General features: G+C 71.8%; 51 protein-coding genes and 2 pseudogenes (2 of these 53 only partly in view). 20 read left to right on the top strand and 33 right to left on the bottom strand.

Going from position 1 to position 55,844, the window contains the following annotated elements; all coding sequences use genetic code 11:
• From ACFYR0_RS12145 to ACFYR0_RS12135, 3 genes are all read left to right on the top strand, one after another.
• On the top strand, positions 1-65 hold the final stretch of the coding sequence (locus ACFYR0_RS12145; protein WP_389325481.1) for a sigma-70 family RNA polymerase sigma factor. It extends 532 nt beyond the left edge of the window; 65 of the gene's 597 nt are visible here — the last part of the coding sequence; its start codon lies beyond the left edge, outside the window; the stop codon is at positions 63-65.
• Positions 52-828: an anti-sigma factor gene (locus ACFYR0_RS12140; RefSeq protein WP_389325289.1), complete on the top strand. Its 777-nt coding sequence runs from the start codon at positions 52-54 to the stop codon at positions 826-828. Before ACFYR0_RS12145 ends, ACFYR0_RS12140 begins: the two co-directional genes overlap by 14 nt.
• A gap of 239 nt (positions 829-1,067) precedes the next feature.
• Complete coding sequence (locus ACFYR0_RS12135; protein WP_389325286.1) at positions 1,068-3,143, top strand: MMPL family transporter; 2,076 nt, start codon at positions 1,068-1,070, stop codon at positions 3,141-3,143.
• Between the two features lie 112 nt (positions 3,144-3,255).
• Here ACFYR0_RS12135 and ACFYR0_RS12130 read toward each other — a convergent pair whose 3' ends face one another.
• Genes ACFYR0_RS12130 through ACFYR0_RS12115 form a run of 4 tightly spaced genes read right to left on the bottom strand, consistent with a single transcriptional unit; the run spans position 3,256 to position 8,099 of the window.
• Positions 3,256-4,254, bottom strand: coding sequence for a DUF5914 domain-containing protein (locus ACFYR0_RS12130; RefSeq protein WP_389325283.1), 999 nt, complete (start codon positions 4,252-4,254; stop codon positions 3,256-3,258).
• Positions 4,251-5,255, bottom strand: coding sequence for a phytoene/squalene synthase family protein (locus ACFYR0_RS12125; protein ID WP_389325281.1), 1,005 nt, complete (start codon positions 5,253-5,255; stop codon positions 4,251-4,253). The genes ACFYR0_RS12130 and ACFYR0_RS12125 overlap by 4 nt, the downstream gene beginning before the upstream one ends.
• Positions 5,242-6,801 carry a phytoene desaturase gene (locus ACFYR0_RS12120; protein ID WP_389325278.1) on the bottom strand — a complete coding sequence of 520 codons (1,560 nt, stop codon included), beginning with the start codon at positions 6,799-6,801 and terminating at the stop codon, positions 5,242-5,244. Before ACFYR0_RS12120 ends, ACFYR0_RS12125 begins: the two co-directional genes overlap by 14 nt.
• Positions 6,798-8,099 (bottom strand): polyprenyl synthetase family protein, encoded by a 1,302-nt coding sequence (locus tag ACFYR0_RS12115; RefSeq protein ID WP_389325275.1) that lies wholly within the window; start codon positions 8,097-8,099, stop codon positions 6,798-6,800. The genes ACFYR0_RS12120 and ACFYR0_RS12115 overlap by 4 nt, the downstream gene beginning before the upstream one ends.
• Positions 8,100-8,357: 258 nt before the next feature.
• Here ACFYR0_RS12115 and ACFYR0_RS12110 point away from each other — a divergent pair, with 258 nt between their 5' ends.
• The 4 genes from ACFYR0_RS12110 (at position 8,358) to ACFYR0_RS12095 (ending at position 12,579) form a co-directional block, all read left to right on the top strand.
• Positions 8,358-9,545 carry a lycopene cyclase family protein gene (locus ACFYR0_RS12110; RefSeq protein ID WP_389325272.1) on the top strand — a complete coding sequence of 396 codons (1,188 nt, stop codon included), beginning with the start codon at positions 8,358-8,360 and terminating at the stop codon, positions 9,543-9,545.
• Positions 9,546-9,579: 34 nt separating this feature from the next.
• The gene (locus ACFYR0_RS12105; RefSeq protein ID WP_389325266.1) at positions 9,580-10,299 is read left to right on the top strand and encodes a class I SAM-dependent methyltransferase; all 720 of its coding nucleotides are present in this window, start codon (positions 9,580-9,582) and stop codon (positions 10,297-10,299) included.
• Between the two features lie 63 nt (positions 10,300-10,362).
• Positions 10,363-11,901 carry an FAD-dependent oxidoreductase gene (locus ACFYR0_RS12100; RefSeq protein WP_389325263.1) on the top strand — a complete coding sequence of 513 codons (1,539 nt, stop codon included), beginning with the start codon at positions 10,363-10,365 and terminating at the stop codon, positions 11,899-11,901.
• Positions 11,902-12,021: 120 nt separating this feature from the next.
• Entirely contained in the window at positions 12,022-12,579 is a 558-nt protein-coding gene (locus ACFYR0_RS12095) for a DUF4383 domain-containing protein (RefSeq protein ID WP_389325260.1), read from the top strand.
• Between the two features lie 55 nt (positions 12,580-12,634).
• Here ACFYR0_RS12095 and ACFYR0_RS12090 read toward each other — a convergent pair whose 3' ends face one another.
• A complete protein-coding gene (locus ACFYR0_RS12090; RefSeq protein WP_389325257.1) occupies positions 12,635-13,972 on the bottom strand; it encodes a glycosyltransferase in 1,338 nt (445 codons plus the stop codon).
• A 194-nt stretch (positions 13,973-14,166) separates the two neighbouring features.
• Between ACFYR0_RS12090 and ACFYR0_RS12085 the strand changes: the two genes are divergently transcribed.
• The gene (locus tag ACFYR0_RS12085) at positions 14,167-16,224 is read left to right on the top strand and encodes a glycosyltransferase family 4 protein (protein ID WP_389325254.1); all 2,058 of its coding nucleotides are present in this window, start codon (positions 14,167-14,169) and stop codon (positions 16,222-16,224) included.
• 17 nt (positions 16,225-16,241) lie between these two features.
• Here the strand turns inward: ACFYR0_RS12085 and ACFYR0_RS12080 are convergent, their stop codons facing one another.
• The 5 genes from ACFYR0_RS12080 to ACFYR0_RS12060 all read right to left on the bottom strand — a co-directional run bounded on the left by ACFYR0_RS12080 (position 16,242) and on the right by ACFYR0_RS12060 (position 19,764).
• Entirely contained in the window at positions 16,242-17,300 is a 1,059-nt protein-coding gene (locus tag ACFYR0_RS12080) for a MerR family transcriptional regulator (protein WP_389325251.1), read from the bottom strand.
• Positions 17,301-17,528: 228 nt separating this feature from the next.
• The gene (locus tag ACFYR0_RS12075; protein WP_389325248.1) at positions 17,529-18,071 is read right to left on the bottom strand and encodes a hypothetical protein; all 543 of its coding nucleotides are present in this window, start codon (positions 18,069-18,071) and stop codon (positions 17,529-17,531) included.
• Positions 18,072-18,100: 29 nt separating this feature from the next.
• Positions 18,101-18,505, bottom strand: a complete 405-nt coding sequence (locus ACFYR0_RS12070; RefSeq protein WP_389325245.1) for a VOC family protein — start codon at positions 18,503-18,505, stop codon at positions 18,101-18,103.
• A gap of 24 nt (positions 18,506-18,529) precedes the next feature.
• A complete protein-coding gene (locus tag ACFYR0_RS12065; protein ID WP_389325242.1) occupies positions 18,530-19,156 on the bottom strand; it encodes an RNA polymerase sigma factor in 627 nt (208 codons plus the stop codon).
• Between the two features lie 200 nt (positions 19,157-19,356).
• Entirely contained in the window at positions 19,357-19,764 is a 408-nt protein-coding gene (locus ACFYR0_RS12060) for a hypothetical protein (RefSeq protein ID WP_389325239.1), read from the bottom strand.
• Positions 19,765-19,938: 174 nt separating this feature from the next.
• On the opposite strand from ACFYR0_RS12060, the gene ACFYR0_RS12055 reads away from it, so the two are divergent.
• Positions 19,939-20,799: a hypothetical protein gene (locus ACFYR0_RS12055; RefSeq protein WP_389325236.1), complete on the top strand. Its 861-nt coding sequence runs from the start codon at positions 19,939-19,941 to the stop codon at positions 20,797-20,799.
• Positions 20,800-20,883: 84 nt separating this feature from the next.
• On the opposite strand, the gene ACFYR0_RS12050 is transcribed toward ACFYR0_RS12055, so the two are convergent.
• The 7 genes from ACFYR0_RS12050 to ACFYR0_RS12020 form a co-directional block, all read right to left on the bottom strand.
• On the bottom strand, positions 20,884-21,876 hold the full coding sequence (locus tag ACFYR0_RS12050; RefSeq protein WP_389325233.1) for a LacI family DNA-binding transcriptional regulator: 993 nt from the start codon (positions 21,874-21,876) through the stop codon (positions 20,884-20,886).
• Between the two features lie 106 nt (positions 21,877-21,982).
• Positions 21,983-24,154, bottom strand: a complete 2,172-nt coding sequence (locus ACFYR0_RS12045; protein ID WP_389325478.1) for an alpha-galactosidase — start codon at positions 24,152-24,154, stop codon at positions 21,983-21,985.
• A 56-nt stretch (positions 24,155-24,210) separates the two neighbouring features.
• On the bottom strand, positions 24,211-26,292 hold the full coding sequence (locus tag ACFYR0_RS12040) for a beta-galactosidase (RefSeq protein WP_389325475.1): 2,082 nt from the start codon (positions 26,290-26,292) through the stop codon (positions 24,211-24,213).
• On the bottom strand, positions 26,286-27,185 hold the full coding sequence (locus ACFYR0_RS12035; RefSeq protein ID WP_389325230.1) for a carbohydrate ABC transporter permease: 900 nt from the start codon (positions 27,183-27,185) through the stop codon (positions 26,286-26,288). The genes ACFYR0_RS12040 and ACFYR0_RS12035 overlap by 7 nt, the downstream gene beginning before the upstream one ends.
• The gene (locus tag ACFYR0_RS12030) at positions 27,182-28,093 is read right to left on the bottom strand and encodes a carbohydrate ABC transporter permease (RefSeq protein WP_389325227.1); all 912 of its coding nucleotides are present in this window, start codon (positions 28,091-28,093) and stop codon (positions 27,182-27,184) included. Before ACFYR0_RS12030 ends, ACFYR0_RS12035 begins: the two co-directional genes overlap by 4 nt.
• 62 nt (positions 28,094-28,155) lie before the next feature.
• Complete coding sequence (locus tag ACFYR0_RS12025; RefSeq protein WP_389325224.1) at positions 28,156-29,520, bottom strand: ABC transporter substrate-binding protein; 1,365 nt, start codon at positions 29,518-29,520, stop codon at positions 28,156-28,158.
• A 417-nt stretch (positions 29,521-29,937) separates the two neighbouring features.
• A complete protein-coding gene (locus ACFYR0_RS12020; protein ID WP_389325221.1) occupies positions 29,938-30,858 on the bottom strand; it encodes a hypothetical protein in 921 nt (306 codons plus the stop codon).
• Between the two features lie 728 nt (positions 30,859-31,586).
• Between ACFYR0_RS12020 and ACFYR0_RS12015 the strand changes: the two genes are divergently transcribed.
• Positions 31,587-32,099 carry a winged helix-turn-helix transcriptional regulator gene (locus ACFYR0_RS12015; protein WP_389325218.1) on the top strand — a complete coding sequence of 171 codons (513 nt, stop codon included), beginning with the start codon at positions 31,587-31,589 and terminating at the stop codon, positions 32,097-32,099.
• A 212-nt stretch (positions 32,100-32,311) separates the two neighbouring features.
• Here ACFYR0_RS12015 and ACFYR0_RS12010 read toward each other — a convergent pair whose 3' ends face one another.
• A complete protein-coding gene (locus ACFYR0_RS12010) occupies positions 32,312-32,992 on the bottom strand; it encodes a hypothetical protein (protein WP_389325215.1) in 681 nt (226 codons plus the stop codon).
• A 315-nt stretch (positions 32,993-33,307) separates the two neighbouring features.
• On the opposite strand from ACFYR0_RS12010, the gene ACFYR0_RS12005 reads away from it, so the two are divergent.
• Positions 33,308-33,589 (top strand): hypothetical protein, encoded by a 282-nt coding sequence (locus tag ACFYR0_RS12005; protein ID WP_389325212.1) that lies wholly within the window; start codon positions 33,308-33,310, stop codon positions 33,587-33,589.
• 124 nt (positions 33,590-33,713) lie between these two features.
• Positions 33,714-34,280: a YcxB family protein gene (locus ACFYR0_RS12000; RefSeq protein WP_389325209.1), complete on the top strand. Its 567-nt coding sequence runs from the start codon at positions 33,714-33,716 to the stop codon at positions 34,278-34,280.
• 339 nt (positions 34,281-34,619) lie between these two features.
• Here ACFYR0_RS12000 and ACFYR0_RS11995 read toward each other — a convergent pair.
• From ACFYR0_RS11995 to ACFYR0_RS11985, 3 genes and pseudogenes are all read right to left on the bottom strand, one after another.
• Positions 34,620-34,976, bottom strand: a pseudogene (locus ACFYR0_RS11995) (flavoprotein); the annotation flags it as partial.
• Between the two features lie 44 nt (positions 34,977-35,020).
• On the bottom strand, positions 35,021-35,788 hold the full coding sequence (locus ACFYR0_RS11990; RefSeq protein ID WP_389325206.1) for an aquaporin: 768 nt from the start codon (positions 35,786-35,788) through the stop codon (positions 35,021-35,023).
• Positions 35,789-35,828: 40 nt separating this feature from the next.
• Complete coding sequence (locus ACFYR0_RS11985; RefSeq protein ID WP_389325203.1) at positions 35,829-36,137, bottom strand: ArsR/SmtB family transcription factor; 309 nt, start codon at positions 36,135-36,137, stop codon at positions 35,829-35,831.
• Positions 36,138-36,287: 150 nt separating this feature from the next.
• On the opposite strand from ACFYR0_RS11985, the gene ACFYR0_RS11980 reads away from it, so the two are divergent.
• From ACFYR0_RS11980 to ACFYR0_RS11960, 5 genes are all read left to right on the top strand, one after another.
• Positions 36,288-36,701 carry an arsenate reductase ArsC gene (locus ACFYR0_RS11980; protein WP_389325200.1) on the top strand — a complete coding sequence of 138 codons (414 nt, stop codon included), beginning with the start codon at positions 36,288-36,290 and terminating at the stop codon, positions 36,699-36,701.
• Between the two features lie 426 nt (positions 36,702-37,127).
• Entirely contained in the window at positions 37,128-38,411 is a 1,284-nt protein-coding gene (locus tag ACFYR0_RS11975; protein WP_389325197.1) for an ABC transporter substrate-binding protein, read from the top strand.
• 183 nt (positions 38,412-38,594) lie between these two features.
• Positions 38,595-39,434: a carbohydrate ABC transporter permease gene (locus ACFYR0_RS11970; protein ID WP_389325472.1), complete on the top strand. Its 840-nt coding sequence runs from the start codon at positions 38,595-38,597 to the stop codon at positions 39,432-39,434.
• Entirely contained in the window at positions 39,434-40,267 is an 834-nt protein-coding gene (locus tag ACFYR0_RS11965; RefSeq protein WP_389325194.1) for a carbohydrate ABC transporter permease, read from the top strand. Before ACFYR0_RS11970 ends, ACFYR0_RS11965 begins: the two co-directional genes overlap by 1 nt.
• A 93-nt stretch (positions 40,268-40,360) precedes the next feature.
• The gene (locus ACFYR0_RS11960) at positions 40,361-41,548 is read left to right on the top strand and encodes an ABC transporter ATP-binding protein (RefSeq protein ID WP_389325191.1); all 1,188 of its coding nucleotides are present in this window, start codon (positions 40,361-40,363) and stop codon (positions 41,546-41,548) included.
• A gap of 86 nt (positions 41,549-41,634) precedes the next feature.
• On the opposite strand, the gene ACFYR0_RS11955 is transcribed toward ACFYR0_RS11960, so the two are convergent.
• Positions 41,635-42,750 (bottom strand): AI-2E family transporter, encoded by a 1,116-nt coding sequence (locus ACFYR0_RS11955; protein WP_389325188.1) that lies wholly within the window; start codon positions 42,748-42,750, stop codon positions 41,635-41,637.
• Between the two features lie 195 nt (positions 42,751-42,945).
• On the opposite strand from ACFYR0_RS11955, the gene ACFYR0_RS11950 reads away from it, so the two are divergent.
• Positions 42,946-43,164: a hypothetical protein gene (locus ACFYR0_RS11950; RefSeq protein ID WP_389325185.1), complete on the top strand. Its 219-nt coding sequence runs from the start codon at positions 42,946-42,948 to the stop codon at positions 43,162-43,164.
• 31 nt (positions 43,165-43,195) lie between these two features.
• Here the strand turns inward: ACFYR0_RS11950 and ACFYR0_RS11945 are convergent, their stop codons facing one another.
• The 4 genes from ACFYR0_RS11945 to ACFYR0_RS11930 all read right to left on the bottom strand — a co-directional run bounded on the left by ACFYR0_RS11945 (position 43,196) and on the right by ACFYR0_RS11930 (position 47,827).
• Positions 43,196-43,786, bottom strand: a complete 591-nt coding sequence (locus ACFYR0_RS11945) for a TetR/AcrR family transcriptional regulator (RefSeq protein ID WP_389325182.1) — start codon at positions 43,784-43,786, stop codon at positions 43,196-43,198.
• Between the two features lie 323 nt (positions 43,787-44,109).
• Positions 44,110-45,708 carry a succinic semialdehyde dehydrogenase gene (locus tag ACFYR0_RS11940; protein WP_389325179.1) on the bottom strand — a complete coding sequence of 533 codons (1,599 nt, stop codon included), beginning with the start codon at positions 45,706-45,708 and terminating at the stop codon, positions 44,110-44,112.
• A 29-nt stretch (positions 45,709-45,737) separates the two neighbouring features.
• Positions 45,738-46,658, bottom strand: coding sequence for an acetoacetate decarboxylase family protein (locus tag ACFYR0_RS11935; RefSeq protein WP_389325176.1), 921 nt, complete (start codon positions 46,656-46,658; stop codon positions 45,738-45,740).
• A 599-nt stretch (positions 46,659-47,257) separates the two neighbouring features.
• The gene (locus ACFYR0_RS11930) at positions 47,258-47,827 is read right to left on the bottom strand and encodes a TetR/AcrR family transcriptional regulator (RefSeq protein ID WP_389325173.1); all 570 of its coding nucleotides are present in this window, start codon (positions 47,825-47,827) and stop codon (positions 47,258-47,260) included.
• A gap of 148 nt (positions 47,828-47,975) precedes the next feature.
• Between ACFYR0_RS11930 and ACFYR0_RS11925 the strand changes: the two genes are divergently transcribed.
• A complete protein-coding gene (locus tag ACFYR0_RS11925; protein WP_389325170.1) occupies positions 47,976-50,219 on the top strand; it encodes an MMPL family transporter in 2,244 nt (747 codons plus the stop codon).
• A gap of 105 nt (positions 50,220-50,324) precedes the next feature.
• Here ACFYR0_RS11925 and ACFYR0_RS11920 read toward each other — a convergent pair whose 3' ends face one another.
• From ACFYR0_RS11920 to ACFYR0_RS11890, 7 genes and pseudogenes are all read right to left on the bottom strand, one after another.
• Positions 50,325-50,633, bottom strand: coding sequence for a DUF6510 family protein (locus ACFYR0_RS11920; RefSeq protein ID WP_389325167.1), 309 nt, complete (start codon positions 50,631-50,633; stop codon positions 50,325-50,327).
• 33 nt (positions 50,634-50,666) lie between these two features.
• Positions 50,667-51,368 carry a ferredoxin reductase gene (locus ACFYR0_RS11915; protein ID WP_389325164.1) on the bottom strand — a complete coding sequence of 234 codons (702 nt, stop codon included), beginning with the start codon at positions 51,366-51,368 and terminating at the stop codon, positions 50,667-50,669.
• Positions 51,368-51,967, bottom strand: coding sequence for a sulfite oxidase-like oxidoreductase (locus tag ACFYR0_RS11910; RefSeq protein ID WP_389325161.1), 600 nt, complete (start codon positions 51,965-51,967; stop codon positions 51,368-51,370). The genes ACFYR0_RS11915 and ACFYR0_RS11910 overlap by 1 nt, the downstream gene beginning before the upstream one ends.
• Before the next feature lie 5 nt (positions 51,968-51,972).
• Complete coding sequence (locus ACFYR0_RS11905) at positions 51,973-52,140, bottom strand: hypothetical protein (RefSeq protein WP_389325158.1); 168 nt, start codon at positions 52,138-52,140, stop codon at positions 51,973-51,975.
• A gap of 791 nt (positions 52,141-52,931) precedes the next feature.
• Entirely contained in the window at positions 52,932-53,147 is a 216-nt protein-coding gene (locus ACFYR0_RS11900; protein WP_389325155.1) for a hypothetical protein, read from the bottom strand.
• Between the two features lie 77 nt (positions 53,148-53,224).
• Entirely contained in the window at positions 53,225-54,340 is a 1,116-nt protein-coding gene (locus ACFYR0_RS11895) for a methyltransferase domain-containing protein (protein ID WP_389325152.1), read from the bottom strand.
• 163 nt (positions 54,341-54,503) lie between these two features.
• Positions 54,504-54,740 (bottom strand): annotated as a pseudogene (locus ACFYR0_RS11890) (type 1 glutamine amidotransferase domain-containing protein); the annotation flags it as partial.
• Between the two features lie 274 nt (positions 54,741-55,014).
• Between ACFYR0_RS11890 and ACFYR0_RS11885 the strand changes: the two are divergent.
• Positions 55,015-55,844, top strand: the 5' portion of a protein-coding gene (locus tag ACFYR0_RS11885) for an alpha/beta hydrolase (protein ID WP_389325149.1). It continues 145 nt past the right edge of the window; only the first 830 of its 975 coding nucleotides appear in the window; its start codon is at positions 55,015-55,017; its stop codon lies beyond the right edge, outside the window.

Raw genomic sequence — 55,844 nt, 5'->3', positions numbered from 1 at the left:
GCTGCACGCGGCGTGGACTGATACGCCTCAGGAACCGGTTGGAGGTGGACGATGGAGCACGTTGATGAGGAGACACTCGCCCTGATGGCGCTCGGGGAGGACTCGTCCCCCTCCGCGAAGGACCATGTGCGGCACTGCGCGCACTGCGCGCGGGAACTGGCGGCACTGACGCGTGTGGTCTCGGCCCTCAGGACACCCTCGATCCACGAACACGAGCTGACCTCCCCGCCCGTGGACCTGTGGGACTCCATCGCCGACGAGCTCGGGCTGGAACAGAGCGCCGGCGGGGGAAGGGCCGAGGAGGGCGACCACGGCATTCGGGCGGCCGGGCGCGAGCGGCCGCGTTCCGCCGGTGCCGGCACGGCCGGCGGCCGGCCGCGGCGTGGGAATCGCCGCCTGGCCCGCCTCGGCGTCGCCGTCGCCGCCTGCGCCGCGCTGCTCGGTGCCGCTGCCGGGAGCGGCGTCACCTGGTGGGCGATGCGCACCTCCACCAGCGCTCCCTCCGCCGACGGCCGCCAACTCGACTCGCTCCAGGACGAGTCCGCCGGCTACGCCCGCCTCAGCGACGACCCGGGGCACCGCACGCTCGACGTCACGGTCAAGGGCCTTCCGCGGACCTCCGGTTACTTCGAGGTCTGGCTCATGGACCGCACCCACACCAAGCTGGTGTCGATGGGCGTGCTCGGCGCCGACGGCCACGCCACCCTGCCGGTGCCCGACAACATCGACCTCGACGAGTACTCGGTGGTCGATGTGTCGGTTCAGCCCTACAACGGCCGCCCGGACCACTCGGGCGACAGCCTGGTCCGCGGGCCGTACGCCGGTTGACGGCGTGTCCCATTACATCTCCTGACCGGGCGCCGGTCACCCGGCTCCGCGAGTCGCGCGTACCGCTCGGCCGACCCGGCCCGATGCCGTTGCCGGGATCGATGCGGACGTGGGTGCATCCGCCGACCCCCCTCCTCGGGAACGTTCAGTCACATGCTTCAATCTCTCTCAATCATTGAGATTACTCTCCGGTGAGATTGTTTATCACCAAGAGATATCCCTGCCCCCATGGAGTTCTCATGTCCCGACCCCTGCGATGGGCCGGCCGACTGCTGCCGCTGCTCGTCGTCGTCGCCTGGCTGGCCATCGGCGGTGGCCTCGGCCCCTACGCGGGCAAGCTCGGCGAGGTCTCGACCAACGACCAGGCCGCGTTCCTGCCGCGCAGCGCCGAGTCGACCCAGGTGATAGAGGCCCAGGAGGCCTTCCGCCAGGCAGAGTCCCTGCCCGCGGTGATCATCTGGACCGCGGCCGACGGCGGCAGGCTCGGGCCCGGGGAGCAGGCCGACGCCACCCAGGCCCTCGCCGGTCTGAAGGGGAGGCCGGGAGTGCTCGCGACCCCGTCCCCGGCGATCGCCTCGGACGACCAGGAGGCGCTCCAGGGCGTCGTCCAGTTGCGCCCCGACCTCGGTGAAGAGCTGCCCACGACGCTGGAGGCCGTGGAGAAGGCGGCCGCCGCCGTACCGGGGACGACCGTGCAGCTCGCCGGTCCCGCCGCCACCCAGGCCGACCTGGCCGACGCCTTCGCCGGCATCGACGGCCTCCTGCTCGGCGTCGCCCTGGTCACGGTGCTGCTGATCCTGCTGCTGGTGTACCGCAGCCTGCTGCTCCCGCTGGTGATCATCATCGGCGCGGTGTTCTCGCTCGGTCTCGCCTGCGCGGTGGTCTATGTGCTCGCCGACCATGACATCGTCCGCGTCGACGGACAGGTGCAGGGCATCCTCTCCATCCTGGTGATCGGTGCCGCCACCGACTACGCGCTCCTGCTCGCGGCCCGGTTCCGTGAGGAACTGGGTGCCCGCGAGGGCGACCGTGTCGCCGCCATGCGTGCCGCGCTGCGCCAGTCCGTGGGACCGGTCACGGCCAGCGCCGCCACCGTCGCCCTCGGCCTGCTGGCGCTGCTGTTCAGCGATCTGACGAACAACCGCGCACTCGGACCGGTCGGCGCGATCGGCATCGTCTGCGCCGTGCTGAGCGCCCTGACCTTCCTGCCCGCGGTCCTGCTCCTCTTCGGCCGCGCCGCCTACTGGCCGGCCAAGGTCAGGCCCACGCGGGACGAGGGGCACCCGGTGTGGCGCCGTGTCGCCGACGTCGTCGACCGGGCGCCCCGGAAGGTGTGGGCCGCGACCCTCGCGGGCCTGCTCGCCTGCGCCGTGTTCTGGCCGACCCTGGAGTCCAAGGGCGTCCCGCTCGACGAGATCTTCGTGAACGACGCCCCGTCCGTGGCGGCCCAGGCGACCCTCGGGCAGCACTTCCCCGGCGGTGCCGGAAACCCGGCCGTCGTCATCGCCGACGCCGCGTCGGCCGCCGGGGTGCGTTCGGCCGCCGAGTCGGTCCGCGGCGTGGACTCCGCCGACGTCGTCACCGTCTCCGGGCGTCCCGGGACGGGTGAGGCGCTGGTCGCCGACGGACGGGTCAGGATCGACGTGACCCTCGCCGACACCGCGGACTCGGACGCCGCCAAGGACACCGTCGCCCGGCTGCGGACGGCACTGCACGAGGTTCCGGACGCGGACGTCCTGGTCGGCGGGTACACCGCCCAGCAGTACGACACCCAGCGCACCGCCGAGCGCGACCGCAACCTCATCGTGCCGGTCGTCCTCGCGATCATCCTCGTGATCCTCGTCGGACTGCTCCGCTCGCTCCTGCTGCCCGTGCTCCTCGTCGCCACCGTCGCGCTCAACTTCGCGGCCACCCTCGGCGTTTCGGCCCTGGTGTTCGAGAACGTCCTCGGCTTCAGCGGCACCGACTCCTCCGTCCCCCTCTACGGATTCGTCTTCCTCGTGGCGCTGGGCGTCGACTACAACATCTTCCTGATGTCCCGGGTGCGCGAGGAGGCGCTCAGGCACGGCACCCGGGAGGGCGTGCGCCGCGGGCTCGTGGCGACCGGCGGGGTGATCACCTCGGCGGGTGTCGTTCTCGCCGCGACCTTCGCCGCCCTCGGCGTCATCCCGCTCGCCTTCCTGGCCCAGATCGCGTTCATCGTGGCCTTCGGCGTGCTGCTGGACACCCTGGTGGTGCGCTCACTGCTGGTCCCCGCACTGGTCCGCGACATCGGCCGCACCGCCTGGTGGCCGGGCGCCCTCAGCCGCCGGTAGGCGAAGCGGCTCAGGGGCCCCGTCCGCCGGGGCACAGGGGAGTGGCGTGGGCATCCGTGCGGGGGCCCACGCCACTCGCGTTTCGGCGGCGGGCACGCGGGGGCGGGGCCCCTCAGCCCGGGAAACGGCCCGTGGAACGCAGCTGCCAGCGGCGTTCGGCGTAGGCGAGGTCGTCCCGCCACAGCCGGCCGGCTGCGGTGCGCATCAGCGGCCGCATGAGCGGTGCGGCCCGGCGGGCGAGGGCGAAGCCCCTCCGGCCCGAGGTCGCCACCACGGCCTCGACGACGGCCGTGCGCGGACGGCCCCGCTCGTCGGAGCCCAGGGGAGTGGCGTGGGTCTCCACCACGGTGCCCGCGCCCTCCCCTTCGGTGATGCGCATGACGACGGTGCGCGGCCCGGGAGCGGTGAACACCGCCCGGACCGGGACGACGAGCCGCCCCGCGACCTTGAAGGAGACATCGACGGTGAAACGGTCGTCGGCCGCGTCCGGCGAGCCGACCACGGTGAGATCGACGAACGAGTACGGGTGGAACCACGCCCCGTGCCAGGGATCGAGGCGGTTGGCCACGACGTCCTCGGGCTCGCACGTCCCGAAGCCCGTGTAGACGGCCGTCAGCCCTTCCGCGGCGGCCGGGCGCTCCGGTACGACGGGTGCGTCCAGGGCCGGTTCCCCGCCGGCCTCGTCCAGCCGTACCCAGACGAGGACCCCGTCGTCGAAGGCCGGCAGCGGCTGCCAGCCCGCGAACGGCCCGCCGTCCAGGGCCAGTCCGTGCCAGTGGCACACCAGCGTGCCGCAGCGGACGGGGCTGTCGGCCAGCGGCGCCCCGAGGTGCGGGCAGATACCGGGACCGGCGAGGGGCCGGCCGTCGCGGCCGCGCCAGACGACGACCTCCCGGCCGGCCACGTCCAGCGCCAGGGGCCGGTCGCGGCGCAGCGCCTCGGAGGCGCCGACGACGTACCAGTTCCCCGACGGCCTGGCCTGTGCCTGTTTCAGGGCTCGCGCGATCACCGCGGGCCTGGCCTCCCGCCAGGTGGGCTCCTGCCGGTGCCAGGGGACGGGGCGGCGGCGCAGGGACAGGGGAACGCGCCGGTCGCGGCGCCCGGAGTTCACGCGGCCTCCTCGGAGACGTGCCGGTCAGGACGCGCCGACGGCGAGCCGCTCGCGGTCCGCGGGCGGTAGCGGTGGCGCAGCCGCGCGGCGACCACCCGGGCGAGCCCCTCGGCCGCCACCACGGCACGGTCGGCGCGCGGCACCACCGCACGGCGGTGCAGCACCGAGTAGCCGTCCCGGGCGACGGCGTCGAGGATGCCTCCGTAGAGCACGAACGCCGTGCGGATGCAGGGCCGGGCGACCGGATCGAGCATCGCGATACCCGGCTGCGCCTCCTGGTAGACGCCACGTGTCAGCGCCTCGAACGCGCGCAGCGCGGCGGTGACCCGCCGGTCGTGCCGGCCCGTGTCCCGGCACCAGCGCAGCAGCGCGCGGTCGACGCCGTGCGCGGCGAGCAGATCGGCGGGCAGGTACACCCGGCCGCGGTCGAGGTCCTCGCCCGTGTCCCGCAGGAAGTTGGTCAGCTGGAACGCCACACCGAGGGACGCCGCGTACGGTGCGGCCTCCTCGCGGGGCACGACCGTGCCGAGGACCGGGAGCATCTGGAGCCCGATCACTGCGGCCGAGCCGTGCATGTAGCCGCGCAGATCGGCATAGGTGGGGTAGTCCGTCACCTCCAGATCCGACCTCATCGCCGTCATGAAGTCGTGGAAATGCGTGTGGTCGACGGCGTAGCGGCGTGCCGTGTCGGTGAGGGCGAGCACCACGGGTTCGTCGGTGGCCCCGCCCCGCAGTCCCTCGTCCAACCGCTCCTGGAGAGCGGCCAGTTCCATGGCCCGCCGGCCGTTGTCGAGGCCGGGGTCGAGGGAGTCGACGATGTCGTCGGCCCACCGTGCGAACCCGTACAGCGCGTGCACGGCCGGCCGGCGGTCGGCGGGCAGCAGCCGGGTGGCCAGGAAGTAGGTCTTGCCGTGCGCCCGGTTGAGGGCACGGCAGCGCAGGTACGCCGACCGCAGCACCGGGTCGGTGATGCCCGCCGCGTCGAGTTCACGCTCGGTCATCGGCCTTCTCCTTCGCTGGGGCCTCGGCGGTGGCGGTCGCGCCGGCGCGGGACGGGCGGCGCCGGGTGCCGCCGGTGACGCGGGCCGCCGCGAGCTTCCCGGAGACCAGCGCGGTCGGCACTCCGACACCGGGCGTGGTGCCGCAGCCGGCGAGTACGGCGTTCTCGGTGCCCCGGACCAGGTTGCGCGGCCGGAACGGACCGGTCTGCGCGAGGGTGTGCGCCGCCGAGAACGGCGTTCCCGCCGCGTGCCCCTGGCCGTGCCAGTCGGCCGGGGTGACGAGGCACTCCTCCTCGATGGAGGCCTCGAAACCGTCGAGTCCGCGTGCCTCCAACTCGCGCAGCAGCCTGTCCCGGTAGCGCGGTCCGAGGTCCTGCCAGGCGGAACCGCCGGGCCCGATCTCGGTGTTGGGGCAGGGGGCGAGGACGTAGTGCAGATGGCGGCCCGGCGGGGCGAGCGAGGGGTCGGTGGTCGTGGGGCGGGTGATGAGGAGCGAGGGATCGCTCATCAGCCGTCCGTCGCGGGTGAGTTCGTCGAACGTCGTCCGCCAGGCGGCGCCGAACGAGATGGTGTGGTGGGCGAGTTGCGGCCAGGTCCGGGACGTGCCCGCGTGCAGCACGACCGCCGACGGCGAGTGCCGCAGCCGCACCGGGCGGCGCGGCCTGCGACCGAGGAGCCCGTAGGTGACGGGCAGGTCGGGGGTGAGCACGACCGCGTCGCAGGGGATGCGCTCCCGCGTGGTGACCACGGCGGTGATCCGCTCGCCCGACCGCTCCAGCCGCGTCACCTCCTGCCCGAACCGAAGGGAGGCTCCCGCGTCGGCCGCCGCGTCCGCCATGGCCCGCGGCAGGGCGTGCACACCGCCGCGCGGGAAGTGCACACCGGCGACCGTGTCCATGTAGGCGATCACCGCGTACGCGGCCAGGGCCCGCGACGGCGGTACCCCGGCGTAGAGCGCCTGGAAGGAGAACACACGCTGCAGCCGTTCGTCCCGCAGGAACCGGCCGATGCGGCGGTCGAGCCGGCCGAAGCCGCCGAGCGCCACGAGACGGGCGAGGTCGCCGGTGAGCAGATCCAGGGGCGAGTCGAAGTTGGCGTCGATGAAGTGCCGCATCTGCACCCGGTAGAGCCGCTCCAGCCACTCCCGCAGCCGCAGGTAGCCCGCCGCCTCACGCGCTCCGGCGAACCGCTCGACCTCCGCGGCCATGCGGTCGCCGTCGGTGTGCACGTCGAGGGAGCCGCCGTCGGCGAAACAGGCCCGGTAGGCCGGGTGCAGCGGCAGCAGCTCGACCCGCCGGTACAGACTGTCGCCGACGGCGGAGAAGGCCTCGTCGGCGAGGTCGGGCATGGTCAGCACCGTGGGCCCGGTGTCGATCCGGTAGCCGCCCCGCTCGATCCGGCCGGCCCGGCCGCCCGGCAGCGCGTCACGCTCGACGACGGTGACCCGCCGTCCGGCACCGAGCAGGTGCAGGGCCGCGGACAGGCCGGCGAGCCCCGCGCCGACGACCACGACATGGTCGGTGCGGCCGGGCAGGACGCGGCTCATCGCCGGACCTCCGGCACACCCGGGCCAGCCATGTGCGGGCGGACGGACGGCACGTCGGCGGACCGCGCGGAACCCGCCGCGCTCAGCAGCGCACGCAGCCTGCCCGCCGCGTCCGTGGCGGGCAGGGCACGGTCGAAACGCCGCAGCCCCTGCGCGGTCAGCCGGTCGATCTTGGACTCGACCGCGGCCCGGGCCCCCGTGCGCACCAGCACGTCCCGTACGTCGTCCAGGCCCGTCGCGGTCAGACCGTCATCGCCCAGGGCCCCCTCCAGCACGGCCAGGGAGCGACGGTCGCAGGCCGCTTCGGCGCGTGCCACGGCGACGGCGACGAGGTAGGTCGGCTTGCCCTCGCGGATGTCCCCGCCGACGGCCTTGCCGGTGCGACGCGGATCGCCGAAGACGTCGTTCAGGTCGTCGCGCAGTTGGAACGCCATCCCCGCGCAGCGCCCGGCCGAGCACAGCGCCTCCGAGGTGACGGCGTCCGCGCCCGCCACGGCCGCCCCCAGCGCCAGAGGCCGCTCGACCGAGTACAGCGCGCTCTTGAGACAGGCGGAGCGCAGTGCCCGGGGCTGCGAACGAGCGGCGGTGATCTGGCCCGCCAGTTCGAGGTACTGCCCCGCCACCATCTCCATGCGCATGTCGCTCCACAGCCGGCGCACCACCGTCGCCGTCCACGGGCCGAGCACGGTCTCGGCCACCGCGTCGTCCGCCCAGGCCAGCGCCAGGTCTCCGGCGAGGACCGCGGCCGCCTCCCCGAACCGGACGACACGCTCGGGCGAGGCGGATCCCGCGTAACGGCCTCCCAGCTCGGTGTGCAGCGACGGACGGCCGCGCCGCATCGCCGAGCCGTCCATCACGTCGTCGTGGACCAGGGCGCAGGTCTGGAGCAGCTCCAGTGCCGCCCCGATCCGCAGCGCCGCGTCGGCCGAATGCTCCTCGGCACCGCCGCAGGCCCGCATCGACCACCACACCAGTTGCGAGCGGGTGCGCTTGCCGCCCTCCTGCGTGAAGCGCCCGACCCGCTCGGCCAGTTCCCGTGCGAAGAGCCCGTCCGTGGCGCCCGCCCGGGCCAGTCGGTCGGCGAGTATCCCGTCGAGCACCCGGCCGACCGCGGCGGGAACGTCCGCGTCCACGGACGTCACGTCGAAGGCCGGTACGCCCGGGCCCGCCTCCCCGCACGTCCCGTCGGTGTCCTTCGGAGCCGGCCGCCCGCGCCGGGAGGACCCCGACAGAGGGACCAGGCGCGGAACAGGCGGCCCCGCGGCCGCACTGTGGTCCTTCGCCTGAATGGCGCGCATTCGGGTTCCTCTCGTCGCGGGATGGATCGCTTGTCGTGATGATGCATTCCACGGATACGGCTCGGACGGATGCGGCGTATGGGGGTACCTGGTGAACGGGCCCTGCCGGTGGCCCCGGGAACGGGTCCCGCCGCGCCCGCCCGTCCAGCGCCTCGCAAGCTGCATCCGCCGACGCCCCCCGACCGGAACACCACCCAGCGCGCGCACAGACACGCGGAACCCTGTGCGCACCGACACGCGGAACCGGAAGGAGCGGACGTGATCGAGGCGGACGTGGCCGTCGTCGGGGCGGGTGCCGCCGGGCTGTCCCTGGCCCACCGCCTGAGCGGGCACGTGACGGGCACCCGGACGCCGACCGTGGTCCTGGTGAACGCCCCCGCGGGCCCGCTGCGGCCGCCGCCCCGCACCTGGTGCTTCTGGGAGTCCGGCGGCGGCCCCTTCGACGCCGCGGTGCGCAAGGACTGGCGGCGCCTGCGCGTACGCCCTCCGGCCGGACCGCCGATCGAGGACGGCATCGCCCCGCTGCGGTACAAGATGATCCGCTCCGACGACTTCGAGACACTGATCGGCCACGACCTGGAGCGCAGCCCCAACGTGCGGCGCGTGGAGGCGATCGTGCGGTCGGTGGACGAGACACCGGGCGGGGCCCGCGTCCGGATGTTCCTGCCCGACGGCCGCAGGGAGACGCTGGGCGCGCGCTGGGTGTTCGACTCCCGGCCCCTCGGCAGCCTCCCCGCCGCCCGGACCACGCTGCTCCAGCACTTCCACGGCTGGTTCGTGCGCACCTCACGCCCCGTCTTCGACGTCGCGACCGCCGACCTGATGGACTTCCGCACCCCCCAGCCCGCCGACGGGCTGTCCTTCGGCTACGTCCTGCCCACCGGCAGGCACGAGGCTCTCGTGGAGTACACGGAGTTCTCACCACGCCTGCGCACCGCGAACAGCTACGACGAGGCGGTGCGCCACTACGTCGACGACGTACTGCGTCTCGGCGACACCGAGATCGTCGCCACCGAGACCGGTGTGATCCCGATGACCGACGCCCCGATACCGCGCCGGGTCGGCGCCTCGGTGTTCAGGATCGGTGCCGCGGGCGGTGCCACCCGGCCCTCCACCGGCTACACGTTCGCCGGACTCCAGCGACAGACCCGGGCGGTCGCCGCCGCGCTGCGGCAGGGCCGTACGCCGGTGCCGCCGGCCGCCCACTCGGCCCGCGCCCGCGCCATGGACGCCGTACTGCTGCGCGCCCTGGACAGCGGCCGGGTCGACGGACCCGCCCTGTTCTCCCGCCTGTTCGCCCGCGTCCCCATGCGGCGGCTGCTGTGCTTCCTCGACGGGCGCACCAGCCTGCTCGAGGACCTGTCGATCGGCCTGCACACACCCGTCGGCCCGATGCTGCGCAGCGCCGCCGAGCTGCCCGGCCTGCCCCGCCGTCCCTTCGACTGACCCGCCCGCCCTCTACACCCACCTTGGAGATCGAATGACGCTGCTGCGCGACGAGGACCTCGCCGCCGCGTTCGACCACGCGTCCCGCAGCTACGACACGCTGGTCGCGGCCAACCCCGGCTACCACTCCCATCTGCGGCGCTCGGCGCGCCGCCTGGGGCTGCCCGGCCACGGGGAGGGACTGCGGCTGCTGGACCTCGGCTGCGGCACCGGCGCCTCGACGGCCGCCCTCCGCTCCGTCTACCCGGCGGCCGCGATCACCGCCGTCGACGCCTCCGCCGGCATGCTCGCCCGGGCCGCGGCGAAACCCTGGGCGCGGGAGGTGAACTTCGTGCACGCGCCCGCCGAACGGCTCACGGAGGCGGGCGTGACGGGACCGTTCGACGCGGTCTTCGCCGCCTACCTCTTCCGCAACGTCTCCGACCCCCACACCGTCCTCGCCGCGGTCCGCGACCTGCTGCGCCCGGGCGGACGGCTCGGAGTGCACGAGTACACCCTGAGCGGCCGCCGTACCGACCGGGCGGTGTGGACGCTGGTGTGCCGGGGCATCGTCCAGCCCGCCGCCACGCTCCTCGGCGACGGCCCGCTGTACCGGCATCTGTGGCGCAGCGTCGTCGAGTTCGACACGGCCGACCGGTTCCGTGACCGGATCGGCGCCGCCGGGTTCGACCAGGTGCGCGCACTTCCCCTGCCGGGCTGGCAGACCGGCATCACGCACACCTTCGTCGCCCGCAGGCAGGAGAACCGCCGATGACCGCCCACGAGTGGCAGGAGAACCGCCCATGACCGCCCGCGTCCAGCGGCGGGAGGCCCGCCGGTGAGCGCCCCCGCCCGCCGGGGCCGGGACCGGAGCACCCGCACGCTTCCGGCCCACCCGGGCGCCCCGTACGCGGACGGCCGGCCCACCGTCGCCGTGGTCGGCGGCGGGATCGCCGGGCTGGCCGCCGCCACCGCGCTGGCCGAACGCGGCGTGTCCGTGACCCTGTACGAGCGCGAGCCGTACGTCGGGGGCCGCGTGGGCGGCTGGCCCACGCGGCTGCGGGACGGCAGCACGGTGACGATGAGCCGCGGCTTCCACGCCTTCTTCCGCCAGTACTACAACCTGCGGGGCCTGCTGCGCCGCACCGATCCCGCGCTGGCCCGGCTGACCGCGCTGCCCGACTACCCGCTGCTGCACGCCGACGGCCTGCGCGACAGCTTCCGGCACGTCCCGCGCACCCCGCCCTGGAGCGCCGTCGGCTTCGTCGCGCTCAGCCGCTCCTTCCGGCTGCGCGACCTGCCCGCCATGGACCCGGTCGCGGCCCTGCCCCTGCTCGACGTCCGCGTACCCGACGTGTACGACCGTCTCGACGGCGTCAGCGCGTACGACTTCCTCGACCTGGTCGGCTTCCCGAGGCGAGCCCGCCATCTCGCGTTCGAGGTGTTCTCCCGGAGCTTCTTCGCCGACCCGAGGGAGCTGTCGGCGGCGGAGATGGCGCTGATGTTCCACATCTACTTCCTCGGTTCGGCCGAGGGCCTGCTCTTCGACGTGCCCCGCTCGCCGTTCCCGGACGCGCTGTGGGAACCGCTGGTGGGCTATCTGCGGCGGCACGACGCCGACGTCCGTACCGGGACGGCCGTCGAGCACATAGCGCCCGCGCGGGGCGGCGGCTTCCAGGTGGCCGGTGACCGTGACGAGCGGTGGTACGACGCCGTGGTCCTGGCCCTCGACACCGCCGGGCTGCGCGACCTGGTGGCCCGCTCGGAGGGCCTGGGGGACACGCCGTGGCGCGAGCGGGTGGCCCGTCTGGGCACCGCCCCGTCCTTCCTGGTCACCCGGCTGTGGCTGGACCGGCCCGTCGCCGCGGACCGGCCGGGCTTTCTCGGCACCAGTGGGTTCGGCGGCCTCGACAACATCAGCGTGCTGGACCGCTGGGAGGACGAGTCGGCCCGCTGGGCGGCACGCACCGGCGGATCCGTCGTGGAGCTCCACGGGTACGCCGTCCCGTCCTCGGCGTCCCGCGACGTCGAGGAGAAACGCCTCGTCGAGCAGCTGCGGCACGTCTACCCGGAGACCCGGGCCGCCACGGTCGTCGACGTGCGCCACGAATGGCGCGAGGACTGCCCGATGTTCCCGGTGGGCGGCTACGCCGACCGCCCCACCACCCGCACCCCGCACCCCGGCCTCGTCGTGGCGGGCGACCTGGTGCGCACCGATCTGCCCGTGGCGCTGATGGAACGCGCGGCGACGACCGGGTTCCTGGCCGCCAACGCCCTGCTGGAGCGGTGGGGGGTGCGCGGCCAGACCCTGTGGACCGTGCCGGACCGCGGACGCAACGCCCTGCTGCGACGGCTCGCGGCACGGGCGGAACGCTGAGCGCGGCACGCCGGACCGGAACGGGTGCAACCGTTTCGCGGGCGCGGGGAGAAACGAGGGCGAAAGTCACACATGATCCGCACTGCCGCGGATCCCCCGAGCGTGGGAGAGGACAGGCCCATGAGGCTCGGCGAGGAACTTCCCGTCGACCACCGGCTCGCCCAGGTGTACCGCTACGGCGCCGGCCTGTGCGGAGTCGTCCTGCTGGTGTTCGGCTGCCTCGGCTTCGCCGACCGGCTCAGCCCCTTCAGCACGGACGGCACACAGGTGGCGGGCATGACGACCAACGGGCTGCTCAGCCTCGTCTCGGTCGTCGTCGGCCTGGGGCTGATCGCGGGCGCCGTGGTCGGCGGCAACTTCGCGTCGACGCTCAACACGACCGCCGGGACGCTGTTCATGATCAGCGGCTTCTTCCACCTCTTCGTCCTGGACCGCTCCGCCAACGTCCTGGACTTCGGCATCACCAATGTCCTGTTCAGCTTCCCTATGGGCCTGCTCATCGCCTGCTTCGGCATGTACGGCCGGGTGTCGAGCAAGCTGCCCCACGACAACCCCTACCGGCGCCGCCGCCACCCCCGCGAAGCCGCCCGGGAGTCCCTCGCCGCGCGTCGCCGGGCCCGCCAGGCCGCTCTGGCGCCGGGCGCCTCGACACCGGCGATCACCTCCGCGCGGGACTGAGCGCGGAACCAGCGCCCCGCGCCCGCCCGGCCAGAGGTGTCGAGCCACCGGCCGTTCAGCGGGCGCGGACCGCTTCGCCCATGGTGGCGAGCAGCCGTGCCGCCGCGAAGTCCGGCCCGCGCCGGGCGAGTTCCCGCGTCCACCGCCCCGTGCGGGGGCGGCCGGCGAGGAGCAGAGCGTCCAGCGCCGCCGGTACGTCGAGGGGCGACAGCGTGTTGGGGTCCCGTACGAGCGCCACACCGGCGCGTTCGCCGTCGTACGCGACGGCGAACTGGTCGCTGGAGAACGGAAGGATCAGCGCGGGGACCCCGAAGCGCAGACACTCGGTGAAGGAGTTGGCGCCGCCGTGATGGACCATCGCGTCCACACGCGGGAGCAGGTACTGCTGCGGCACGGACGGGGCGACGACGACACGGTCACCCGCGAGGTCCGCCAGGGCCGCCGTCCGCTGCCCAGCCGCCACGACGACGCCCGTGCTGCCGGTGCCCTCGAGCACCCCGGAGACGACGGTCCGCAGCACGTCGTCGCGGGCCGAGAGAAACGTGCCGAGCGCCACCAGCACGACCCGGCGGGCCCGGCTCCTCAGCCTCCGCAGCCGCTGCGACCAGTCGTCGTCCAAGGGCTGAGCCGGGCCGACCATGTGTCCCGCGTGGACATGGTCCGGACCCGTGGGCCGCTCGGGCAGCCACGGCAGGCGCGGGTACGCGTACAGGACCGCGTGGGGCGACGTCAGCGCGAACGCCCGCCCCGGACCGGGCGCGTTCGGTGCCCTGTCCCGGGCGAACGCGTCGAACCTCTCGGTGAAGGCGCGGTCGTTCTCCCGCGCCACGCCCAGGAGTTCGGCGAGTCGCCCCGCGTCCGGACGCAGGGCGCCCGGCCACTCGTAGGGGACACCGAACCAGCTGTCCGGACCCGCGAGGACGTAGGTCGGATGTCCCGGGCAGAACGTCGCGTACCGCAGCCCCAGACAGTGCAGGGCCAACGTGGCCGCGTAGCTGAGCTGGTCGACGACGTACCAGTCGGGGCGCAGCCGTTCGTCCAGGAACCGCAGATCCTCGAACACGGCGTCCGGGTCGGCCAGCATGTCCGCCCGGCGATGGCGGGCCTGCGTGATCAGGGTGGGGATCGCGCCTAGCCGGGTGGCATCGAGGAACTCCGACAGCCGGGCCGCCTCCGCGGCCTCCTGCCGGGTGCCTTCGGCCACCCCGGTGTTCGCGTTGCGGCTCACGCTCAGCGGCACGAAACGGACACCGGCCCGGGTGGCGAGAGGCTCGAACGCCTCCGTGCACGCGAAGTGCACGTCCGCCCCACGGTCCCGCAGCGCGGCCGCCAGTACGGACAGGGGCCCGGCGTGGGAGAGGAACGGAGGGCTGATGATCACAATGCGTGGCACAACCCCCCTTCGCCACGGCGCCCCTCCCCGGATGCGGCGGGTCCCGGCCCGGTGCGCCGTCGACACACCCTGGCGGACACGACTGCATCCGGTCGACGCCTCCCCGGCGAAAACACGGTGTCGCCCGTTCCCGCACGAATGTGTCGCTCGAGCCCGCACGAAGGTGTCGTCCGTCCCCGCACGAAGGAGACCATGTGTCCGCCTCTTCAGCGCCCTCGTGGGACACCGTGCCGACGACGCGGTCCCCCGCGGATCCGGACCCGCTCGTCGCCGCGCGGCACTCCTTCTTCCGGTACCGGCACACGGACGCTCCGGGCACCGCACGGCACCACCGTCCCACCGGCGACCTGGAGATGCTGCTGGACGCCGAGTACGGAATCGGGCCCCGCGCGGTGCAGCCCGACGCGGAACCCGGGCTCGGGCGGGAGGACAGGGCCGTCGCCTCACTGCGCCGGGCCTGCCGCCTCGCCGTACCGCTCACCCCCGAAGCCCTCCTCGCGCACGCGGGCGGCGGGAGCAGGCTCGACGCGGTCCTGACCGAGATGTGGCCCGACACCGTACGACGTCACGGCGCGCGCTACGCCGAGGAAACTCTGCGACGGGCGCTCCTGCACGGCGCTCCCGACGCCGCACGCACCGCGTTCCTGCTGGACTGCGCCCAGGCGACGGACCTCAGTCCGCTGTCCGCGGCCGAGGCCGCGGGACTCGCGGCGCGAACCGGCCGGACCGCCCGCCACGCCCTCTGGCGCTACCTGCACCGACTCCCCGACGGCGCAGCCCTGCTCCCCGCCCTCGACACAGCGGCGGACCCCTACGAGCGGCTGCTCCTCGCCCCTCCCGACACCCTCACCGAGGAGTACTGGCCCGCGACCGGGATCCTCGTCGCGCAGACCATGCTCCACGGTGACCTGGACACACCGGGACAGGGGCCGAGCGGCGGGCTGTCCGTGCTGCTCGGCGGACTCGGCGACCGGCTCGCCCGCGTCGACGGCGTCGCCGGCGTGGTGACCGTGGTGACCGCGGGCCCCGACGACCTGGCGCGCGACCCCCGACTCCTGCGGCAGCGCGCTCCCGGTCACTGGGTGCTGCGCCTGCCGGTCGACACCCCAGGGCCACCGCGGCGGCACGCGCGGCCCGGGCATCAGCCCGCGCTCACCTGGTGGGCCGTCCGGCTGTTGCGGTCCCTGCCGCGAGGCCCTGACGTGCTGCATGTGCGGTACGCGGACGACGGCAGTCTGGCCCTCGCGCACGCCGCCGCACGCACGGGAGCGCGGCTGGTCTTCACCGCGGCCCCCGATCCCCACCGCACCCTCGTCGGGAAGCACGCCGACGCCCACGACCCCCGGCGTGCCGAGTCGCTGCGCGCCGACCTCCACCACGTCTTCTGCGCCGACCGTCTGGTGGCCCGCGCCGACACCGTGATCGGTATCCCCGGACACCCCGGCAGCCGGGACCTGCTACGCCATTTCCCGGTGCTGGCCGACCGTTACGGCCCCACGGGACCCGCTGCCCCGCCCGAGGGAATCGCCCCCTACGTGCCGGCGGCCGACGAACCGTCACTGCGGCGGCGGATGCTGGACGACCTCTTCGCCGACGGCGGCCGCCCCGACGCTCTCGCCCCTGCCGACCGCGCCCTGCCGCTGCTGCTGTGCGTGGGCCGGCTCCACCCCGTCAAACAGCAGGACCTGCTGGTACGCACCTGGCTCACCACAGGCCTGTGGCGGCTGACCACACTGGTCGTCGTGGGCGGCAGCAGCGGACTTTCCACGCCACCCGAGCGGCAGATGCGCGACGCGCTCGACTCGCTGCTGGCCGGACAGGACGCGGCTGCGCGCCGCCTGGCTCTGCTGTCCGCGCTGCCCAACGACGAGGTGCGACGCCTCGAGCGAGCCCTGGCCGACCCCCAGGACGGCGTTCCCGCCTGGTACGTGTGCCCGAGCGCCAAGGAGGAGTTCGGAATCGCCGTACTGGAGGCGATGGAGGCGGGACTGCCGGCGGCGGGCCCGCTGCGCGGGGGAGTCGCGCACTACCTGCGCGACGGAGTGAACGGCATCCTGCTGGACACCTCGACCGCCTCCGGCCTCGCACGCGGTCTGCACCGGCTCGCGTCCCTCCCGGAGCACGAGCGCACACGCCTCGCTCGAGCCGGGCAGCACACGGTGGCGACCCGGTACTCGGTGGCGGACATGGCGCGGGCGCTGACGCGGGAGTACAGGGCAACGGTGCTGGGGCCGGACTCCGCCGCGATGTGACGCGCCCGGCCCTCGGCTCACGCGGACTCCGCCTCGTGGCCCTCGGCCGTGAGAGGTCCGTCGTCGCCGAGCCGGCCCGCGGAGAGCAGGATGCGGACCGCCTCGCCCAGGCCGCGCGGTCGCAGCAGTCCTGGATCCCAGCGCCGGCCCCAGCCCGGACCGCACAGCAGTACGTGACTGCGGGTCCGGGCGCCGTGGATGCCCCAGCGGATGGACATGAGGTGACGGCAGAGCGGCAGGTCGGCGGTGCCGCGGGACTGCGACCACAGGGCCACGGCCGCGGGAGCGGTCCGCCGTACGGTCGCCTCCAGGGACTCGACCGGTACCGAACCGCCGAGCATCAGCACGCGCTGACCGTGTTCCGCGAGCGCGGCGGTGAGCGCCTCCAGCGGGAGGGTGTGGTGTTCGCCCGGCAGGCACGCCAGGAGGACCGGACGTCCGTCCCCGGTCCCGTTCAGCGTGACGCCGCGGGCGTAGGCGGAGCGCAGGGCGGCGGAGACCTGCCAGGACAGCAGATGCTCCACCTCCACGTACCGGTCCTCGGAGGACTCCCATTTGCGGCCGACGGACCGCAGGGTCGGGGTGAGCACCTCCTCCCAGGCGGTGACCAGGCCGTACGACTCGACGGCCGCGGTGATCTGTTCGTGCACGGCCTCGGCGTCCATACGGACCGCCGCCCGGGCGAGTCCTCTGCATCGTCGCCGCCAGTCCGCGGGGGGCGGGACGTCCGCCGAGGGCGGGTCGGGGCTCGGAGACGGTGTGGGCGGCTCCGGGAGCGGGCCGGGCGAGGCGGCGGCCGGTCGGGGCGCGGGGGCGCGGTACTCCGCCGCCCAGGTCTTCGCGGCGCGGGCCGCCTCGGCCGGGGGCAGCCCCTGCGCTGTCAGCCGGCACATCTCCTGCACCATCGCGACGTCCTCGACCGTCCAGCGCCGGTGATGCCCTTCGATCCGCGCGGCGGGCCCCAGCCCGTAGCGGCGGTCCCAAGAACGCAGAGTGGTGGGGGAGATGCCGAGCTTGCGTGCGAGAGCACCGGTCGTGACGCCCGTCCCCGCGCGGCCTTCCTCGTCCACATCCATGCTTCCTCCACCACCGCGACGGACCAGCCCGGCCTCGGGCCACGAGTGGTGTTCCGGATTCACGCGCCGTAGGGATGCGCCCGGCACCAGCCGTGATCACGCGGGCCCGGAGTCACCGGTGGCGCTCCACGCTGGCCCGATGACGGATGCGGGGGACTTCCGGCTCGGTGACGTGTCGGTCGCCTGCCCGTTCACACCGACCCGGGTCGAGCGGGGTCTGACAGGGGACTAGATGGCGGTGCGATGGCCCATCTCGAAGAGAGGATCGTAGGGCTCGCCCTCCGGTGTGAGGACGAGGACGAAGTCCTTCCCCACATCCAGCGCTACGTCCCGCAGCCGCGCCAAGGCCTGCCCTTCGGTGGGAAGGGCAAGGCCGAGGGCCGCGGCGGCACGCTCTCGTCGGGCGACGAGGTCCGGCATGTCCTCCATGTACTCCGCCGCGAGCACGTGGCTTTCCTCCAAGGTGAACGTCTGACAGTCACGCCACCACGGGGCGAGCAGCAGGAGCCGCAGCAGTTCGGGCAGGCCCATAGCGATGAGCGCCGCACACCCCTCGGAGTCCGCGAAGAGAACGGGCCGTTCCTCGCCGCCCTCGCCGCAGAAGAAGAAGGTGCCCCCGGCTCCGTCACCGGCGAATCCCTCCAGTGCGGCGCCCGAGGCCAGGTGAACCTCCTCGCCGTGATCGCCGCGGTCCAGGTCGAAATCGCCCGGCCAGGCGAGGAAGCGCGCGGCCTCCTCGTGGGCACGGACGGCGGTGATCAACGACTTCATGCGACAGACCCTACGGCCCGCCAGTGCGCTCAGCCCTCCCCGCCGCCCGGCCGGTAGCTGCCGAAGCTCCACTCGCGGCCCTCCGGGTCGAGGACCCGGGCACGGCGGGTGCCCCATTCGGTGTCGGCGGGCGGGATGACGCCCTGGCCTCCGGCCCGCAGCGCACGTTCGTAGAGCTCGTCCACGGCCGCGGTCGCCAGATACACCCCGGCTCCCGTCGAGATGCCCTTCAGCGGCGGCACGGTGTAGGCGTCGTCCGAACTGGCGACCATCAGCACCGCGTCCCCGAGCCGGAGTTCGGCATGGACGACCTGACCGTCCTCGCGCTCCTGTCGCGCCGTCGTGACGAACCCCAGTGCCTGGAGCCAGGCGATGGCGCTGGGGGCGTCCACATAGCTCAGATACGCGTGGAGGGAGGTCTCGGGCGGTTCCATCGTGCTCTCCTTGCAGAGGTGTGCTCAGGCAGGGGGATCCATCACCCGGCGCAGCGAGTGCAGAGCCCTGCGGATGTGACTCTTCACCGTGCCCAGGGGCAGACCCGTCCGCTCGGCGATCTGCACCTGTGTCATGTCTCCGTAGATGGCCATTCCCAGCAGGCGGCGCTGGACCGACGTCAGGCGCTCAAACTTCTGGAGGACCAGCACACGGTTGACGGCGGCCTCGCTCTCGTCGACGCCCCAGTTGCGGACAGCCTCCTCCCGCTGGGCCGCGGACGCGTTCTCGATGTCCGTGCGGCGCGCCCGGGCCGCGTGCGCGTCCGCGATCGAGTGCCGGGCGATGCCGACGAGCCAGCCGCCCAGCGCCCCGCGCTCCGGCCGGTACCCGGCGCGGCCGCGCCACGCGGCCAGGAACACCTGCTGGGTGACGTCCTCGGCGTCGTGGGTGTCGCCCAGGGACCGCCGGGCGAGCGTGTACACGAGGGCGCCCCACTGTCGGTAGGCCTGGGCGAGCGCCTGGTCCTCGCCCGCACGGAACCGCCGGGCGAGCTCGGCGTCCTCGTACTCCTCGCGGGCCGTACCGGTCTCGCGCGCGGGCGTGTGTCCGGCGTCGGCCCCCAGATGCGGGACTGGCCAAGCAGTAGCCATCATCAGCTCCCGGGTCGTCGAACGGCTTCTGGACGACCGTCCTCCAAAACGATGCGGTGCGGCAATTCGCATCGTTCATGCATCGATATGGTCCGAAGGTCCTTCTCGTAGCGCACAAGGAACTGCATCCTCGACCGGCGCGGCGGCGGAACATGCAGTGCGCTCACTCGCCGGGAGCGAGCGCGCCGAAGGGAAACCGGTCAAGCCTGGACTTCTCCGCTCCCGTGTCCCAGCACTCCGCCCGGCACACGTGGAGGTGGAGTATGGCCGAGCACCTGGACGCGCAGCAGCTGAACGACCTCGCGCTCCGCTCCGATGCCGGCCCCACCCAGCGGCAGGGCGACCATCTCGAGCGGTGCGCACAGTGCCGTGACGAGCTGGAACAGCTTCAGCGAGTCGTGCGTACGGCGCGAGCCGTGACGACGGAGGACCTCCTCGTCGCCCCGCCCGAGCGCGTATGGCACTCGATACAGGCGGAACTCGGGCCGGGACCCGACTCGACGACGCGACTCCGACCGCATACGTGAGTTGTACCCGTGCGAGCCGCCCTGGCCGTCGTAGAGCCCCGGCTCCATGGCGACGACGGAGGGCGTGATCCGGACCGCCACCAGCGGAGCAACAAAATCCGACGTGTTTTCACAACATCCTTGAACAATAGGGCGCGCCTTCTCGTACCTTCCCGCGAACGCAGGCGCCGCGTTCGTCAGCGCAGGAAGCAGAGGTCCGGGCACGCCCCACCACGGGCAGTGACACCGGCCTCCCCAACCGAGTGAGGCATCCGCATGTCCAGGGCACTTCCGAAGTACAACAAGCGCCGGATCACTGTCATAGGCGGTGCGGTAGCGGTCGTGCTGTCCGGCGCGGTCATCGCCGGGTCGGCGCTTGCCGGGCAGAACCCCGGCAAGAAGGCCGCCGACACCGGCGCGTCCCCGGGCACCATCAGCTGCCCCGAGGTCGAGTCGAGCCTCCCCGCGATCCCCGCTTCCGCCCAGGCTGAGGTGACGCGCAACCTCCAACTGCTGGACACCCAGGTCCGGGAGGCCAATCAGCGTCTGGTCGACACGGTCGGCCAGGGTGGTCCGAACTTCGTGCAGAACGCCATCCTCGGCCCGCTCGAGGACAAGCGTGTCGCCGCCCTGAACCGCATCGAGACCGCGATCGGCCGCGCCGCCGCCAAGCCCGAGGGCCTGGAGAAGCTGGCACCCTGTGTGCTCGGTGCTGGCGCCGCCGGGGGAGGGGCGGCGGAAGCCCCAGACGACGCGGCGGGCGACGCGGCGGGCCAGCAGCCCGGTGGCGGCCAGGAGGCCGGGGAGGACCAACAGGCCGGTGGCGGTCAGGAGGCAGGCGCCGCGGGCACCATCAGCTGCCCCGAGGTCGAGTCGAGCCTCCCCGCGATCCCCGCTTCCGCCCAGGCTGAGGTGACGCGCAACCTCCAACTGCTGGACACCCAGGTCCGGGAGGCCAATCAGCGTCTGGTCGACACGGTCGGCCAGGGTGGTCCGAACTTCGTGCAGAACGCCATCCTCGGCCCGCTCGAGGACAAGCGTGTCGCCGCCCTGAACCGCATCGAGACCGCGATCGGCCGCGCCGCCGCCAAGCCCGAGGGCCTGGAGAAGCTGGCACCCTGCGCGCTCGACTCGTGACCTGGACCTCCGGTACGGCACGAGTCGTACCGGAGGCACGACGGACCCGCCGCACTCCAGCCGGGGTGCGGCTCTGTCACCGGGTCAGACGGAGGCGCGCGCCACGAACTCGGCCTTCACATGCACCGTCTTGTGGACCTCGCGGCCGTTGAGGCGCTCGGTCAGCAGGCGGGCGGCCGCGCGGCCGACCTCGGCGGCCGGGTATCGGATGGTGGTCAGCTTGGGGCGGACCAGGGAGGCGAAGGACGCGTCGTCGTGGCCGATCAGGGCCACGTCGCCGGGGATGTCGATCCCGAGGTCGTGGGCCTTGTCCATCGCGCCCACGGCGATCACGTCGTTGCCGCAGAAGACCGCGTCGGGACGGTAGCGGCGGCTCATCAGCTCACCGAAGCCGGCCGCTCCCGCCTCCCGGGTGTGCTCACCCCTGACCACCAGCTCGTGCGGCAGTGACATACCGAACTGCAGGGCGAGGGCGCGGAGGTGTTCGAGCCGGGGGTCTCCGCCCGTCGCGTCCCGGGGACCCGCGATCATGGCGATACGCCGTCGCTGTGCCGCGGCCACCTGTTCCAGCGCACGCCGGGTGGCCGCCCGCGCGTCGGGCGTCACCAGGTCGATCGGGCCGAAGGACACGTCGGCGCTGACGACGACGGGCAGTCCGGCGTCCGCGAGCGGCTGGAAGTCCCGGGGCTTGAGGCGGAAGGGGGTGATCACGACACCGGCGAAGCGCTGCTCGACGGCCTCGGCCAGCAGAGCCCGCTCCTCGTCCCGGCGCGCACGGGTGCTGCACACGACGACATGCAGCCCGAGGCCCCGCAGTTCCTCCTGGAGGGCTCCAGCGAGCTGGGCGAAGAAGGGGTTGGCGATGTCCGGCACGATCAGCGCCACCAGGCTGGACCGGCCGGTACGCAGGCTGCGCGCGGTGGCGTTGACGGTGAAGGACAGTTCCTCGATCGCGGCCTCCACCGCCGCCCGGGTGTCGGGGGCCACCGGCCGCTTGCCCGAGAGCACATAGGAGACCGTTGCGGAGGACACCCCGGCCTTCCGCGCGACATCGGCCATGGTGACCCGCTCTCGCACCGCTCACGCTCCCTTCGACGGCCACCCTACTTCAGGTTCCAACGGTCCCGTAGGCACGGAAGACGGCAGGCCCACGGCACCGTGCGAGGGTGTCCGGCATCGGCATCTAGCCCGGCCCTCCCGGGAGTACGGCCGACGCGGAAGGCTCGCCGACGGGTGCGCCCGCGCCGGGCTCGACGCGGCGCAGCCGGATCAGCGCGCTCGCGCAGTCCCCCGGCGGCAACGCGGGCAGCGGCATGCCGAAGCCGGTCAGCGTGGCCCCTGACCGTTCCAGGCCGGTGTCCTCGTCGCGGTACCGGGCCTCGGGCGGCAGTCCGCGCAGCCGCAGCGGAGGCGGCTCGGGCCCGAAGCCGGTGCTGGGCCGCCACACCAGTACGACGACACGGTCCCCGTCCTCGGCGACGTACTGCACCGCGGTCAGCGGCCCCTCCTCCGGCGCGAGAAGGCGGAACTGCCGGCCGTGCTGCACGACGGGCCGGATGTCCTTGTAGGTGCGGATCAGCTCGGCGGCCTCCGCGCGTTCGGCGGCGGTCCAGCGCGTCAGGTCCCCGCCGACGCCGAGCACCCCGGCCATGGCGCTGTGGAAGCGGAAGCGCAGGGGAACGGCGCGGCCGGTCAGCGGATTGGGGCTGTCGGTCACCCAGGCCGACATCACACAGGCCGGGTACACCTGGCTGAAGCCGTGCTGGATGGTGAGCCGGTCCACCGCGTCGGTGTTGTCGGAGGTCCACACCTGGTCGGTACGGCGCAGTATGCCCGGGTCGACGCGTCCGCCGCCGCCCGCGCATGCCTCGATGCGCAACTGCGGGAAGGAAGAACGCAGTTGGTCCAGTACGTGGTAGAGCCCACGGGCGTGTTCCACATGGACGCGTCTGGCGTCCGGCCCCGGCTCCCGGGCTCCGGCTTCGGTGAACGACCGGTTGAAGTCCCACTTGAGGAAGTCGACCGAAGCCTCGTCCACGAGCCGGCGCAGGGTCTCCAGGGCCCATGTGGTGACCTCCGGCCGCGAGAAGTCCAGGACGAGCTGGTTCCGCAGTTCCGTGGCGGTGCGGTCCGGCGTGTGCAGGATCCAGTCGGGGTGCCGGCGGTACAGGTCGCTGTCGGCGTTGACCATCTCGGGTTCCACCCAGAGACCGAACGCCATGCCCAGACGGCGGACTTCGTCGGCGAGGGGGCGCAGCCCCCGGGGGAAGCGGCCGGGGTGCGGCGTCCAGTCGCCGAGTCCCGACCGGTCGTCCTCGCGGCCGCCGAACCAGCCGTCGTCGAGGACGAAGAGTTCCGCGCCGAGTTCGGCGGCATGACGCGCGAGAGCGATCTGGTTGTCCTCGCTCACCTGGAAGGAGGTCGCCTCCCAGGAGTTGTACAGCACGGGCCGCAACTCACGCGGGTGCGGGAGGACGTGCTCGCGCAGGTGACGGTGGAAGGCTCGGCCGGCGGCCCCGAAGCCGTGGGCGGTGTGCAGCCCCAGGCTGATCGCCGTGCGGTGCGACCGGCCCGGGGCGAGCCGCAGTTCGGTGCCCTCGTGGCCCTCGCCGACGGCCACCGAGACCTGCTCCGCGGCGGTGCGCTGTGCGGTGATGCGCCAGCTGCCGCTCGCGGCGAGCGCGACGGTCCAGACGTCGCCGTGTTCCTCGCCCGTGTCGCCGGGGTCCAGCGACACCCAGGGGTTGGCGTGGTGGGACGTGTGGCCGCGACGGCTGCCCAGCACCGTCTCGCCGACGGCCAGCCGCGAGCGTTCGAGCCGACCCTCCGCGGACCAGCCGCCGTGCACCGCGCCGAGCCGCCAGCCCGTCCGCCGGGGCATCGGCCAGTGGGCGCAGTCGTGGCGGAGCAGCAGGATGTCACCGTCGTCGCCGGTGCCGGTGTGCGTGAACTCCGCCCACCGTTCGATCATGTCGCCGCCCGCGGGGACACGGTAGTGCAGGTGCCAGGACAGCGGCCGGACGCGGTCGTGGAGTCGGATCACCAGGTGGTCGTCCGCGAGGAGGGCCATGTCCTGGACGGTTGCCTCGACGGGGCTGGAGCCGTCGGCGAAGCGGACCTCCAGGGCGGGGGCGCCGAAGCGGGCCCCGCCCTCGTGCGGATACTCCTCGACCCCGTCCCAGCGTCCGGCGAAGCTGTTGTCGTGTTCGGCCCACACCGGCAGCAGGACGGCGTCGGCGAGGGGAAGCGGGGGTCCCCAGTGGACGTGCCGGACCGTGCCCGCGGCCCGGTCCACTCTGAGGACGTAGGCGCTGCCGGCGGTGCGCAGCAGTACGGTTCCGCTCGCCTCGTCCATCTGCACGGTGGGTGAGGATCCGAGGGGCGATGAGGCCGAAGCGGTCGGCGGGGTCGTCACGTGGACGCTCCCTGAGGGCTGTGCCGGGTGCCGGGGCGCGGGTCCGCCGGGGTGGACGCGAGTTCCTCACGGATCACCACCACACCTCCGGGCGGCACGGCGGCCTGTCCGTCGGTGACATGGGCGCCGGCGAGAGCGACACCGGTGACGGGGAGGCGGATCGCTTCCTCGGTGTGGTTGATCAGGAAGAGGTAGTCGTGCCGTTCTCCGCTACGCCGTACCGCTTCCAGACCGGGCGGAGCGTCGACGACCGGGGTCGCCCCGGCCTCCGCGCACAGGGTGCGGAGCAGTTTGCCCAGCGTCTCCATCGGCAGGCGGCAGGCCGCGTACCAGGCGGTGCCGCGGCCGTAGGTGTGCCGGGTGACCGCGGGGCCGCCCCGGGCCGGGCCGCCGTCGGGCGTGTCCGCGAAGCGGAACTCGGGCGTGCAGCCGCGGGGTTCGACGCGCTCCGCCCAGTGGCGGGCGTACGACCCGTCCTCGAGCCGGGCGGCCTCACCGGAACGCAGGGGCAGGTACTCGTCCACGACGAGGCCGAGTACGTCGCGCAACACGCCCGGATACCCGCCGAGGTGCACCCGGTCGTACTCGTCGACGACTCCGCTGAAGCAGCCCACCGCGAGATGTCCGCCCTGGTCGACGTACCGGGTGAGGTTCTCGGCGTCGCCGTCGGACAGCAGGTAGAGGCTGGGCGCGAGGACGGCCCGGTAGCGGGAGAGGTCGGCGCCGGGCGGGACGAGGTCGCAGGTGATGTTCAGACGCCACAGTGCCTCGTACCAGTCCCGGACGGCGTCCAGGTAGGAGAGGGTGTCCGACGGGCGGCCCGCCAGTTCCAGAGCCCACCAGCTGTGCCAGTCGAACAGGATCGCCACGTCACCGCGCACCCGGGCACCGGTCACCTCGCGCAGGGCGGCCAGTTCGGTTCCCAGTGCCCTGACCTCCTTCCAGACGCGGCCGTCGGTGCCCGCGTGCGGGAGCATCGCGGAGTGCCACTTCTCCGCTCCGGCGCGGGACTGCCGCCACTGGAAGAACATCAGGCCGTCCGCGCCGCGGGCGAGGTGGGTCAGGCTGTTGCGCCGTGTCTCGCCCGGCCGTTTGGCGACGTTGACGCCCTGCCAGTTGACGGCGGACGTCGAGTGTTCCATGAGGAGCCAGGGGCGGCCCGCGGCCATGCCGCGGGCGAGGTCGGCGTTGAGCGCCAAGTCGATGTGCGCGTCCGGGTCGGCAGCCGGGAGGTAGTGGTCCACGGAGACGACATCGCAGGTGGCCGCGAAGGCGTACCCGTCGATCTTCTTCTCCAGCGTGCCCATCACATTGGTGGTGAGGGGCACCTGAGGGGCGAGCCGGCGCAGGATGGCGGACTCCTCGGCATGCCGGGCGAGCAGCGCGTCGGAGGAGAAGCGGCGGTAGTCGAGCTCCTGGCCGGGGTTGCGGAACGCGGTGGTGTCGCGCGGCGGGTCGATCTCCTCCCAGTCGCCGTAGCGCTGGCTCCAGAAGTCCGTTCCCCAGGCCTCGTTGAGCGCCTCCAGGGTCCTGTACCGCTCCTGGAGCCAGGTGCGGAAGGCGGCGGCGCTGGTGTCGCAGTAGCACAGGGCGTTGTGGTTGCCCCACTCGTTGTGGACGTGCCACATGGCCAGCGCGGGGTGGTCGCCGTAGCGGGTCGCCAGTGCGGTGACCAGGTCGTCGGCGGCCTGCGCGTAGGCCGGACTGCTGGGGCAGAAGACCTGCCGACTGCCGTGGGCCAGGCGGCTGCCCGAGGCGGTGACGGGTCTGGCGTCGGGGTGCCGCCGGGTGAACCAGGGGGGAGGGGCGGCGGTGGGAGTGGCGAGGTCGACGGCGATGCCGTGCTCGTGCAGCAGGCCGAGGACCTCGTCCAGCAGCCGCCAGTCGTACGCGCCGGGCCGCGGCTGGATGCGGGACCAGGAGAACACGCCGACGGTCACGAGGTTGACGCCCGCTTCGCGCATGAGGCGCATGTCCTCGTGCCAGACCTCCCGCGGCCACTGCTCCGGGTTGTAGTCGCCGCCGTAGGCGATCCCGTCCAGTCGTCGGGTCACGTCGGCGAGGGAGGGGTTCACGATTTCACGGCTCCAGCGGCGAGTCCGGCGCGCCAGTAGCGCTGCAGGAGGAGGAAGGTCAGCACGATGGGCACGACGGATATCAGCGCGCCCACGATGGTGAGGGTCTGTAGTTCGGGAAGGCGGCTGGTCTGCGACTGCCAGGTGAACAGGCCGAGGGTGACCGGGTAGAGACGGTCGTCCTGCAGCATCACCAGCGGCAGCAGGAAGTTGTTCCAGATGACGACGAACTGGAACAGGAACACGGTCACCAGGGCGGGTGACATCAGGCGCAGCGCGATGCTGCGGAAGATGAGGAACTCACCGGCCCCGTCCATGCGGGCGGCCTCCATCACCTCGTCCGGTACGGACGCGGCGGCGAAGACGCGGGAGAGATAGACGCCGAACGGGCTGACGACGCTGGGCAGGAACACCGACCAGAAGGTGTTGGTGGCGTCGGCCTCCGCGAAGAGGAGGAACAGCGGCAGGGCCAGCGCGGTGGCGGGGACGAGGACACCGCCGAGGACGACGGAGAACACGGCCTCGCGCCCGCGAAAGGAGTACTTGGCCAGGGCGTATCCGGCGGCGGCGGCCAGGAGGGTGGCGACGGCCGCTCCCGCACCCGCGTAGAGCAGGCTGTTGAGCAGCCACCGGGTGAAGACGCCGTTCTGCTGGCTGAACAGAGCGGACAGATTGTCGCCGAAGTGCCAGTCGGCCGGCAGGAAGCCTGGTGTGGCGACCAGGTCGCTCTGGCTCTTGGTCGAGGAGACGAGCAGCCAGTAGACCGGCAGCAGCATGTAGACGGCGACGACGATCAGGAACGCCGTCGCGGCCACGGCCGGCACGGGTGAGTTCCGCCGGCGGGGCGGTCGGCTGATCGTGGCGTGGGCACCTTCGGTGCGGGTGAGCAGACTCATCCCTGCCTCCTGGAAGTGAACCGCAGGAATGCGAACGACAGCGTGAACGTCACCACGGCGAGGATGACCGACAGCGCCGCCGCCTCGCTGTAGCTGTCGCCGGAGGCGAGCGAGTAGGCGGCGAGGTTGGGGGTGTAGGTGCTGGTCACACTCGTGGAGATCGCGCGGAAGACCTGCGGCTCGGTGAACAGCTGGAAGGTGCCGATGATGGAGAACACCGCGGTGAGGGTCAGCGCGGGGCGGATGACGGGGATCTTGATGCGGGTGGCGATGGTCCAGCCGCCGGCCCCGTCCATCCTGGCCGCCTCGGAGATGTCGGTCGGCACGGCCTGGAGCGCGGCGTAGAGGATGAGCATGTTGTAGCCGGTGTACGTCCAGGTCACGACGTTGCCGATGGACCACAGGATCGCGTCGGGACCGAGCAGGTCGACCTCGGCGCCCACGGACCTGAGCATGTCCACGACGGGCGACAGGCGGGGATCGTAGAGGAAGGCCCACATCAGTGCGGCGACGACGCCCGGGATGCCGTACGGGACGAAGTAGACCAGGCGGAAGAAGCGCTTGGCGCGGGCGACCGCCGAGTCGAGCAGCAGGGCGAGCACCAGGGCGAGGGTCAGCATGACGGGGATCTGGACGAGGGCGAAGGCGAGGACGCGCAGCACGCTCTCGGTGAAGTAGGGCTCCTGGACGACCTGGGCGTACTGGCTCAGTCCGGCGAAGACCGACTCGGTGCGGCCGAAGGTGCCGCCGGTCCGCTCGGTCCTGTGCAGGCTCTGCCAGAACGCGTAGCCGACCGGCACGAGGGTGAACAGGAAGAAGGGAATCAGGAACGGCGTGAGGAAGGCGTAGGGGGCGAGCGTACGGCGTCGGCGTCTGGGCGCCGTGGCCGGCACGGTGGTGGGAGTCACGGGAAGCCTTTGCGTTCGCACTCCCTGCCGCGTCGCGGCAGGGAGTGGCGGGAGGGGACCGGTCAGCCGCCGGTCACATCGAGTGCCTGCTTGCGCAGGGAGTCGGCGCTCTGGCTGCCGGTGTCCTTCAGGACGTCACCGAGGGTGCTCTTGCCGGCGATGACGCCCGCCGTGCCGTCACTGAGGTAGCGGTAGGTGTCCGTCATGGTCGGACCCCAGGTGAAGTCGGTGTCCACGTTCGCGGAGGCCTCGGCGAAGACATCGAAGATCTTCTGCTTGCCGTAGAAGTCGACGGGCTGCTTCAGCGCGGGCAGTTGGAGGCCCGCCTCCGCGGCCGGGTAGAGGCCGCCTTCGCGGTTGAGGATCTCCAGCGCCGTGGGGTCCGTGTTGAGCCAGAGCGCGAACTTCGACGCCTCCGCCGGGTGTTCGGTGTCGCCCAGCACCGCGGTCGTGGACCCGCCCCAGTTGCCCGCCTGGCTGTCCCCGGCCTTCCACTGCGGCATCGGGGCGACCGCCCACTTGCCGCTGGTCGACTTGGCGTTGTCACGGATGGTGCCGTAGCCCCACGCGGCGCTGATCCAGGTGACGACCTCGCCCGAGTTCCAGGCCTTGTACAGCGCGGGGGAGAAGCCCTGGAGGTCGGTGGCGACGAGCTTGTCGTCGATCATCTTCTGCCAGTAGTCGGCGACTTCGCGGCTCTCGGGGCGGTCGACGGTGACCTTCCACGCGTCGCCCTCGCGCTCGAACATGGTGGCCTTGTTCTGCCACAGCAGTCCGGTGAACCAGTTGGGGTCCGTCTGGGAGAAGTGGGTGATGTACTTGCCGGCCTTCTTCAGCGTGCGGGCCTGCGCGGCGTACTCCTCCCACGTGGCGGGGGCCTTCAGGCCGAGCTTGTCGTACACGTCCTTGCGGTAGAACAGCGCCATGGGGCCGGTGTCCTGGGGAACCGCCCAGACGCCGTCCTTGCCGCCGGCCCCGAACTGCACCTGCGACCAGGTCCAGTCGACGAACTCGTCGCCCGCGGCACCCACCCCGGGGCAGGCCGATATGTCCCGCAGCCCCTCCTTGAGCCGGAAGCTGGCCAGGGAGTCGTACTCGATCTGGCCGAGGTCCGGGGCCTTGCCGGCCTTGAGGGCGTTGGAGAGGTTCTGGTAGGTGCCCGCGTTGCCCGAGGGCGTCGTCTTGAGCTTGACCTGGATGTCCGGGTTCTTCTTGTTCCACACGTCGACGGCGTTCTGCATGCCCGGCACCCAGGACCAGTAGTCCAGCGTGACCTTGCCCGAGGCGGGCTCGCAGGACGCACCGGCCGCGCCGCTGTCTCCTGCGTCGCCGCCACCCGCACCGCACGCGGTCACCGCGGTGAGGGCCAGGGCCACTCCGCCGTAGACGCAGCGTCTGGCCAGCGAAGTGAGATCACGCATCGCCATGAGGTTCCTCCTTGCGAAATGGGGCCCGCTCCGACGAAGCGGTGCGCAAACCTGACTGCAAAATCACACAGAAGTCAACAGCTTCCGCGACACTCGCCGAAGTCAGAACCTCTTCGTGATCGCCGCGTAACATCACTCGGCGTGAGATCATGCCCTCTGAGCTGCGGTTACACCGCACGCAGCGGCAAGGTGCGAAATCCCGTCTCCCTTTGCGGAATCGATTACGCTACGGTTCCAGCCGAGCCCGATCACGAGGGAGGTCGACGACGCACACGAGTCCGCTGCGAAGCCGCTTCCCAGCCTCGCCCGAAGCACGGTTCACCGTCCTGAGCAGCGGTTCTGGCCGACGGCGTGCTCAGCCCCGGAGGAGCACAAGGGCCTGCGCGGGCGGCCCGGCCGGTGCCCGCGCCGCCCGGCTCACACGGATGCGCGCACACCGAGAACCACGCCCACCACGACCGCCGCGACGAGGACGGCGAGAGCCATGTGCAGCGTCGTGGCCGGCCGGGACGGCGCTGAGTGACGGTGAGCGGCTTCCCGTACGACTGCCGGCCGGGGCACCGGTGTGGCTCGCTCGGCATACGCCAGACAGGAGTAGCCGACCAGGGCCGGTACCAGAGCGACCCGGGGAGCCGTGTACAGCGTGCGCAGTTCGAACAGGGCGTGCTCGCAGCGCACACAGGCGGCCAGATGGGTGTCGAATTCCGTGCTCAGGGCCGCGGGTGGCGAGCTGCGCGCCCGCGCGTCCAGGATGCGCAGGTACCCCCTGCACTCCGGCCCGTCGCAACTGGTGCCGTAGGTGTCCAGATAGTCGCGCAGCAGAGTGGTGAGCGCGTGATCGCGGTGGTACGCCAACTCGGCGGCGTCGACACCGGCGCAGATCGCCGCGAGTTCCCTTCCGCCCGGTTCGATCTCGGTGTACCAGAGGATCTCCTGCTCGTGCTGGGGCAGCCGCCAGAAGGCGTGCGTGAGCTGGTTGGGTACGGATTCGTGCCGTACCTCGTGTTCACCGACTTCGAGGAGCCAGTGAACGAACTCCGGTGCCAGGCGCTGTCGGCGGTCGTCGTCGGCCCACTCCGCCGCATGCCGTCGCATCAGGAGCAGGAGGCTGTGCCGCACCGCTCTCGGCCGGACGCGGCCCGCCGCGGCGACCCGGACGCCGGTCGACAGCGTCTGGTGACAGAGCTGAGCCGCGAAGCGCTCCTCCGGGACGCACAGCCGGGCGTACTCGAGGAGAGTCGGCAGATGACGGGCGCGGAGCACCTGCAAGGCCTCGAAGGCGGCCGAGCCGCGTGACGAGAGTCCGGCCACCAACTCGGCGTCGGAGGTGGTGGACATCGCGTGCGTCCAAGGGTGTGTCTCATGGTGCTGGGGCATGTGCACTCCCGCGATGGCTGAGGGCGCCGGGCTGTGAGGCATCGCCAGGAGGATCACGAGGTGCCGTGCTGGGATGCCGGGACACTATGGCATCAAGTCAGCCATCGCAGACCCTCGTTGACGCCACCTTGCGCCCCGGCCCCATGGCGGGAACGGAAGGGGTCGGCCGTGCGGGATCGCAGTTCGACCGGGGTGCCGTGGAGGAGGAGTCAACCGCTCCGCGAGAGTGGCGGACCTCGCCGACCAGGCTCTGGCCAGGATGGAGGTGGCTGACGCGAGAGGGCGCCGGGCGCCCGCCTGCGGCTGCGTCGTCGACGTCCGGCCCTGCCCGAGGCGTTGCTCGATGGCTGGTTCTGGCTCGGTTCAGCCGGGGATCGGTCCCGGAATTCTTCTGAGAGCGGAATCGATTACGCGTGATGTGAGGCCCTTGGTAATCCGCGATCGTGTCGCCTTCGACGCAGTTCAGTGCGCCGTCGGTGCGGCGGCTGTCACACCACCGACTTCCGAGGGATTCCGGGCCCTGAAGTCGCCTTAATTCACCATTGACTCGATGCGAGTTGACCGGTAGAAGTTCGGATGATGCTTCCGGCGCCAAGGGGGGTGTCACCCTGGCCCGCGATGCTGGTCATCCGGCCTGCGGTGCTGGTCAGCGGAGTGCGTCGCAAGATGAGACCGATACGGTCGACGGCATGAGACGGACCTCGTTCGACGGCTGGCCCTGCTCCATCGCCCGCACCGTGGACATCCTCGGTGACGGCTGGACACTGCTCGTGCTGCGCGAGGTCTTCTACGGTGAGTCCCGCTTCGACGGCTTCATCGACTCACTCGGCATCGCCCGGAACACGCTCACCGACCGCCTTCGACGTCTGGAAGCGCTGGGCATGCTCGAGCGGTCCGTCCACCAGACCGAACCCGTCCGCCATGAGTACCTGCTGCCGGACAAGGGCCGCGACTTCATCGGTGTGCTGAGCGCGATCAACGCGTGGGGCGACCGATGGCTGGCCCACGACGAGGGCGTTCCGGTGAAGGTGCGGCACACCACGTGCGGCCATGACACCCAGGCACGGGTCGTGTGTTCCTCCTGCGGTGAGCCGCTTCGTCACGAGGACGTGGCCGTGCGTACCGGCCCCGGTCACCCGGAGCGTCTCCTCGACAACCCGGTTGTGCGGGCACGGTTCGCCGATGATTCGGCGGCTTCCTGATGAGCCCCGCCGGCAGCTACATCACCGGTGCCGTGATCCCTGTCGACGGGGGAGCCGGCGCCACTCGGTGAGTTCACGGGGGCCGTTCGGCCTCGTCGAGCGGTGTGTTCACCCGGCCCGTGAGCACACTCCTCGGCCCGCGTCCGCCGCCCGCCGGCCTCGGGCGGCCCCCTTCAGATCGCCGGCCGCCCGCAGAGCTGGGACAGCCGGCGTCAGACCGCCGGGTCCACGGATGTCCTGACGTCGAGGGCCGCGTCGAGCCCGACAGCCGGGGCGAGACCCAGCCGCGCCCTGCACGAGGTGATCCGGTCGACCGCCCAGGCTCGGACGGCGTCCCGGTCGTCGACCAGGTCCAGCAACTCCCGCGTGGTCCGCTGCGCGTCGCTCATCCACTGCACGACCGGTTCCTCGTCGAGGACCGTGCTGAGGCGATCCCGGGCGACGGAGACGTCACCGACGAGTGCCGCGGCGACCCCCGCGTCCCATGCCTCCCAGGACCAACCTCGGTCGACCCGCTGGGATATGAGGTCCCGGGCCGTCGCCGCCAGGTCCGGGAACCGGCGCCGGAACATCTGCGCCTTGACAGCCGCTCGTTCCGCGAGATCGTCCGCCACCGACGCGAACTGCGCCTCGTTGCGGAAGCCCTGACTGGCTACCGGCAGCGACTGGACATCGAAGGAGAAGTGTCCCATGTCGTGCCACAGCCACGTCACGCCGGCCTGGAGACCGCTTCCCTGTCCCGATTTCGGGGCCGAGAACTCGACCACGCCGAGCCACCAGCCCTGATCGTCCAGCCACGTCCGGGACCGGCCTTGCCGGCGCAGGCCCAACGGGCGGAGCCGCGCCCCGGCGGCAGTACCGATCAGCCGCGATGCGGGAGAAGTGGATGCCATCCGGCTATTCTTCCCCAGGCGGCGCCGGGCCCGACGGGCGGGGTCTCCGGGCAAGTCCCCTGTCACGCAACGCACTTGTACCCGCCGGACTCGGATCACCGCACTCACCGCCCGGGACAAGCAGGGACAGGACAGGCACGGTGACGGCCGAGAGACGACTCGGGACACCGGATCCGCAATCACCGAACGTCGGCCAAGGGCCCTGTCATACACGGCAATACCACGTCGCCACTGCCATCCTGAGGGGTCGGACAGCCCGGGCCGCCCCCGCCCGGGCCGGAACCCGGCGTGAGGACAAGGCCGAGCGGAGCCCGTATGTTGACCAGCCACAGTCTCGATGGCGACACCCTGCACGTGACCCTGCGCCACAGCCTCGACATCGCCACCCGTGCGGCGGCCGCCCTGGAGATCGAGGCCCTCGTGCACGCCCACCGGCCGCGCCAGGTCGTCGTCCAGGTACCCGCCGGGGAACCGACTCCCGCCACACTCAGTACAGTTCTGCGCGCCCACCGCATGTGTGCCGGTCTCGGCGTCCCGCTGACGCTGGCCGACGCGGGCACCGCCATGCAGCGCTTGTTCGCCGCGAACACGATGTGATCGCCACCGTGCGCGTCCGCTGTCCGCCGAGGCACAGGCCGTTCCTCCAGACCCCCGAAAGCGGCGGCAGCCCTGCCACTGCGTTGCGATACGATCCGCTGGTTCTCGTACCCGGGGAGGAAGCATGACCGCAGGCCGCAGCGCTGAAGGAGCCCACGGAAGTGCGGAAACCCCGGGCGATGTCCTGGACGAGCGGGCCGCGGTCCGTCTGGTCTACCGCCCGCAGCCTGGCGACACACTGGTCGGTCTGAAGGCCCGCGAGCGGATCAAGCGGACCGGACTGATCCTGCGAGTCGCGTTCCTCACTCTATGGGTGGGGCAGTGGCTGCTCTCCACCGTCGGCCGCGGAAGCGTCGACGTCGTGTCGACGGTTCTGTTCCTGTTCGTCGTCCTGATCGTGTGGGGATACCCCCGCCTCCAAGCCGCCCATGTCCAGCGGACGGTCGGATGGCAGGGCGAGTACCGCGCCACGATCTCCTCGGCAGGGATCACCTGCCGTACCGACCACAGCACGCTGGTCCAGGAGTGGCCGTTCTTCCGGGGCTACCGAGAAACGACGGGCCATTTCGTCCTGCTCAGCCGTGACCCCAACATCATGTGCCTCGATGTCCTGCCGAAGCGGGGCGCGCACGAGGCCCTCGACATCGACCGGCTGCGGGCCGTCCTGGACGAGCACATCGCTCGCGTGTGACGCATCGGCCACCTGATGCCGGCCCGGTCATCAACGCCCTGCCAGTAGCGTCGGGCAGATGACCGATGACGTAGCTCTCCTGAACCGACTCGCCGAACTCGCGGAGGCGTGGGGCGAGCGAGGGGCACTCACACCTCGAATCCTCCAGTGCCATGCGAACGACACTGCGCCGGATACGACTGCGGCGGCCATCTCCTCCCCAGCGACCGCGGCTACGCCCGTATGGCCGACCCCCTGGACCTGACGACCCGACGTCACCGCCGCCGTAGCGATGGGTGACTGTTCGGGTGCGGGCCGTCCGCGGCTGGTCGCGCAGTTCCCCGCGCCCCCTGAGTACGCTCACGATCCGCAGCAGCCGCCCGGAGCGGCCTGGTCAGGGGAGGTCGTGGTCACGGCCGGGACGGCCGTCGGCGTGCTGAGCTGGATCAGCTGCGGCGTCGGCACGCAGCAGCCTCCGCCGCCGTTCTGGTCGGTCTCGGGGGCGTCGAAGAGGCCCGTGCCGCCGCAGACTCCGGTTTCGGGGAGGGTGAGTTCGACGTTGTCGGCGGCTTGGAGGCCGCCTGCGAGGGCGGCGGTGACGGAGCGGACCTGCTCGTAGCCGGTCATGGCGAGGAAGGTGGGGGCGCGGCCGTAGGACTTCATGCCGACGAGGTAGACGCCGTGTTCGGGGTGGGCGAGTTCGCGGTGGTCGTGGGGTGACCCCAAGCGCTTCCTGGGCGCAAGGACGCCGGGGACGCGCGCTATACGGCAGGGTCCGCGTCGGCGGTCCGGCCCGGGTGGAAGAGGAGTGCCACCAGGCCCAGGCCGACCATGCCGCCGATGATCTGCATGCCGATGAAGCCGGCGACCGAGCCCGGGGCGATACCCGCGAAGGTGTCGGTGAAGGCGCGGCCGATCGTCACGGCGGGGTTGGCGAAGGAGGTCGAGGAGGTGAACCAGTAGGCGGCGCCGATGTAGGAGGCGACCGCGACGGGTGCGTGACGGAGCTGGTCGGTGCGGGCGAGACCGAAGACGAGCAGGACCAGGCCCGCGGTGGCGACGACCTCGCCGAGGAGCAGGTGTCCGGCGGAACGGTCGTGGGTGGACCACTCGACGAGAGGCTTGGCGAACATGGCGTCGGCCAGGACCGTGCCCCCGATCGCGCCGACGGTCTGCGCGGTGACGTAGACGGCTGCTTCTCGCAGCGTCACGCCCGTCCCGCCGCGTCGGGCGGTGAACCATTCGGCGAGGGTGACGACGGGGTTGAAGTGGGCGCCGGAGACCGGGCCGAGCAGGAGGATCAGCACGCCGAGGCCGAACACGGTGGCCAGGGAGTTGGCGAGCAGTTGCAGGCCGACATCGCCGGTGAGCTCTGTGGCCTGGATGCCGGAGCCGACGACCACGGCGACGAGGGCCGCTGTGCCGAGGAGTTCGGCCGCGGCGCGGGCGATGAGCGGCCGGCGCCGCGGAGTCGCATGCGGCGCGGGCTGCGGGCCGAGGGCGACGGCGGGCTCGTGCGTGGCGGTCAAGCGAGGACTCCTTGGTGGTTTCGCCGTGCGAGGCGAGGGGTCAGGGGCAGGACCGCTTGTTGCCGGCGGCGGTGCGGGCGGACTCGGCCAGCTCGGCGAACTGCCCGGCGAGCGAGGCGATGACGTCCGCGCGGAGCCTGTAGTAGGTGAACCGGCCGCAGGGTTCCGTCTCCACGACACCGGCCTCGCGCAGCACCTTCAGATGGTTGGACAGGTTGGTCTGCCGGGCACCGGTCTCCTCCACGAGATGGGTGGTGCACAGTGTCTCCTGGGCGAGCAGAGTGACGATCTGAAGCCTCAGCGGGTCGGCCAGTACCCGGATCAGATCAGTGTCGACTGACGTCAGCATGCGCTGATACTGTCACATCGGCGGTGACTGATACCACTGAGTGCTGACGCGTGCCTGTCCGCCGCTCCGTCGGCACTCTTCGGACCGGTGGCCTCGGCCGTAGGCCCCGCTCCGCCCATGCCCCGGCGCGAGATACGAGAGAGACCTCAGATGTCCGACAAGCCTTCCGTGCTGTTCGTCTGTGTCCACAACGCCGGCCGCTCCCAGATGGCCGCGGCGTGGCTGACGCATCTGGCCGGGGACCGGATCGAGGTGCGCTCCGCAGGCTCCAACCCGGGCGCGCAGGTCAACCCCGCGGCGGTCGAGGCCATGGCCGAGGTCGGCATCGACATCTCCGCCGAGATCCCGAAGATGCTCACCGTGGACGCGGTCAGGGAGTCCGACGTGTGCATCACCATGGGCTGCGGCGACACCTGCCCCGTCTTCCCTGGCAAGCGCTACCTCGACTGGCAGCTGGAGGACCCGGCGGGCCGGGGCGTCGAGGCCGTCCGCCCGATCCGCGACGAGATCAAGACGCTGGTCCAGGGGCTGATCGCGGAGATCACTCCGTCGTCCCGGGCGTGAGCACTCTGCCCGGTGCGACCGACGGTGCGGGGCCCGGCCCTGATGGGCGGCGTGTGAACCCGGACCGAACGTCGCGACCGCCGTTCAGCCGGGGCCGACGCGCGGAGTCCCGCGGTCATGCCTCCGGTCCGAGGCGCGGGCTCCGGATGCCCCGGGGGACGCACCGCATACGGCGCGGCCTTCCCGACGACACCGTCCCCCGAACGTGGATGTCACCTGGGACGGGGCGGCGCCGGGGGCCTCCGGGGTGACCGGGCCACCGCGTTTCCGGTGTTACGTATTGGGCGGTACGTGTGAAACACCGGCCATGTGACCTTTCCTTCCGTTCTGCGGTGCTTAGAGTGGGCGCGAACTGGAACACCGCCAGGCGGAGTCCCGTACGTCGTCCCGGAAACCCGGGGCGCGAGCAGGGGCGGAAGCCGGCGGGTGAGCGGGAAGAAGGTGCGTGACGTGCGGATGCGGCGGCTGCGAGCACTTGCCGTACTGCCGTTGCTGGCGTCCTTTCTCTCCTCGTGCGGTGGCGACGAGGGGTCCGGCCCGCGCAGCATCGACTGGTACAACTTCCCCGACGACTCGGGCGCGCTGCAGAAGGCGGCGGACCGGTGCAGCAAGGCGTCCGGGGGCCGCTACAAGATCGTCTACCACAAGCTCCCACGCGCCGCCGACGGCCAGCGGCAGCAACTCGTCCGTCGGCTGGCCGCCAAGGACGACTCGCTGGACATCCTGGGCCTGGACGTCACCTGGGCACCGGAGTTCGCCGAGGCCCGCTGGATCCGTGAGTGGACGGGCCGGATGAAGCAGCGGGCCACCGAGGGCACCCTGCGCGTTCCGCTGCAGACCTCGACCTGGAAGAACAGGCTGTACGCCGTCCCGTACAACACCAACACCCAACTCCTCTGGTACCGAGAGGACTTGGTGCCTGAGCCGCCCAAGACCTGGGCCGAGATACTGGACATGGCAGCCCGCCTCGCCAAGGAGGGCAAACCCCACTACGTGGAGGTCCAGGGCGCCCAGTACGAAGGGCTGACGGTCTGGTTCAACACCCTCGTCAGCAGTGCGGGCGGCAGCATCCTGAACGCCAGCGCGACCGAGCCCTCCCTCGGCCCGCCCGCCGTGCGCGCCGCCTCCGTCATGCGCGACCTCGCCCGCTCCCCGGCCGGTGACCCGTCCCTGTCGAACCAGATGGAGGACCAGAACCGCCTGGCCATGGAGTCGGGTTCGGCGGCCTTCGAGCTCAACTACCCGTTCGTCTATCCGTCGATGAAGGCGAACAACCCGGAGCTCTTCAAGAGCTTCCGCTGGGCCCCCTACCCCCGGGTCGACGCCGACCGGCCTTCGCGGCCGACGATCGGCGGTATCGACCTCGCGGTGAGCGCCTATTCGCGCGACCCCGACCTCGCCTTCGAGGCGGCCCTGTGTCTGCGCAACCGGGAGAACCAGCTCACGGCCGCCCTGGAGGGCGGACTCCCGCCGACACTGAGGGCGCTGTACGACGACGACGCGCTCGTGAAGGAGTACCCGTTCGCCGGTGAGGTGCTCGACGCTCTGGAGTCCGCGAGTGTGCGCCCGCAGACACCGGCGTACCAGAACGTGTCCATCGTGGTCTCCCACACCCTCTCGCCGCCGTCCGGGATCGATCCCGAGAGCGCCGTCGACACCATGAGCAACCAGATCAGCGATGCCCTGCAATCCAAGGGTGTGATCCCGTGAACCGCCCCCGCCCCGTCCCTTCGCCGGCCGGCTTCCCCGGCCGCGGCGCCCTCACCGGGGTGGTGCCGGATGAGTGAGCAGACTCGGTCCGGCGCGAGCCGGCCGCCCGCAGAGGAACAGGCCGACCGTGAACGGGCGGCGGCCCTGTCGGCCGGAGCCCGCCAGGAACGACGGCTCGGCTGGATGCTGTGCGCGCCCGCCGTCATCGTCATGGTCGCCGTGACCGCCTACCCCATCTGCTACGCCGTCTATCTGTCGCTCCAGCGCTACGACCTGCGGTTTCCGGGACAGGCGAAGTTCATCGGGCTGAGCAACTACGGGGCCGTGCTGTCATCCCCGTACTGGTGGGACGCGTTCTGGGTGACCGTGTTCATCACCGCGGTCTCCGTGGCCGTCGAACTCGTCCTCGGTATGGCACTCGCCCTGGTGATGCACCGGACGATCTTCGCGCGCGGTCTCGTCCGCACCTCCGTGCTGATTCCCTACGGCATCGTCACCGTGGTCGCCGCGTTCTCCTGGCAGTACGCCTGGACGCCTCAACTCGGCTACCTGGCAGCCCTGTTGCCCGAAGGCAGCGCCCCGCTGACCGAGCACTGGCCGGCGCTGTGGCTGATCATCCTCGCCGAGGTGTGGAAGACGACGCCCTTCATGGCGCTGCTGCTGCTCGCCGGTCTCGCACTGGTCCCCGAGGAGACCCTGCGGGCCGCCATGGTCGACGGGGCCACCCCCTGGCAGCGGTTCACCAAGGTCATGCTGCCCCTGATGAAGCCGGCCATCCTGGTGGCCCTCCTGTTCCGCACGCTCGACGCGTTCCGGATCTTCGACAACATCTACATCCTCACCGCGGGGGCACACGACACCGGCTCCGTGTCGATCCTCGGCTACGACAACCTGTTCACCGCGCTGAACCTGGGTATCGGCTCGACCGTCTCGGTGCTGATCTTCATCTGCGTCGCGATCATCGCTTTCACCTTCGTCAGACTGTTCGGCGCGGCCGCTCCCGGCGCGGAGGTGAAACGCTGATGGCCACAGTCGGCAAGACCCACGCCGCCCGATGGACCGTGGTGAACATCGTGGTGGTGCTGTACGCCCTGTTCCCGGTGTGGTGGATCGCCGCGCTGTCGTTCAAGGACCCCAGCACCCTCACCGACGGCAACTACATCCCGACGGACTGGACCTGGGAGAACTACCGGGGCATCTTCCGCACCAGCGAGTTCACCCGCGCGCTGATCAACTCGATCGGCATCGCCCTGATCGCCACGGTCATCGCCGTCGTGCTGGGGACCATGGCGGCGTACGCGGTGGCCAGACTGAGGTTCCCCGGCAAACGGATCCTCATCGGCATGTCCCTGCTGATCGCGATGTTCCCGCCGATCTCACTGGTGTCCCCGCTGTTCAACATCGAGCGGATCCTGGGCATCTTCGACACCTGGATCGGTCTGATCATCCCGTACATGACGTTCTCGCTGCCGCTGGCCATCTACACCCTGTCGGCGTTCTTCCGGGAGATCCCCTGGGACCTGGAGAAGGCCGCGAAGGTCGACGGGGCCACTCCCGCGCAGGCGTTCCGACTGGTCATCGTGCCGCTCGCGGCGCCCGGCGTGTTCACCACGGCCATCCTCGTGTTCATCTTCTGCTGGAACGACTTCCTGTTCGCGATCTCGCTGACCTCCACGGAGGCGGCGCGCACTGTGCCGGCCGCCATCGCGTTCTTCACCGGCAGTTCGCAGTTCGAGCAGCCCACGGGATCGATCGCCGCCGCGGCGATGGTGATCACCATCCCGATCATCGTTTTCGTTCTGTTCTTCCAGCGGCGGATCGTCGCCGGACTGACCTCCGGAGCGGTCAAGGGGTGACCGGCACCCGGCCGGCGCACCGGTCTCCCCCGCCCGGCACACCGTCCCCCGCAGCCCGCACCTGGAAGCCATGAAGGCAAGGAGGCACCACCCATGGCCGAGATCGTCCTCGAGGGCGTCACCAAGCGTTTTCCCGACGGGTCGCTCGCTGTCGAGGGCGTGGACCTCTCCATCGCCGACGGCGAGTTCGTCATCCTCGTCGGCCCGTCCGGATGCGGAAAGTCCACCACCCTCAACATGATCGCGGGTCTGGAGGACATCACCTCGGGCACCCTGCGCATCGGCGACCAGGTCGTGAACGAACTGTCCCCCAAGGACCGTGACGTGGCCATGGTGTTCCAGAGCTACGCCCTCTACCCGCACCTGACCGTCCGCGAGAACATGGGCTTCCCGCTGCGGCTGGCCAAGGTGGACAAGGCGACGATCAACACCAAGGTCGAGGAAGCCGCCCGCGTCCTGGACCTGACCGACTTCCTGGACCGCAGACCGGCCGCCCTGTCCGGCGGGCAACGCCAGCGCGTGGCCATGGGGCGGGCCATCGTCCGCGATCCCAAGGTCTTCCTGATGGACGAGCCGCTGTCCAACCTCGACGCCAAGCTGCGCGTCCAGATGCGCACCCAGATCTCCCGGTTGCAACGCCGCCTGGGCACCACGACGGTGTACGTCACGCACGACCAGACCGAGGCCATGACGCTCGGCGACCGGGTCGTGGTCATGCGGCTCGGCGTGGTCCAGCAGATCGGCACGCCCGCCCAGCTGTACGACCAGCCGCGCAACCTGTTCGTCGCGGGCTTCATCGGCTCCCCGGCGATGAACTTCCTCAACGCCACCGTGGAGGGGGACGTGCTGCGCTCGGCCCTCGGCGACCTGCCGCTCGACGGCGCCACCCGCCAAGCGCTCGAACGGCAGAACGCACCCCGTGAGGTCATCCTCGGACTCCGGCCCGAGGCGTTCGAGGACGCGGCCCTGACACACGACAGGCAGGGACCGGTCGTCACCGTCACCGTCGAGGTGCTGGAGTCCCTGGGTTCGGACGTGTACGTGTACTTCACCGAGGAGGGCGGCCCGGCACGTACCGCCGAGCTCGACGAACTCGCCACCGACTCGGGCCGCAGCGACACCGGTGCGGGCGCCGCCCAGCAGGTGGTGGCCCGCCTCGATCCCGCCACGCGCGCCCGCGAGGGACAGAGCCTGGAGCTGCGGATCGACATGGGCAAGGCGCACGTGTTCGACCCGTCGAGCGGCACCAACCTGACGCATCCGGAGCAGCAGGACCGCTGACACGCCCCAGCCGCCGAACCCGGCGCCCGGCTGGGCGCCGGCCGTGGAGACCGTCGGCGCCGCCTCGAACCCGAAGCCGACAGAGCCTAGGACGGAGCGGACGCGCCGAGGGCCGGATCGCCGTCGCCCGGTTCCGCCGGCGCCTCGGTGAGCTGCTCGCGCACGTAGTTCCACACCACCGCGATCAGGGCCGCGACGGGGACGGCGAGCAGGCTGCCCACGATGCCGGCCAGGTTGCCGCCCAGGGTCACCGCCAACAGGATCACCGCGGCGTGCAGGCCGAGCCCGCGGCTCTGGATCATGGGCTGGAACACGTTCCCCTCGAGCTGCTGCACCACCACGATGATGGCCAGCACGAGCAGCGCGTCGGTGAGGCCGTTGGAGACCAGTGCGATGAGCACCGCGACGAAGCCGGCGAACATCGCGCCCACGATCGGCACGAACGCGGTGACGAACGTCAGCACCGCCAGCGGCAGCACCAGGGGCACATCCAGGACCCACAGACCGAGGCCGATGAGCACGGCGTCGATCAGCCCGACCGCGGCCTGGGACCGCACGAACGAGCCCAGGGTGTCCCAGACACGAGCGGTCACCGTGGGGATGTCGGTGGCGAGCCGGCCGGGCAGCTGGCGGGCGAGCCAGGGCAGGAACCGCGGCCCGTCCTTGAGGAAGAAGAACATCAGGAAGAGTGCCAGCAGGGCGGTGACCACGCCGTTGACGACGGTGCTCACTCCCGTCGCGACCGCGCTGACCGCGCTGCCGAGCCCGTCCTGGGCACGGTCGACCGCGGTGTCGAAGGCCTGGTCGATCTGGGCGTCCTCGATGTTCAGCGGCGGCCCGGCGGCCCACTCCCGCAGCTTCTGGACACCCTCGACCACGCCGTCGGTCAGCTCGCCGGACTGCGAAGCCACCGGAATGGCGATCAGCGCCACGACCCCGGCGGCGACGAGCAGGGACACGACCGTCACCAGCGACGCGGCCAGGGCCGGTCTCCACCCCCGAGAACGCAGAAAACGCGTCGGAGGCCAGGTCAGCGTGGTGAGCAGCAGACCGAGGACGAGCGGCCACACCACCGACCACATCCGGTCGAGCAGCCAGAGAGCCACCGCGAGCATCACGAGTATCAACAGCAACTCGGCACAGACCCGGGCCGATGTGCGCAACGCGGCATGGGTTTTCGTGGAACTCAACCTCGTGGACATGAGGTTCACCCTATGGCGTGCGCCGGCTTCCGCTGTCTGCGCGGTCGCCGCAGATCCGGTGCGGCGGACGCCGGGGCCCCGCGGAACGCCGGTCGCGACCCTCGGTTCCGATTCCCGCCTGCCGTATGGACTGCACCTCTCGCCCGGCCGTGTGCGGGCCCTGCCCTCGAACTCAACGGGTTCAGACCTGACTGCGTGATTGAGCCGGACAGCGCCTCGCCCAGCCGCCGACGCCAGGCACTGTGCGGCACGAGGCTGTCGCCGCCCTGCGAAGGGGTCGTCGCGCTCAACCGGGTGGCCGTCAACGCCTCCGTCACCACGTTCGTCGCGGGGGCGTCGGGGACCACGCTTCTGACGTTCAACGAGCACGCCCACTTCGCCGGCGACCGGCGGCACATGCTCACCTACCGCTGAACCGGACGGCCGCCCGCATGTCCCGTACCGCCTACCGGGACAGTGCGGGCGACACGCTGAACAGAGCGTGCACGGAGGCGCGTACCCGGCCGTCGACGACCTCGGGGGTGGAGCTGTCCAGCTTGCCGTCGAGGTGCAGGAACGCCAGGCCGTGGACGAGGGCCCAGACCGTGGTGGCCAGCGCGCTCACGTCCCCCGCGCCCGGGAAGGCGGCGCGGACGACGCCCTGCACGTACTCGGTGATCACGGCCGTCGCGGCGACCCGCTCCTCGCTGGCTGGGTCGCAGGGCTCGGCGAACATGGCCCGGAACATCGCGGGGTGGTCGAGCGCGAACCGCACGTAGGCCGCGGCGACCGCGGCCAGGTCGTCGGGGGTCGACGGTGCGGGGTGGGCCGCCGCCAGTTGCCCGGCGAGCTCGCGGTAGCCCTCGGCCGCCACCGCGGAGACGAGTGCGTCGCGGTCCTCGTAGTGCCGGTACGGGGCCGTCGCCGACACGCCGGCCCGGCGGGCGACGGCACGCATGGACAGCGCGGCGCTGCCGTCCTCCTCCAGCAGCTCCCGCGCGGCCCGCAGACAGGCGGCGCGCAGATCGCCGTGGTGGTACGTACGCACTTGTGACACAGGCCACACTCCTCAATGTGTACGCCGCACATCGCACCTCTAATGTGGGCGGTGTATACATCATAAGTGATGGAAAGGGAAGAGGGAACCGGCATGCCCGGCGACCTGTTCGCCCCCCTGCTCCTTCGCTCCGAGCCGCGCAAGCAGCGAAAGGCCCTGCGCTCCTGCCGTGCCTGGCTCTCTGGGGAACACGGCACCGCGGGCCGGTGAACCCGCCTCCGTGGCGCCGCGGTCGGCACACACGAAGAGGGCGAGCCCGTCGTACGGACGGGTCGCCCTCTCTTCGTCGGTGCGACCGGGTACCCGCCACGGCCGTAAGGCGGTCAGCGCATGCCCACTGCCTTCATCACCTTCAGTGCGCCGCTCAGGAGGCCGGCCCAGGCGTCGGGGGAGATGCGGGCCGGCGGGTAGAAGCCCTGGAGGCGCTGGTGGGCGACGGTCTGCGGCTCCGTGTACTTGAGGATGCCTTCGGCGCCGTGGCGGCGGCCGAGGCCCGAGTCACCCATGCCGCCCATCGGCGCGTCGACGCTTCCCCACGCGGCGGCGAAGGCCTCGTTGACGTTCACGGTGCCCGCCCGCACCCGGGCCGCCACGGCCCGGCCCCGCGCCCCGTCGCGGGTCCAGACGCTGCCGTTGAGGCCGTACGGCGTGGCGTTGGCCAGGGCGATCGCCTCGTCGACGTCACGGAAGGAGGAGACCGAGACGACGGGCCCGAAGGTCTCGTGGTCGTACAGCGTCATGTCGGGGGTGACGTCGGTGAGGACGGTCGGCTCGTAGAACAGCGGCCCGAGGTCCGGCCGTGCCCGGCCGCCGGCGAGGACGGTGGCGCCCTTGGCGACGGCGTCGTCGACGTGTTCGGTGACCGTCTTCAGCTGGGAGGGCGTGGTGAGGCTGCCGACGTCGACGCCGAAGTCGTAGGCGGCGCCGATCCTGAGCGCCCTGGCGCGGGCGACGAACGCGGCGACGAACCTGTCGCGGACGGACTCGGCGACGTACAGCCGCTCGATGGAGACACAGAGCTGGCCCGCGGAGGGGAAGCAGGCGTTGACGGCGCCCTCGGCGGCCTTGTCGATGTCGGCGTCGTCGAGGACGATCATGGCGTTCTTGCCGCCGAGTTCGAGCGAGGCGCCGATCAGGCGCCGCCCGGCGTCGCTCGCGATCCGGCGTCCGGTGGCGGTGGAGCCCGTGAACATCATGTAGTCGGCGTTGTCCATGAGGGCGCCACCGAGAGAGCTGCCGCGGCCGACGACCATCTGCCACACATCGGCCGGCAGGCCCGCCTCGTACATCAGGTCCATGGACCACAGCGCGGTCAGCGCGGTCTGTGTGTCGGGCTTCTGCACGACGGCGTTGCCCGCCATCAGGGCCGCTACGGCGTCGCCGGCGGCCATGCTGAGCGGATAGTTCCACGGCGAGACGACGGTCACCACGCCCTTCGGGTGGCGCAGCTCGGTGGTGTGGGTGAGCAGCGGGATCGCCCCCCGGCGGCGCTTGGGCTCGAGGTACTTGGCGGCGTTGCGCGCGTAGTAGCGCGAGACGATGCCGATGTCGAGGACCTCCAGGAAGGCGTCGCGGCGGGTCTTGCCGTTCTCCGCCTGCATCAGGTCCAGCGCCTCCTCCTGGCGAGCTAGAACGAGATCGTGGTAGCGCAGCAGGATCTTCTTGCGCTCGGCGATCGGCGTGGCCGCCCAGGTCTTCTGCGCGGTCCGCGCGCGGGTGAACGCGGCCTCGACGTCGTCGGGGGTGGAGACGGGGAAGTCGGCCAGGGGGGCACCCGTGTACGGGGCGTTGGTGGTGACCCGCGCGGCGTCCGGCGCGGCCGAGACCTGCGAGGTCAGGCGCTCGAGCAGGGCCGGGGTGAGGGAGGCGGGCAGGCCCGGGCCGCGGGTGGCAGCGGGGCGGATGGCGTGGTCGGCGACCATGGCAAGGGCTCCTTGCTACTCGTTCCGGGCTACTTGCTCCGGCTCGGGACCGAGGTGGGGACGGGCATGTGCAGGGCGACCTGGCCCCGGGTCATCACGTCGAACCGGACGGTCCTCTTCGGCCTGAGGGAGCGCAGGTCGTCGGCCATGCGGCCCTCACCCACCTCCAGGGTGATGCCACGGGTCGCGCGCGTCGTTCCGGCGCTGAGCACATGGGTCTGGCTCAGGGTGGAGTGCCACGCCCCGTTGATCGTCGTGTACGAGGTGAGCGAGCTGACGCGCTCGCCGGTGGGGTGCGTGGCCTGCTTCGGCGTGTCGGCCACGAGTGCCAGATCGGTGCCGCCGGCGTCGTTGGCCACCCGCGCGGTCGTCCGGAGGTCGTCGATGCCGACGTCGAGGCCGGTGACCCACTTGGGGAAGCCGTAGCCGTCGTGGCCGCGGACCTGGGCGATCTCCGTGCTCACCGGCAGGGACAGCACGTAGGAGTCGAGGTGCTCGTTCTTGAGTCCGGCGACGAGGTCGAAGAACCCGAGCTTCCCGTGCCGCGCGGGCTTGACGGCGATACCGACCGCGGCCTCGGTGTAGAAGTCGATGTCGCACACGTCGTAGCGGAAGAACATGACCGAGACCAGTCCGAGGCCGGGTGCGATCTCCAGCGGCGAGAGCTCCCGGGGAAGCCGGCCGCGGATCGCGCGGGACGGCGCGAGCATCGTGAGCCGGGCGGTGGAGACGCTGTAGTAGAAGTTCGGGGTCAGCGTCGGGCCGATGACGGAGTCGACCCGGACCTTGGGCAGTTGCCGGAAGAAGTCCACGCCGCTGACGCGCGGGTCGCGGGCGATCGCGTCGAGGTCGGGGTCCATGCGGTACGTGTCGTACAGGCCGCCCCTGGGGACCGTGACCGCGCGGCCGCCCAGGTCGACCTTGACGGAGTCCTTCTGCGTCGGGGGCATGGAGGGGCCCTCACTTTCATGTAGGCGGTGTATACATGACTCTAGGGCCGAATGTGAGCACCATCAACACTGAGGTGTGCGGATGCCCCGGACGGGGTTCGGGTGCGGAGACGTCGGGGCCCGTCGCTACGCGAACGCCGTCGGCCGGCCCGGCCCGCTGTGGCGGCAGCCGGGATCCTGCGGCGGCGTCAGCCGCGGGGAGCTGTGGTCAGGCCCGCGTACCGCGCCGCCATCTCCCGCAGACGGCTCCAGGGGCGGTGCGAAGACCGTGTCGTCGGACCGCTCGCCGTGGGGTCCGACGGCGAGCGCCCCCTCCGGCAGGGTGGTGGAGTTCACCGGTCCGGCGTCGATCGGGAAGCCGGCCGGCCGGCGGTGCCCCCGTCGGCCGGGGCGACGCCGCGCTCCGGCGCGGGAAGCCCGACGGAGCGCGCGCGGGAACTCGCGGAGCGCTGTCGCGCCATGACGCGCATGCCTGCGGGCGCCCGGTGAGCGCCGGCGCGGCGGTCGGCGTTCGCTGAGGGTGGGGCGCCGCTTGATCTGGCGGGTGACTCGGCGCCGTGGCTACTGGGAGCCCGTGCCGGGCGGTCCGGCGGGCCGGATCAGCCCGGCTGCAAGGTGGCGGCCGCGGCGCGGATGAAGGTCATGGCCCGCTCGAGGTCCCCCGGCTCCGACCGGTGCGTCAGCTCGCCGATCACGCTCGCCACCGTGGCCGCCAGGATGCGCGGCGCCAGGTCGTCCGGGCGCCAGCCCTGCTCCTCGGCGAGGAGTCGGGCGCCGTCCTGGACGACGTCGGTGAGCCGCTCCCGGCAGAGCCCCTTCAGATGAGGGTTGGACTCGAGCATCCGGTCGTAGGGGCCGTCGAACTTGCTCTGGGAATCGCCCTGTTCGCGCAGCCACTGCTCGACGGTGTCGATGATGCCCTGCCCCGCGGGCCGGTCGTGCAGCGCCGCGGCCAGCTCGTCGACGAACGCGTTGAAGTGCTCCATCGCGAGCTCGAGCTTGGTGGGGAAGTACAGCGTGACCGTACGCGGTGAGACCTCGGCCGCCTCGGCGATGTCGGCGATGCTCGTGGCGTCGAAGCCCCGCTCGGCGAACAGCTCGTAGGCCGCGGTGAGGATCGCTTCCCTGCGCCGCGCCTTGCCGCGCTCCCTGAGGCTGTCACCGACCATGCCGAAACCTTACCACCGGTAGCTAATTTACAGTCGACTGCAAAAATGCCGTATGTTGTAAAGAGTGGTGGAGGCGTACCGCTCTGGCCCTCCGCCACGCATCGTTCGGCTTCCCTCGATCAGGGCTCGACCGGTTAGGAATGCATCGATGGCCTCACGCCTGTACACCTGGGCGCGCTGGATGGTTCGCCACCGCCGCTGGGTGATAGCGACCTGGATACTCCTGCTGGCCGTCGTCGGCGGCCTCGGGGCGACCCTGCACGGAAAGACCTCCACGGAGTTCACGGTCCCGGGCGTGGAGTCCCAGAAGGCGCAGGACCTGCTGGAGGAGAGGTTCCCCCCGGCCGCCGGCGGTGTCGTACGCATCGTGGTCGCCGCACCCGAGGGGAAGACGGTCACCGACCCGCCGCAGCGCGAGGCGCTCGACGGCGTCCTGCGCGAGGCGGCGACGGTGGAGGGGGTCGTCGACGTCTCCCGGCCGGCGTCGACCGGCGCCCTCTCCGCCGACGGGACCATCGCCTACTCCGACGTCCGCTTCACCGCGGAGGCCTCCGAGGTGCCGGAGGCGGCCAAGGAGGAACTGGCCGACGCGGTCGAGCCCCTGCGCGACGCCGGGATGCGGGTCGAGCTGGGCGGATCGGCCATGCTTCCGCAGACCGAGGCGGGCGGACCGGCCGAACTGGTCGGTGTCGTCATCGCCTTCCTGGTCCTCGCCGTCGCACTCGGCTCCCTCGTCGCGGCCGGACTGCCGCTGCTGACCGCACTTCTGGGCGTCGCCGTCGGCGTGCTCGGCACGATGTTCGTCTCCGGCTTCGTGGAGATGACGGGCACCGCGACCGTGCTGGCACTGATGATCGGCCTGGCCGTCGGCATCGACTACGCGCTCTTCGTCATCTCCCGGCACCGCGAGCAGCTCGCCGACCCCGGCACCGACTGGGAGGAGTCCATCGCGCGGGCCACCGCCACGGCCGGAGGCGCGGTCGTCTTCGCCGGAGCCACCGTCGTCATCGCGCTGGCCGCACTCGCCATCACCGGCATCCCGTTCCTCACGATCATGGGGCTCGCCGGTGCCGTGACCGTACTGATCGCCGTCCTGGTCGCCATCAGCCTGCTGCCGGCCGTACTCGGCGTGTTCGGCGAGCGGATGCGCCCGCGCCGGGGTCGGAAGGACCAGCGCAAGGGCAAGCGCGAGGCCCGCCCCGCGGGCTCCTGGGGCCTTGCCTGGGCGCGCACGGTCACCCGTGCGCCGGCCGTCGTCCTGCTCGCCGGTGTCCTGGGCCTGCTGGCACTCGCCCTGCCCGCCCGTGACCTGCGCCTCGGCCTGCCCAGCTACGCCTCCCAGCCCGAGGCCACCACCCAGCACAAGAGCTACGACCTGCTCACCGAGGGCTTCGGGCCGGGCTTCAACGCCACCCTCATCACCGTCGTGGACACCGAGCACATCCCGCAGGAGAAGCGGGAGGCCACCGTGACACGGCTGCGCGGCGAACTGGCCGCGGACAAGGACGTCGCCGCCGTCTCGCCCCCGGTCCTCAACCCCTCCGGCGGCATCGCGGTCATGTCCGTGGTGCCGAGGTCGAGCCCCGACGCACAGGCCACCACCGACCTGGTCCACCGCATGCGCGACCTGGCGCCCACGGTCACCGCCACCGGCGGATCCCTCTACGTCACCGGCCAGACGGCCATGGCCATCGACGTGGCCGGCAAACTCGGCGACGCACTGCCCCTGTTCATCGCCGTCATCGTCGTCCTGGCACTGATCCTGCTGGCCATCGCCTTCCGGTCGGTGCTGGTTCCGCTCAAGGCGGCACTGGGCTTCCTGCTCTCGGTCGGCGCGAGCCTGGGCGCCTCGGTCTGGGTCTTCCAGCAAGGCCACCTGAACGGCCCGCTCGACGTGGCCGCCGCCGGCCCGGTCACCAGCTTCCTCCCGGTCCTGCTCACCGGAGTGCTCTTCGGACTCGCCATGGACTACGAGGTGTTCCTCGTCAGCCGCATGCGCGAGCACTACGAGCACAGCAAGGACCCGGCCGAGGCCATCGCCCAGGGCGTCGCCCGCAGCGCACGCGTCGTCGTGGCCGCCGCACTGATCATGGTCGCCGTCTTCGGCGGATTCGTCTTCAACGACGACCCGATCATCAAGTCCATCGGCTTCGCGCTCGCCTTCGGCGTGTTCATCGACGCCTTCGTCGTCCGCATGACGCTCGTGCCCGCCGCCATGGCCCTGCTCGGACGACGCGCCTGGAGCATGCCCCGACGGCTCGGCCGCCTGCTGCCGGACGTGGACATCGAAGGCGCGCGCCTGCCTGCCGCGACCCCCGCCGGTCCCATCGCGGACGCGGACACCGCTGCCGCGAACGACGGATCGGACGACAGGACGGCCGTCCGGGCCTGACACCCGCCGGCGTCGCGCGGCGAGGCACCGCCCGGGACCGCATCCGGTCCCGGGCGGTGCCTCGTCCTGTGTCCCGCGTGCCTTCCCCATCGGTGGGCGGGAGCCTTACACGCGGGGAGATAGTGGAGTTGCTGCCGGGAGGGTGAAGCGGAAGGCGCCTGCCCCGCCGCCCAGTTGGAGCCAGAGGTGCCGCGGCTGTGTGACGACGCGCAGGGCGATGTCCGCGCAGCCGGGGCAGCGCGCGGTCAGGTCCGGCTCGGGCCCGTAGACGTGCAGTTGGGCGACGGTCGACGGCAGCCGACAGGCGGGGCAGCGACGCCAGGCGGTGGTCGGATCGAGCGCGAAGACCTCACCCAGCGGGCCGGCCAGGGCGTTGCCGTCGAGGTGGAGGTGCAGAGGAGAATGCTCGTTCATGAAGAAGCTCCTCACCGTGCGGGTACGGTCGTGTCAGCCGAAGCGTTCGGTACGGATCCGGTCGGGCCGGTGTCCGGCGGCCAGGAGCAGTCGGCTCGTGTGCTCGACGAAGCCGGTGGGGCCGCACACGTAGGCCGTGGTACCGACGGGCTCCGGGAGGCCGCGCAGATCATCCTGCGCGATCCGCCCGGCAGGACGTCCCGAGTCCTCGGGAGCCCGGCGGGTGTAGAGACGGCGGACGTCGACGCCGGCGCCGGCCGCGTCGAGTTCCCCGCGGTACCAGACCTCCTGCGGATCGCGCACGGAGTAGATCAGCGTGCAGGGCTCGTCCGACGCCGTCGCCAGCCGGGCGCGCAGCATCGCCATCAGGGGGACCACACCACAGCCCCCGGCGACGAGCAGCAGCGGGCCGGTCTGCCGCGGCTCCCAGACGAACCATCCGCCGAGTGGGCCCTTGACCTCCACCTCGGCGCCCACCGGCAGCTGGTCGGCGAGATACGGCGAGACCTCGCCCCACGGTGCCACCTGGACGCCCAGCTCGATCGTGCCGGTGTCGGCGGGTGCCGCGAGGGAGTAGCTGCGTACGGCCTGGTAGCCGTCGTCGGCCGTCAGACGCACGTCGACGTGCTGTCCGGGGAGGTGCCCGGGCCACTGGGGGACCTCGAACATCAGCGCGCGGCCGGTCGACGTCAGTTCCGTACGGTCCTTGAGCCGGGCCCGGCGCCAGCCGCCCATCAGTCGTTCCAGTGACGCTGTTCGCGCCAGGGATCGCCGTAGTCGTGGTAGCCGGCCGACTCCCAGAAACCGGGCTCGTTGTCGGGGGTGAGTCGAAGGCCCTTGACCCACTTGGCCGACTTCCAGAAGTACAGGTGCGGGATCACCAGGCGTGCCGGGCCGCCGTGATCGGGAGAGAGCGCGTATCCGTCGAAGGAGTGCGCCAGCCACGCCTTGCCGTCGGTGACGTCCTCCAGCGGGAGGTTGGTGGTGTAGCCGTCGTAGGACTGGGCGACGACGAAGTCCGCCGACGTTTCGAGCTCGCCCAGGAACACGTCGAGGGAGACTCCGCGCCAGCGGGTGTCGAACTTCGACCACCGGGTCACGCAGTGGATGTCGACGGTGGGTTCCTCCTGGGGCAGGGCCATCATCTGGTCCCAGGTCCACGAGCGGTGCTCCCCGGTCTCGCCCGCCACGGTGAACGACCACCGGTCGGTGGGTATCTGCGGGGTCGGCCCGGCGGACAGGACGGGGAACGACTCCGTCGGATACTGTCCCGGCGGCAGCCGGCCCGCGAACGCGTGGGTCTTCCCCCGGAACCCCGGCGACAAGCTGTTCATCCGCCTCATTCCTCCCGCTGGAACTCGGCCTCCGCCCGACCCTCGTCGAGGTCGGCCTGCGCATGCGCGTACAGGTCGTGCACGAACGTACGGGCGGCCTCGGGCGAGATGCCCTCACCGAGCCCGAGCAGGCGGGACGTCCAGGCGTCGAGCGAATCGGTCGTTTCAGTCATGAGGACTCCCCAGGGAGCACCGGCCACCGGCGCGGAAAGAGGACATCCGGGCCGCGCCTCGTGGCCGGCGGGGGACGGTCGGCGACGGATCAGCGGGCCGTGGTGTCCGGGCCGCCCCGGATCTCCGCGACCGGCGCGGTGACGCGGAGCGCTCGCGAGAGCGGCACCACGGCTCCCTTTCTCCACCTCATGATCCGCGCCCAGGGCCCAGCCGCAACCGGACGTGCTCGATCTGCGGGGCGCGCGCCACCACGCGAGTTCCCCCGGCACGGCGAGCGGGGGACTGCCTGCCTTCGCGATCCGCAGGCGGCACGGGCCTCCCGGCGGGAGCTGCCCATGGGTCCCGGGTTCAGGGACGCAGTGTCCCGGACCGGATGAACTGAGCGAACCTGTCCTGCAGGGACTGCTGCGCACGCCGAGGGCCCGGGGGCTCTCGGTGGTGTCGCCGCGCAGGTCGAAACCGACGTTGCGCCGCAGGTATCCGCGTTCGAGTCCGATGGCCGGCGCGAGAGCGACCGCGAGGGCGCTGGGCACACCACGGCGGGGCATGGGATACCGCGATCCGTACGCGGGGAGCAGCCTGCGGGGAAGGTCGGTGGTCTCCGCCAGGACGAGATGGCGTCTCTGTGCGTCGGGCGGGAACGCGGCCGCCAGGTGCGCGTGGGCGGCGTCCCGCACGTCCACGACGGCGACGGCTACGCGTGGGGCACCGGATCGCGCAGGGCCGTCGGCCATCTGCCGGGCGATGGTGAAGCTCTCGCTGGTCGGGTCGGCGCTCAGCGCGGGGCCGATCACCAGGACCGGGTTGACGGTGACAAGGCGTCGGCGTCCTGGGCCCGCGCGATCCGTCCCGACTCCTTCTCCGCGAGGGTCTTGGAGTAGCTGTAGGGCTCGCGGTCGAGTGACGAGGTCGGGTTCCAGTTCCCCTCGTTCACGATCCGGCCGGGGAGGCGCAGGACGTCCTCCGCGTCCCCGATCATGGCGGCGATCGAGCTGGTGAGCACCACCCGATCGACACCGTCAACCTCGTTCGCGCTGGTGAGCACGTTGTCGGACTTCGCGTGACGTTCTCGGGTCCGCCGGCTCAGGCCACGAGGAGGCGGAGGCCGAGCTCGGCCGTGTCGAGGGCGACGAGGTCGCGGTTGCGCTCGGCCCACCGGCCCGAGGCCAGGTCGTCGCGCAGCCTGCCGACCGCTCGCTGCTCGGCCTTCGGCCCGACCCTGGTCCACACCGACACCGCGCGGCGCACCGGCTCCTCCAGGTACGCCTCGGGCCGACGCCAGTGGGCCTCGAAGAAGCCGTCGGCGCAGTCCCACGGGATGAGCACCGGCTCCATGCGGGCCCCGATGACGCCGGCCAGCTGATCCACCGAGGGCCGGCCGACGACCAGACGGGCGGCCTCGGGCAGGTAGTCGCGGGTGAGCCAGAACCGGTGAAGCCAGCCGGCGTCACTGGCGTCGTGCGTGAACACCACCACACGCCGGGCCACTCGCCGCATCTCACGCAGCCCCGCGACCGGGTCCTGCCAGTGATGAACGGTGCTGAAGGCCATCGCGGCGTCGAAGGACTGATCCTCGAACGGCAGGCTCTCCGCCGCGGCGGCCACACACCGCGCCGCGCCCGGCGGACGCTGCGCCCGCATGACCGCCGACGGTTCCACCGCGGTCACCTCGCGGTCCGGAGGCTCGTAGGAGCCGGTGCCGGCGCCCACGTTCAGCACCGTCCGCGCGTCACCGAGCGCGTCCCAGACCTTCGCGGCGATCCGCGGCTCGGTGCGTCGCGTCGCCCCGTAGTCGGACCCGATCACTTCGTACAACTGCGGTCCGAACACCTTCAGTTGGTCCTCCGGCGTCGTCCTGATCCCCATCGCCCGTGCCTCCAGTTCCCGGTCTATGGCCGTCACCATGGCTGCAGCGCGGTCGCGCTGGTCCAGCAGCAGGGCGCGCAGCCGGTGCAGGCGCGCGACCGCGTCGGTGGCCGGATCGTCGACGAGATCCGCGATCTCGCGCAGTCCGAAGCCGAGCCGCCGGTAGGCGAGCACCTCCCGCAGCCGCTCCACGTCGCCGGCCGAGTAGGCGCGGTAACCGGCCGAGGTCCGCGCGGACGGCCGCACCAGGCCGATCTCGTCGTAGTGATGCAACGTACGCACGCTCACACCGGCGAGCCCGGCCACACGTCCCACGGTCAGCTGCTCCTCCATGACACCGACCCTGCGGCATCACGCCACGTGAGGGTCAAGCGCTCGGCTCCTGCTACCGCGTGGTTTTACGCCGAGCGCGGGGTACGCGCTCCGGAAGTGGGCTGGATCCGGGCGTTGTGGGCAGACGCCCGGCGGTGAGACGCCGGGCCGGTGGGCCGCGGCCTCAGCGCGCCGTCCTGCTCAGGTCTTCCACCAGGCGGCGGGCGAGGGAGCCGGAGGACGGGGGGTTCTGGCCCGTGTAGAGGTTGCGGCCGACCACTACGAAGGGGCGAAGGGGCAGTCGGGCCTTGACGTAGTCCGCGCCGCTGTCGCGCAGTCGGTCCTCCAGCAGCCAGATGGCCTTGCGGCCGTGGCTGGTGAACCTCTCCTCGACATTGGACAGGGCCGTCATGCGGTAACCGAGGACAAGGTGTTTTTTTGCCAACAGGGCGGCCTGGCATGCCGATTGGCCCTGGTGGACCGTTGATGGCGCCTGCGTACGTGCGCCTCGGACGAGGGGCAGCAGCGGGCCGACCGGCCGTCCGAAGGGGCCGTGCTGAGCCAAGTTGCGCATTGCATAGAGGGCGCGAACGATGGGAACCGGGCTTTTTCCGCCCTGGGGCCGGGGGGTCATCAGTCGCGGCCGGTCGTGGTCGCGGAAACAGGTACGCACGTACTCGTGACACGGAGTCGACATGACCGAGCTTCCTCCGCCCATCACTCCCTACCTCGAGCCTGCCGCGAAGGAGTTGTGCGAGGCGACCGACCCGCACCCCCGCATCTACGAGGTTCCACCGGAGAAGGGCCGGGACATCCTGCTCAGCCTCCAGGTCGACCCCAGCGTGCCCCGCCCGGACGTCGACGAGGAGTGGGTCGACGTGGACGCCGGCGAGTGGGGCACGGTCCGTACCCGCGTCATCCGGCCCAAGGGATCGACGGGTCCGCTGCCGGTGGTGTTCTACATCCACGGCGCCGGCTGGGTGTTCGGCGACGACAAGACCCACGACCGCCTCTTCCGTGAACTCGCCGTCGGCGCGGGCGCCGTGGGCGTCTTCCCCGTCTACGACCGGGCCCCCGAGGCGAAGTACCCGACCCAGGTCGAGCAGAACTACGCGGTGGGCCAGTGGGTCCTGCGGCACGGCGCCGAGCACGGCATGGACACCTCGCGCATCGCCGTCACCGGCGAGTCGGTCGGCGGCTGCATGTCGGCGGTGTTCGCGCTGATGAACAAGGAGCGCGGCGGGATCGACCTCAAGGCCCAGTGCCTGCTCTACCCCGTCACCAACGCCGACTTCAGTACCCCGTCCTACCTCCAGTTCGCCGAGGGCTACTACCTCACCCTCGACGGCATGAAGTGGTTCTGGGACGCCTACACCACCGACCCCGCTCAGCGCGCCGAGCACCACGCCTCCCCGCTCCGGGCGAGCCTCGACCAGCTGAAGGGCCTGCCCACGACGCTGGTCATCACCGACGAGGCCGACGTCCTGCGCGACGAGGGCGAGCAGTACGCCAACAAGCTGCGCGA

The organism is Streptomyces sp. NPDC005017, assembly GCF_042873115.1.
Taxonomy (GTDB): domain Bacteria; phylum Actinomycetota; class Actinomycetes; order Streptomycetales; family Streptomycetaceae; genus Streptomyces.
The sequence above is the reverse complement of the archived record's forward strand: the minus strand, read 5'-3'. Positions and strand labels throughout refer to the sequence as shown.

What these genes read in the sequence shown, in the direction of transcription:
- ACFYR0_RS11920 (WP_389325167.1), bottom strand. Translation starts at nt 50,633, where the DNA reads ATGAACGAGCATTCTCCTCTGCACCTCCACCTCGACGGCAACGCCCTG.
- ACFYR0_RS12115 (WP_389325275.1), bottom strand. Translation starts at nt 8,099, where the DNA reads ATGCGCGCCATTCAGGCGAAGGACCACAGTGCGGCCGCGGGGCCGCCT.
- ACFYR0_RS12120 (WP_389325278.1), bottom strand. Translation starts at nt 6,801, where the DNA reads ATGAGCCGCGTCCTGCCCGGCCGCACCGACCATGTCGTGGTCGTCGGC.
- ACFYR0_RS12015 (WP_389325218.1), top strand. Translation starts at nt 31,587, where the DNA reads ATGAGACGGACCTCGTTCGACGGCTGGCCCTGCTCCATCGCCCGCACC.
- ACFYR0_RS12080 (WP_389325251.1), bottom strand. Translation starts at nt 17,300, where the DNA reads ATGGATGTGGACGAGGAAGGCCGCGCGGGGACGGGCGTCACGACCGGT.
- ACFYR0_RS11980 (WP_389325200.1), top strand. Translation starts at nt 36,288, where the DNA reads ATGTCCGACAAGCCTTCCGTGCTGTTCGTCTGTGTCCACAACGCCGGC.
- ACFYR0_RS12105 (WP_389325266.1), top strand. Translation starts at nt 9,580, where the DNA reads ATGACGCTGCTGCGCGACGAGGACCTCGCCGCCGCGTTCGACCACGCG.
- ACFYR0_RS12135 (WP_389325286.1), top strand. Translation starts at nt 1,068, where the DNA reads ATGTCCCGACCCCTGCGATGGGCCGGCCGACTGCTGCCGCTGCTCGTC.
- ACFYR0_RS11970 (WP_389325472.1), top strand. Translation starts at nt 38,595, where the DNA reads ATGCTGTGCGCGCCCGCCGTCATCGTCATGGTCGCCGTGACCGCCTAC.
- ACFYR0_RS12025 (WP_389325224.1), bottom strand. Translation starts at nt 29,520, where the DNA reads ATGGCGATGCGTGATCTCACTTCGCTGGCCAGACGCTGCGTCTACGGC.
- ACFYR0_RS12010 (WP_389325215.1), bottom strand. Translation starts at nt 32,992, where the DNA reads ATGGCATCCACTTCTCCCGCATCGCGGCTGATCGGTACTGCCGCCGGG.
- ACFYR0_RS12035 (WP_389325230.1), bottom strand. Translation starts at nt 27,185, where the DNA reads ATGAGTCTGCTCACCCGCACCGAAGGTGCCCACGCCACGATCAGCCGA.
- ACFYR0_RS11895 (WP_389325152.1), bottom strand. Translation starts at nt 54,340, where the DNA reads ATGGAGGAGCAGCTGACCGTGGGACGTGTGGCCGGGCTCGCCGGTGTG.
- ACFYR0_RS12140 (WP_389325289.1), top strand. Translation starts at nt 52, where the DNA reads ATGGAGCACGTTGATGAGGAGACACTCGCCCTGATGGCGCTCGGGGAG.
- ACFYR0_RS11960 (WP_389325191.1), top strand. Translation starts at nt 40,361, where the DNA reads ATGGCCGAGATCGTCCTCGAGGGCGTCACCAAGCGTTTTCCCGACGGG.
- ACFYR0_RS11925 (WP_389325170.1), top strand. Translation starts at nt 47,976, where the DNA reads ATGGCCTCACGCCTGTACACCTGGGCGCGCTGGATGGTTCGCCACCGC.
- ACFYR0_RS12055 (WP_389325236.1), top strand. Translation starts at nt 19,939, where the DNA reads ATGTCCAGGGCACTTCCGAAGTACAACAAGCGCCGGATCACTGTCATA.
- ACFYR0_RS12045 (WP_389325478.1), bottom strand. Translation starts at nt 24,154, where the DNA reads ATGGACGAGGCGAGCGGAACCGTACTGCTGCGCACCGCCGGCAGCGCC.
- ACFYR0_RS11910 (WP_389325161.1), bottom strand. Translation starts at nt 51,967, where the DNA reads ATGAACAGCTTGTCGCCGGGGTTCCGGGGGAAGACCCACGCGTTCGCG.
- ACFYR0_RS11940 (WP_389325179.1), bottom strand. Translation starts at nt 45,708, where the DNA reads ATGGTCGCCGACCACGCCATCCGCCCCGCTGCCACCCGCGGCCCGGGC.
- ACFYR0_RS12005 (WP_389325212.1), top strand. Translation starts at nt 33,308, where the DNA reads ATGTTGACCAGCCACAGTCTCGATGGCGACACCCTGCACGTGACCCTG.
- ACFYR0_RS11965 (WP_389325194.1), top strand. Translation starts at nt 39,434, where the DNA reads ATGGCCACAGTCGGCAAGACCCACGCCGCCCGATGGACCGTGGTGAAC.
- ACFYR0_RS12065 (WP_389325242.1), bottom strand. Translation starts at nt 19,156, where the DNA reads ATGGCTACTGCTTGGCCAGTCCCGCATCTGGGGGCCGACGCCGGACAC.
- ACFYR0_RS12020 (WP_389325221.1), bottom strand. Translation starts at nt 30,858, where the DNA reads ATGTCCACCACCTCCGACGCCGAGTTGGTGGCCGGACTCTCGTCACGC.
- ACFYR0_RS11930 (WP_389325173.1), bottom strand. Translation starts at nt 47,827, where the DNA reads ATGGTCGGTGACAGCCTCAGGGAGCGCGGCAAGGCGCGGCGCAGGGAA.
- ACFYR0_RS11985 (WP_389325203.1), bottom strand. Translation starts at nt 36,137, where the DNA reads ATGCTGACGTCAGTCGACACTGATCTGATCCGGGTACTGGCCGACCCG.
- ACFYR0_RS12000 (WP_389325209.1), top strand. Translation starts at nt 33,714, where the DNA reads ATGACCGCAGGCCGCAGCGCTGAAGGAGCCCACGGAAGTGCGGAAACC.
- ACFYR0_RS11905 (WP_389325158.1), bottom strand. Translation starts at nt 52,140, where the DNA reads ATGACTGAAACGACCGATTCGCTCGACGCCTGGACGTCCCGCCTGCTC.
- ACFYR0_RS12095 (WP_389325260.1), top strand. Translation starts at nt 12,022, where the DNA reads ATGAGGCTCGGCGAGGAACTTCCCGTCGACCACCGGCTCGCCCAGGTG.
- ACFYR0_RS11915 (WP_389325164.1), bottom strand. Translation starts at nt 51,368, where the DNA reads ATGGGCGGCTGGCGCCGGGCCCGGCTCAAGGACCGTACGGAACTGACG.
- ACFYR0_RS12070 (WP_389325245.1), bottom strand. Translation starts at nt 18,505, where the DNA reads ATGGAACCGCCCGAGACCTCCCTCCACGCGTATCTGAGCTATGTGGAC.
- ACFYR0_RS12075 (WP_389325248.1), bottom strand. Translation starts at nt 18,071, where the DNA reads ATGAAGTCGTTGATCACCGCCGTCCGTGCCCACGAGGAGGCCGCGCGC.
- ACFYR0_RS11935 (WP_389325176.1), bottom strand. Translation starts at nt 46,658, where the DNA reads ATGCCCCCGACGCAGAAGGACTCCGTCAAGGTCGACCTGGGCGGCCGC.
- ACFYR0_RS12125 (WP_389325281.1), bottom strand. Translation starts at nt 5,255, where the DNA reads ATGACCGAGCGTGAACTCGACGCGGCGGGCATCACCGACCCGGTGCTG.
- ACFYR0_RS11955 (WP_389325188.1), bottom strand. Translation starts at nt 42,750, where the DNA reads ATGTCCACGAGGTTGAGTTCCACGAAAACCCATGCCGCGTTGCGCACA.